Raw genomic sequence first — 55317 nt, forward strand, 5'->3', positions numbered from 1 at the left:
GCACTACTGCCTGACCCGCCGCCGCGACAGCGAGCTGTGGCGGCACGTGTCATCGATGGAGCTGCCAGAGACGCTGGCCTTCCGGATGGAGCTGTGGCGTCGCTACGGCGTGCTGCATGAGTACGACGAAGAGGGGTTCGACGCCACCAGCTGGCTGGCCATCCACGCCGGCATGGAGCACTGGCCGGAGCGCAACGATCCGGTCTTCGCGGAGATTTCGCCGGAGCGGGCCATGCAGGCGCTGGACCAGCGTCGCAAGGCCATCGAAGCCTCGGTGGCGCGCATGCCGCAGCACCATCGCATGCTGCTCAAGATGCTGGGCTGATTCCTGGCCATCTTGAACTCATCCGGTCCCTGACGGCCGCCCCGCGTAAGCGCGCCGCAGCCTGGGCCGCTCCGTGCGACCGATGCGCTGGCTCGCAAAAACTACTCCAGAGACAAAACATGGACAAACACCCTGACGGCCTGAGTCGGCCGATTTTTCCCCTCCTGATGGCTCTCATCCTCTCCGTCGGGTCTCAGGTCGCTCCGGCGGCAGAGGCTGCACAGGCAGCACCTGCACATAACCCGCTGATCTGGGCCGACGTCCCGGACATCGCCATCATCCGTGTCGGCAAGACCTACTACATGAGCAGCACGACGATGCACATGAGCCCGGGCCTGCCGATCATGAAGTCGACGGACCTCGTCAACTGGAGCATGGCCTCCTACGCACATCAGAACCTTGCCGACAACGAAGCCTTCCGCCTTGAAAACGGCAAGAACGCCTACGGTGCCGGCTCCTGGGCCAGCAGCCTGCGCTACCACGACGGCATGTTCTATGCCTCGACGTTCGCCGCCACCACCGGAGGACGCACCCACGTCTACACCACGCGCGATCCCGAACGCGGCCCATGGAAGGAGACGAGTTTCGAGCCCTTGATGAATGACCACAGCCTGTTCTTCGACGACGACGGTCGCGTCTACATGGTCTGGGGCTGCAACCGCATCATGCTCACCGAGCTCAAATCCGATCTGACCGGCACCAAGCCCGGCGGCGTGAACAAGGTCATCATCGAACACGTCAACGCCGTCTTCGGCGCTGACCAGGGCGGGCTGTGTGGGGAGGGCTCGCAGCTTTCCAAGATCAACGGCCGCTACTACCTCCTCAATATCGCCTCGCCCGGAAGCCGCTGGGCGCGCACCGTCATCGTCAGCCGCGCCGACACCCTCGACGGGCCTTACGAGAGTCGCATCGCGCTCGATGACCGGGGGATCGCCCAGGGCGGCCTCATCGACACGCCCGACGGCAAGTGGTATGCCTATCTTTTCAAGGACAACGGCGCCGTCGGTCGCATTCCCTACCTCGTGCCTGTGACCTGGACGGACGGCTGGCCTGTGCTCGGCGAAAACGGCAAGGTGGCCATGACGCTCGATATCCCGGCCGGCGCGCAGGGCGTCTCAGGCGCATCGGGCATCGTCGCCTCCGACGAATTCGACCGTCAGCCTGGCGAGCCCGACTTGCCCCTGGCCTGGCAATGGAATCACAACCCCGAGCCTCGTGACTGGTCGCTCACGAAGCGCCCGGGCCACCTGAGCTTGACCACCAGCCGGAACGTCGCAACTCTGCTCGAGGCCCGGAACACCCTCACTCAGCGCACCTTCGGGCCGCGCAGTTCCGCCACCACCAGCATCGACGTGAGCGGCATGAAAGACGGCGACTGGGCCGGCCTGGCCGCGTTTCAAAGGCAATACGGTTTCGTGGGCGTCAAGATGAGCGACGGCGCCCGATCTCTCGTCATGGTGAGCGCCGAAACCGACAAGCCCGAAGAGATCGCCTCCATTCCCCTCTCCGGCAAGACCGTTCACCTTCGGGTCGACTGCGAATTTGAGCCCGCGCCTGAAGTTGCCCGGTTCTCCTACAGCCTAGACGGCAAATCGTGGACCCCCATCGGTCGTCCTTCGCGCCTGGCCTACACCTTCCCGCACTTCATGGGTTACCGCTACGGCCTCTTCTATTACTCGACCAAGATTGCCGGCGGCCGCGTGGACTTTGACTACTACCGGGTCGGGCAAGGGACGCAAGACGGGCGCTAGGACGGCGCAACTTTATTTCTCCGCCTTCTCTCATTTTCCGCCGCTCATGAAAAAAACAGCCTTCTCCGCAGTCGTTCTCTCGTCCGTGCTGGTCTTGCTACCCGCAACGTCATTCGCGCGCAACCCGGTTATTCAAACGATGTATACGGCCGATCCGGCCCCCATGGTCCATAAGGGCACGCTCTACCTGTTTTCTAGCCACGACGAAGACGTCGGGGAGGCCAACAACTTCAATATGAAGAATTGGGTGCTCGCCACGACGACGGACATGGTGAACTGGACTCAGCACGGCGCGGTCGCCTCCCTGCGAGATTTTCCTTGGGCCTCCAAGGAGAACTCCGGCTGGGACGGCTATGACAACGGTGCCTGGGCCCCTCAAGTGATTGAGCGCGATGGCAAGTGGTATCTCTATGGCCCGGTGCAAGGCCGTGGCATTGGCGTGCTGGTGGCCGATAACCCCCTGGGCCCCTATATCGACCCGATCAAAAAGCCGCTGATCGCCGGCCACGCCGGCGGCCTGTACGACAGCATCGATCCGACCGTTTTCATCGACGACAAGGGTCAGGCCTATCTCGCCTGGGGCAATCCCAATCTGTGGTCAGTGAAACTGAACAAGGACATGATTTCCTACGACACCAGCGTCGGGGAGAAGGGCATCATTGGCCATCCGATGACCGTCAAGGCCTTGGGCGAGCGCAACCCTCCGGACACAGTAGGCGTCACGAAGCCGAAGCCTGCTTTGCGCGGCACATCCTACGAAGAGGGTCCTTGGCTCTATAGGCGCAAGAATCTCAATTACCTGTTTTTTGCCGCCGGTCCCATCCCTGAGCATCTCGGCTACGCCACCGGCCCCACAGCCGAAGGCCCGTGGACCTACGGCGGCGCCGTCATGTCTCCGCAAAGCGCTTTTACCAACCACCCGGGCGTGGTCGATTACAAGGGCAAGACCTACCTTTTCTATCACAACGCCGCTCTTCCGGGAGGCGACGGCTTCAAACGTTCCGTGTGCGTCGACGAGTTGAAGTTCAACCCCGATGGCTCGGTCCCGATGGTGCAGCCAACCAAGGAAGGGCCGGCGCCGGTCGCCACCCTCGATCCCTACAAGCGAGTTGAAGCCGAGACCATCGCCTGGTCTTCCGGTGTCAAGATCGAGCCCAGCAGCGCCGGTGGCCAGAATGTGCGCGACATCCATGACGGCGCCTATATCCAGGTGCGAAATGTCGATTTCGGCGTGACCGGCGCGCGCGCCTTCATGGCCAGCCTCGCCAGCACGGCCGAGGCGAAGGAGCCCAGCGGGGCAAAGATCGAGATTCGTCTGGGCAAGCTCGACGGCCAGTTGATCGGCACTCTGCCGGTGTCAGGAACCGGCGGCGAATGGAAGCAGCAGTTGGCCCAGATCTCCGGAGCCTCCGGCGTCCAGGATCTCTTCTTCGTATTCCGCGGTGCGGCCGGCGAAGAACTGTTCAAGTTCGATTACTGGCAATTCTCCAAATAACTGGACAAGGCGGTCCGCGCATGGGGCCGCCCAAGAATCAGCCGGATTCATCGCGATCAAACGCATGGCGGCTTTACAGCTGTCTTGAGACCCTATATGAAAACAATCAAACACAGCCTCGCCGTTCTCGGCCTGATTGCGGCGCCGGCTTTTGCCGCCAACGAGGTCAGCATCAACATCGACGCCGGCAAGCCCGGCCCGGTCATCAGCAAGTACGTGTACGGCCAGTTCGCCGAACACCTGGGCACCGGCGTCTATGAAGGCATGTGGGTCGGCACCAAGTCGAACATCCCCAACACCCGGGGCTGGCGCAATGACGTCGTCGGCGCACTGAAGGAGTTGCATGTACCGCTGGTGCGCTGGCCGGGCGGCTGCTTCGCCGACACCTACCACTGGCGCGACGGCATCGGCCCGCAGGACAAGCGACCGAGCAACGTCTGGGGCACCCACGTCGAAGAAATCAACGCTGTCGGTACCCACGAGTTCTTCGACCTCATCGAGATGATGGGCGCCGACGCCTACGTCAACGGCAACGTCGGTACCGGCAGCGTGCAGGAGATGGCCGACTGGGTGCAGTACATGACTGCGGAAGGCGGCTCGCCGTTGGCCCGGCTGCGCGCTCAGAACGGGCGCGAAAAGCCGTTCAAGGTCGCCTTCTTCGGTGTCGGCAATGAGTTGTGGGGCTGCGGCGGCAACATGAAGCCCGATTACTACGCCAGCCTGTACAGCAATTACGAGCATTTCCTGTGGGGGTCAGAGAAGTCGCGGCCGAAGATGATCGCCAGCGGCGGCAGCGGCTTCGACACCGCGTGGACCCAGGTCCTGAGCAAGGAACTGAAGGGCCGCACGATCGGCATCACCGTTCACCAGTACACCGTCCCGACCGGCAACTGGGACGTCAAGGGCAAGGACCTCGGCTTCAAGGAAGGCGAGTGGATCTCGACCCTGGCCAATACCTTGAAGATGGATCAGCTCGTCAAGGATCACGTGGCCATCCTGGACAAGAACGATCCCCAGAAGAAGATCGGACTGATGGTCGACGAGTGGGGCACCTGGTATGACGAAGCAGGCGCCCGAAGCGCGCTGTTCCAGCAGAACTCCCTGCGCGACGCGCTGGTGGCGGCACTCAACTTCCACATCTTCCACGAGCATGCGGAGCGGGTCACTCTGACCACCATCGCCCAGATGGTCAACGTGCTGCAGGCGATGGTCCTGACGGACAAGGAGAAGATGGTCCTGACGCCGACCTACTACGCGTTCCAGATGTATGCGCCGTTCCAGGATGCCAAGTCGCTGCCGCTGGCCATCAAGGACAACACCAGCTACACGCTGGGCGCAACAACCATTCCGGGCGTGAGCGCTACGGCGGCACGCGCCAAGGACGGCAAGGTGTACCTGGCGCTGGTCAACACCGATCCGTCCAAGGCGGTCGATGTCGCCGTCAACGTTGCGGGCACGAAGGTCAACGGTGCGGCAGGCAAGGTGCTGACCTCGGCCGCGATGGACGCGCACAACACGTTCCAGAATCCGCAGGTCATCAAGCCGTCGGCGTTCAGCGCGCGTGCCGCGGACGGCAAGCTGTCGATCAAGGTGCCTGCCAAGGCCGTGATAGTGGTCGCGTTGGAGGAGTGAAGGCGTCGCGCGCAAGCGCTTCGTGAAGTCATATTCGATCGGTGAAATTCTTTCGAAACCTGCGGCTCATTGACAGCCGAACGCCCGATTGAAGAACCACCTCGTGCTCCCCGCTGCTGTGAAGCTCTAGACCGCGAACCCTCTCGCGATTGACGATGATGGACCGGTGGATACGAACGAAGGTCTTTGCATCCAGCTCTCGTTCTAGAGCGTGCAGGCTGCGGCGCAAGATGTGCGTCGCATTGCCTACGTGCAAGTATGCGTAGTAGTCGGCCGCCTCGATCCAGTCCACGTCTGCCGTGTTCAAGAACAAGGTCTTGCCCCGGTTCTTCACCACGAGTTGAGTCAATGGCGGGCGGTCCGCCGTCGGCTCTTGCGTGATCCGAAACTTGGCTCGCTGCAACGCGCGGTGAAATCGCGCGTCGTCGAACGGCTTGAGCAAATAGTCAAGCGCGCCTGCATCGAACGCGCGCAGCGCGTATTCGTCGTACGCCGTGACGAAGACGACGGCCGCGGGCATGTCCGAGCCCATCAGTTCGAGCACATCGAAGCCATCGCACTCGGGCATGTGGACGTCGAGAAAGAGAACGTCAGGTCTTGTGCGCCGCATCTCGGCAACGGCCGCTTGACCAGAGTCGCATTCAACGACAGCTGCCACATCTGGATCGGCGCTCAGCAAGATCACAAGGTTACGCCGGGCGATCGCCTCGTCGTCGACCACCAGGATCCGCAGCGCCGCCATTCAGGACACCTGCAGGGGAAGCGTGACGACGACCTCGACGCCATCCTCGCCGGCGGGTTTGAGCGTCAGGCCGGACCGCTCACCGTGAAGAATCCGCAAGCGTGCCCGCAAGTTCCTGAGGCCCACGCCGGTGCCCGTTGCAGCGAGATCCTCCTGCGTGAACGGTCCGTCGTTTGACACGGTCAGCCGCAGCATCCCCTGCCGGTCCTCGCCGACGATGCGAATGCCGCCGCCGCTCACTCGTTTGCAAATGCCGTGCTTGATGGCGTTCTCGACGAGAGGCTGCAACAGCAGGTTCGGCACCTTGGCGCCGAGCAGTTCGTTCGGGAGCTCCATGTTCACGACAAGGCGCTCGCCGAACCGAAGCTTCTGGATGTCGACGTAACGCTGCAGGTAGTCAACTTCCTCTGCCAACGTCACTTGCGCCCTGTGCGAATCTTCCGATGCGCGACGCAGGAATTCACTCAGTCCCACGACCATGTTGACTGCCGCGTCGTTGCGTCGGTCACGAACAAGGCCAGCGATCGTGTTGAGCGTGTTGTACATGAAGTGCGGCTCGAGCTGTCTTCGCAACGCCTCCAGCTGCGCTCTGGTCAGCTCTTCATTGAGTCGGGCAGCTTCTGTCACCTGCTTGGTGATGCGGTCCTTCGCGTCCACCAGATAGGTCACAGTCAATATCAGCGTGTAGGCGATGGTGAACGTCAATAGCTGGTAGACAAGCGACGTGCTCCACGTTTCCCCGAACGTCGGCCAGCGCTTGTTGCCCCATGGATTGAAGATCGTCTGGAGCCACGCATACCAGCATTCAGTGATCGTGCTGATGATGGCGAACGTTGCACGATGCAGCGCGACGGTGCCTACGCTGGCTCTGCGAATGATCGGGTAGCGCAAGGCCAGCTCGACGACGAGTGGCGTCGCCAACGCCCATGGCAACCACAGGGCCAGTTCGATCAAGAACAGCGGCGCCCAGGGATGCGTTCTGCCTTCCAGGCGCATGATCGCCACGGTTTGACACGCGTCGAACAGCGCGCCGGCCGTCCAAGCTGCGGCGATCCAGCGCCAACGGCTCGAGGCTGCATACCGTCCCAAGGAGAGCATGCCGGCGACGATACCTTAGGCGCAATCAGCCTCCACGCGTTCTGCAGCGAACGGCGGCCGGCATGCAGGGAGCGGTCTGGCCTCGTCCCTGCGGACTGCCTAGACTGACTCAAGTCGCTGCTCAGGGGCCCAGGCCCTCGAGAGGCACGTGGGGAGATCTCACACAACCCAAACGAGATGGCAATATGAAACGATCGATGGCTTTGATTCTTTCATTCTGGTCGTTCGCGGGCTCTGCCTTGGCTGACACACCGGCTCCTCCTTCGACGCAGGCGGCCGTCGCGGAAATCAGGCAGCTAGGGAAAGAGATGGGGGATGCGATGGTGGCACTCGACATCGACAAGATTGACCAAATTTTTGGTGATGACTGGGTGTCGGTCGGATCATCCGGCGGCGTATCAACCAAGCGAATGCTCCTGAACGACGTCAAGACGGGCAAGAAGAGGCTCACGTGGTTCGAGCTGCGGCCGATCGATGTACAGGTCTTCGGTGAAGTCGCCATTGCTCAGGGCAACGTGGCCGAGAAGAGATTCGTCGACGGTCGGGAGATCTATATGGAACTCGTCTATGCGGACATCCTGAAAAGGCGCGACGGCCGCTGGGTGGTCGTGCAAAGCATGGGTGCCAAGGTTCGGTAAGTGCGGGGACGTCGTTGCGAATGCGGATGAAGACCTGCTTCGCGCACGCCCATCAGCCTTTGAGGCGCGCAACGACTCGCGCGGGGCCGCGCAGCTCGATGTCGTTGGCGTAGAGCAGCAGCCGCACCAGCACCAGCGACCGGGTGTCGTCCGGTTCGTTCTCGATGTCGGTGAGGACGACGAGGCGCGGCTTCGCGGGAGGCGCTTCGGGCGCGGCCGAAGCGCCTCCCGACAGCATGAGTGCGCCGAGCAGCGCGGTGAATGCGAATCTGAGCATGGATGGCGTCGTCATGGGTCAGCGACCCGAAGTTGCTGGGCCCGTCCTGCGTTTCAATGCGGCGGCTTGGCGATGCTCGGCGTGATGGGCAACGGCGATCATGGTCTGCCCGTCATCAGCGCAGCGGCGTGATGCGCACCATGATCACGCCGTGAGGCGCAACCTTGCCGCCATAGCTGCCGCTGACGTTCTTCGTGACCTTCTTGCTCCACAGGTCCTTCACGTCGGCCTTCTGGTCGATGGGCAACTGGAGCAGCTCCCAAGCCACCTTCATGTTGGCCGGCGTCTTGCCGCGGTTGAACAGCACCACCGCGTGCTCACCGCCCTGTAGCGGCCGCACCCAGACCTCAAGCTCGCCTTCCCTCAAGGCGCGTTGGCCTTGCTTGCCCAGCGGATCCTGGTCGACGGCGATGACGTCCTTGTTGGTGAGGATGCGCAGCGTGTCGGCGTCCATCTTCGACAGGTCGTTGCCGGCGATCAGCGGCGCGGCCAGCCGCATGTCAAGGAGCCGGCGTCGGAGTAGAGGTCGAACGGGAAGAATTCTGCCGGCACGATGTCAAAGAATGCTCCACCACTGCACGACCCCGCCTGTGCACTGCCACTGCCGTACTTCCGCGCCGGGGGTCTTCCCGCCGTTGAAGTCATCCAGGCAGAGGTTGCTGTTGCGGTTGACGATGTTGAGCTGGCCGCCGTCCGCGTTGATGAGGCGCCATTGCTGGACGGCCTGGCCGTTGCAGGTGGACTGCTGGATGGCGGAGCCGGGAGCGGTCTTCCCGTCGGTATCGTCGAGGCACAGGCCGCTGTTGACGTTGACGATCGTGACGTAGCCGTCGGCCGCAGGCACGATATTCCATTGCTGCGCCGCCGACCCGTTGCACGTCCACTGCACGACGGGCGAGCCGGCCGCGGTGGCCGAGTTGTAGTCGTCGAGACACAGACCGTTGTACTCATTCTTGATCGCACGGCCCGCCAGCGTCGTGGAAGTGTCGGCCGCGTACTTCGCCGCGACGAGATTGGCCTGGACGGCGTTCTCGGTCGCGTCCGACGGATAGCCCGACGTCATCGCGCCCTCGTAGAACGTCCCCCGTCCCCCGTTGCTGTTGTCGCCGCCGATGCCCAGGACGATCGCACCCTCCTTGCTCATGGTCGTATACCCCCCGCTCGGGCGCACGCCGTCATAGAAGGTCGACAGCGAGCCGGCCTGTGTGTTGCCGCCGCGGATGGCCCAGTGGTTCGGCTCACCCTTGACGATGGCCGTGACGAATCGGCTGGTGATCGTGGGGTCATTCGCGTTGAGGTGCGGGTCGCGGCCCGAGAACAGGCCGTTCTCCAGGTCCGCCATGATCCAGGGGCCCGGGCCCGCTCCGGTGCCCCAGGCGGACTGGTTGCCGAAGTAGATCGTTTCCATGTGGCCATTGCCGGTGTCGTTCCCGCTCGGCTCGGCATTGCCGTAGTCGAAGCAGCATGCCGAGTTGAAATGCCACCCGTCGAGGGCTGCGTACATGCCTTCGGGCTGGTCGCCCACCGCGATGCCATTGGTGGTGTTGTTGCGGTAGCCGGTTCCTGGTGGGATGAAGACGCCATAGACCTTCTGGCCCGAGAGCGTCAACGGCGCCGCGTTGGCGACAGCGAGATTGTCGTAGCCGCCGGCCGCCGGCCCCTTGAAGAAGCCGGGGGGCGCCTGCGTGAGGTGGTTGTTGCGCCCCGATTGGTCGTAGATGACGCTGATCAGGCAGGTCGTGCCCGTGCAGAAGGCGTCCTGCAGCGCCGCATTGGCGATGCCGCTGGAAAGCGCGGTGACGTCGAGCGTTGCATTGTCCGATTGCCTGAGGACCTGGTACAGCGGACCCGTATAGGTCGAGAGCAGGACCCGCGTCGTGCTGTGCGCCGCGACGCACGGCGTGCCGCCGGCGGCGTAGATGTCGCAAGGCCCCTGCGCAGCCGAAGGCGCAGGCGCAGGTGCGGGTGCGGGTGCGGGTGCGGGAGCAGGTGCAGGAGCAGGAGCAGGAGCAGGTGCAGGTGCAGGTGCAGGTGCAGGTGCAGGTGCAGGTGCAGGTGCAGGTGCAGGCGCGTCGCCACCACCGCCGCCACAGCCCGCCACCAGGGTCGCGGTGACGATGGAGAGAACGGTGAGCTGTTTGCTGTACTTCATGGCGGAAAAGGCGTGTGGTTCGTTGACGGTGATGGCGCGGCGGCGCTGATCACGGAGCAGGCATTGGTTCCAGCAGCCGCGGCTGTTCATTTCGTGCGCAACTCGCTGATGGCGTTGGGGGCGGTGGCGACGATCAAGCCCAGCCGATAGGGCGGCTCGCCTCAGCCGGCGGCTGGATCAGGGGCTCGCTGGATTTCCATTCGAAAGCGCTGGCCTGGGCCGGCGACCCGCCGCCGACGGCGGGGGGCGTCGTGCCGCTGCCTGCGCTGCCGCCGCCGCAACCTGCCAAGCCGACCGCAGGGATGCAAAGGGCGGCGAGTCGTTGACTGAACTTGTTCACAAGGAAAGGGGTCTGGTTCCTTGAAGGGCGGCCAGGGCGCTGCACCATGGCCGCGAGCCAACGGCAGGCTCAGCAGGTCCTTGCGGGCCACCCTTGTGCGAGTGGCCTGTCGCCCGACATCGCGCCAAGGTGCCAGGCAGCGGGACAGGCTTTAACGCTGCAAAACCGGGCTCGCCGCGGTAGGTGGCCGCATCGTCGGACACCACCCGCGGCGGGCTCACGGTGTCACCACCGTGATGTCATGACGTCACTTGGCGTTGTCGACAATGGTCTTGATCAGGTCCGGGAAGGACTGAGCGCTGGTCGAGCGATCGAACAGGCCCGTCGCGTGGTTGGTGACGTAGCCCGGGTCCCACCACGTCGGCACGATGCCGTGCTGGTAGGCGGACTTGGTCACGTACTTGGTCCAGTAGGTGCGGTAGGTGCCGGCCGGGTCGTACTCGGTCCTCAGGATGGCGCCGTATTCGCCCATCAGCACGGGCATGCCAGCGTCGACGAAGCGGGACTTCATCTTCTGGAACTGCGCGTCCACGTAGCCTTCGTGGGCCCAGGGTTCCGTTGCGGCCGGATTGGTCGCGATCGAACCCCACTGCCAGATGCCGCTCTTGTCATTGAGCGCGAAGTTGAACGGATCGTAGAAGTGCACCTCGATGAACATCCGATTCGTCGCCGGATCATTGGGCTTGACGAAGCCGTCGTAGGTCGCGTTGATGTTGGTGTTGAAGCCCTGCACGACGAGATGGCGCTTGGCGTTGTTGCCACCCGTGGCCCGCACCGCGTTGACGAAGACTTGGTTGAACCCGTTCTGGACGGATTGGTACTCGGCCGTCGGCGGGTTGTAGTCGCCAGCGACCATGATCTCGTTGGTGCCGGCGAACAGCAGGTAGTCGTCGTAGTCCTTGAAGTTGTTGGCGATCTGCGTCCACATCCGGGCCAGGCGGGCATTGGCACTGGCCTGGCGGGCGTAGGTCGGGATCAGCCAGTCGCCTTCGTGGTGGGTGTTCAGCACGGCATAGAGGCCGGCGTTGCGGGCATAACCGACGACCTGGGTGACGCGCGCCATCCAGCTCGGGTTGATGTTGCCGTCGGCGTCGGCGTACTGGTTCCAGGTGACGGGAATGCGCACGGTCTTGAAGCCGGCCGCTTTCACCGCGTTGAGCAACTGCTGGCTCGCCACGGGGTTGCCCCAGGACGTTTCAGCCGGCACGGCGTCCAGCGTGTTGCCCAGGTTCCAGGCGGGTGACATCTGCTGCGACAGCTGGATGCTCGTCAGGTCGCGCATGGAGCTGGGCACGGTGATGACGAACGCCTGCGTGCTCTTGGCGCCGCAGCTGTTGGTATAGGTGGCGGTGGCCGTGCAGCTGGCGCCGGGCGTGATCGTCTGCTCGCGCGAGCCGCCCGCGGTGCCGCAACCGCTCCACGACCACATGCCGCCGGAGATGGGTTGCGGTCCCAGGATGGCCGAGCTGCCGGCGCTGACGGTGCCCGAGGCGGTCTGCGTCCACGAGCCATTGACATTGAGCCACGGCGTGACGGGAGTCGGCGCGCAGCTGCTGCCGCGCGTGGCGGAGGCCGAGCCGGAGCTGTAGCTGCCGGTGCTGGTCGTGAACTTGACCCAGTACCAGTAGGGCGTGCCGGTATTGGCCGAGGCGTCGGCGTAGCTCCTGGCGTTGGTGGCGGGCACGGCGATGCGGCTGCGGCCGTTGGGGTCGCTGTCCGTGTCGCGGTAGACCTCCAGGCGCGAGACATTGCCGCTGACGGTCCAGTTGAGCTGGTTGTCGTTGGCGGTGCCGCTGGCACTCAGGCAGACGGTGGCGCCGCCGCCGCTGCCGCAGTTTTGCGCCTGGGCGAGGGTGCCTGCGCTGGCGCCGAAGGCGAGCAGCAGTGCGGGTATCAGGGTTCTCATGTTCTACCTTTCAGGGTTGAAAGTGCTCGGCCGGTTGTCTCCTCCGGTCACGAGCGTTATGAAAGATGCAGCTTCAATGCATGGCTACATCCCGACGACAACGATGGACTGCCGGCGGCAGTTCCAGCACCAGGTCCTGCGGGCCAGGCTGGGCTCAAAACGGCGCAGGCAAGATGGCCCGCGGCTGCTCGACGTGGTGTGGGCGTGCATGGCGACCGCCGCCGGTTGATCCGGGTGGTCCGAGGCTTGGCAGGTCGGCGTGAGCACCATGCGAGGATTGATTCGACGCCGAATCATTTCGGCGAAAAAATTGCAGCAGCGCCGCGAAATCATCTTAATTCGGTCGACAACCGAACTAATTAGGGGAAACCCATCGGCGCCGCTGCACCTGCTTACAGCTTCAGGAGATCGTCAGCACCGCGCCGCGCGCAGGGGCGATCAAAGTCCGGCCGGGAAGGATCTCGACGGGCAGGACGATATTGCGCGGGCCCTCGTACATCTGTCCACTGCGCTGCGCCTCGATCAATTGCATGAGGACGTTGACCGCCTGACGACCCATTTCGAGCAGGGGCTGACGCACGGTCGTCATGCGCAGGGTGCGGGCCAGCAAGGTATCGTCAAAGCCAGCGACCGAAATGTCCCGAGGCACGCTCAGCCCTCGCGCCTCCAGCGCTTCCATGCAACCGAACGCGATGGCGTCGTTGCCACAGAAGATGGCCTCGGGCAAGCGTTCACCGCGGTGGGCCTGCAGCCACGTCTCCATCGCCTGTCGGCCGCCCTGCACGGTGAACCAGGTACGGATCACATGGTCGGCTGCGACTTCGACGCCGGTTTCGGCATGCGCGCGCAAGAAGCCCTCGACACGGCGGTCCGCGCCCTTGGTGTGCGGCGGCCCGCCCACGCACAGGATATGGCGATGGCCGAGTTCAAGCATGTGGCGCACGATGCCAAAGCCGCCCGCCTCGTCGTCCGCCTCGACGTTCACCTGGCCCTGCAGCTGCATGCCCGCATGGATCGTGACCAAGGGCGTATGGGGAGGCAGCCAGCTCGTGCTGTCATCTTCCAGATAGGGCGCCAAAACGACCAGCCCGTCGACGCGGCCGTCGCACAGCGCGGGGATGCGCTTGGGCGCTTCTTCCCAGCCGCTGAGCGGGAAGACGCATGTCGCCTGCTCGGCCTCCGTCGCGCCCCGCACAACGCCGTTGAACACCTCCAGGAAGTAGAGGTTGGGTTCCTCATTGGCAATGTTCGCGACGAAGCCGATGGCGTTGGCCCGTTGACGGCTGAGTGCGCGCGCCGTCGCGTTGGGCCGGTAGCGCAGGCGCTCCGCCGCCGCCAGCACCCGTTCGCGCGTCTCCATGGATACGCGCGTCGAGCCTTTGCCGGCGTTGAGCGCGCAGGAGGCCGCGACATCCGACACGCCAGCTTCTCGCGCGACGTCAGCGAGCGTGGGCAATCTGTGACGACGACTTTTCGTCGGCTGGGAAGGCTTGGGTGTCGAGGCGGACACTGACCGGCGGCGGGGTGAACGAGCGGCGCACTGTAGCACCGGGCCGTCCGCAAGCTCGGCGTCGCCACGGCTGGAAGTCGGCAGCAACCCGGTCCAGGACGCCCCTTCAACTTGCCCGCTTTCTTGGCAGGCGTCTTCCCGGCGACGCCAGCACGCGCGCTTGGACAGCACAATGTGAGCCTGGCGGTCACGCCCGCCACCCCGTCAACTCGCAACAATCTTCCCAGGACTGATGTCGATGATCTACGAACTGCGCGTCTATACGGCAATGCCTGGCCGGCTACCCGACGTTCTTGCAAGATTTCGCGATCACACCGTGGGCATCTGGAACCGGCTGGGAATTCGTCAACTCGGATATTGGACGACGGCAGTCGGACCTGACAGCAACGCGCTCACCTACATGCTTGTCTGGGAGAGCCTGGCCGATCGTGAGGTCAAGTGGAGCAAGTTTGTCGCCGATCCCGAATGGGTCGAGGTCAGAAAGGCGAGCGAGGCAGCAGGACCGATTGTTGCGAAGATGGACAACTCGTTCTTGGCGCCAACCTCTTTCTCGCCCGCGAAATAGTCTCCTCCGCGGCGGACGACACAGTGGGCTGGGACGCGGTATCAACGCCCAATGCCTCTTCAGTCTGGCCACCGCTTCAGGAACAGTTCAGCCGCAGGAAGGGAGCGCGATGCGCTCAAGCGTCGCTTCTGCCTGCGGCTTGGTCGTTGTCCAGCTGTAGTGCCGCAATCGCGTTGCGGCTTCCCCTCCAGCTCAGCGCATCACTATCAGCTGAACCCGCCGGTTCGTGCTGCGGCCTTCGCGGGTGCTGTTGTCGGCCAGGGGCGCAGATTCGCCGTAGCTGATCGTAGCCATGCGCGCCAGCGGCAAGCCGGCGCGAGACAGGTGCAGGCGCACGGCTTCGGCTCGCTTGAGGCCCAGTTGCTGGTTGATCGTGTCGCTGCCGGTCGCGTCGGTGTGGCCCTGGATTTCGATGAACACCGGCTGGTTGTCGGCCTTGAGCTTGGCGACGAGTTGATCGAGTTCCTGGCCAGCCTGCTCGGTGAGCTGGAAGCGGCCCGACTTGAATTTGACCTTGTCATCGGTCAGCACGGTGCTCATCAGCAGACCGGGCGGCTTGGGCAGGTTGTTGAAGGCCTGGGTTCGCGCTGCAGCCTCCTGCTGCAGAAGGGCCAGCATGCGTGCCTCGCTGCCCTGCAGCCGGCCATCCAGGGCCTTGAGGCCCTCGTCATGCGCCTGCACCCGGGTGCCGAGGCCGTCCACGCTGGTCTGCACCGGAGCGACTGTCTCTTTGACGAAATCCTTGGTGGCGCAAGCGCTCAGCAACATGACGCTGCTGGCGACGATCAGGGGCGAAAGTCTCGACATCGGTAGTCTCGTGGATAAGAAAGTGGTGCGAATGTAGGCAGTCCTTCACGGACGAACGTACCGAGCTGTGAGCAATCCTTGCGCCATTAACCGGACTGAACAAAGCCTTACCGTTCTGCGCTACGGCGCGACGGGCACAGATCCATGTTGCGCAGGTGCTCGACCAGCAGCCCCCGCAGGGCACGCGAGCGGCCTGAGACTCAGCCCTGCACTGGCTCGCTGCGGTTGGCGCGCCAGCACAGGATCAGCTCTCGTGCCAGGGCAGGGAGTTCGCCCCGGCCGGCTCGCTTGGCGAAGCCGAAGCGCTCGCCAGCGTAGATGCGGTCATAGGCCATGCGTGACACATGCGCGGGCCAGCCCTGGGCGGCCATCAGCGCCGAGAAGCGCTCCAGCAGCTGCAGCTCGGCCTGCATCGGGCGTTCCTCGCAGGTCCACTGCTCCTCGATCACCAGCCGCACCGACCCCTCGGGGCAGCTGACGCGGCGTGGGCCGAAGCTGGGCAGCGGGAGCGAGCGGCGGTGGCGGCGGGATGTCATGGCCGCGAAGATAGAACCGCCGCACCTCAAACCCGTGCCGAAAAACACCGCTTCTTCGGCTTTCGACGGGCGCCAGTCGATGGGCGGCGCAAAAGGTGTGGGCTTGGTCACGGCCTGCGACAAGCATGCACTCAGCGGATCGCCGACACCCAGCGTTCGAAGCGCGGCGCCATCCGCCAGCCGTCCTCGCCCAGCCAGTCCGCCGCCACGATGACGTGATGGGCCCGACCGATCAGCTTCTCGCGTGGCACCGTGCCGATGAAGCGCGAGTCCTCACTGTTGTCGCGGTTGTCGCCGAGCAGGAAATACTGCCCTGCCGGCACGGTGAGCTCGGCGAAGTTGCGCCGCGCGCTGAGGGCCGGCAGGAACTGGACAGCATGGGGCCGGCCGTCAAGGTCCTCGGTGGAGCGCACCGCGTCCACGACCCAGCCGGGCGCCACCGCCTCGCCATGAGACTGGCTGCCGCTGTAGCTCAGCGGCGTTCCATTGAGGATCAGCACGTCGTCGCGCATCTCGACGCGATCGCCCGGCAGGCCGACGATGCGCTTGATCAGCCGCGTGCCGCCGGCCGGCGAACTCAGCGTGACGACATCGCCGCGCTGGGGCTCACCCAGCGGCAGCAGCACGACGTCGGTCAGCGGCAGCTTGAGGTCATAGGCCAGGCGGTTGACGAGCACGACATCGCCTTCCAGCAGCGTCGGCCGCATCGAGCCCGAGGGGATGGGGTTCCAATCGGCCACCGCGGTGCGGAACAGCGCGAAGCTGAGCAGGAAGAGGATGAAGCCGCGGTTGTCGCGGAGGGTGCGTCGGAGGTTCATGACGGCCATGCTCGGGCCGATCTCCTGGCTTCGACCCGGCCGGCGGGCGAATGGCCGGCTGAAGTGGGCGAATGGCAGCGGCGCTGCGCGAATGGCGGGCGCGGCAGGCCGATTCCGCGGCCCGATGCCTTCGGCCGCCCGCCAGCGGCGCCCTGACGTCAGGCCGGCGGATCCTTGGCCCGGGTGCGGGACACGGCCATCATGATGCCGACACCGGCGACGATGAGACAGGCGATGGCGACATAGGTGGCGGCCAGGCCGGCCGTGATCAGGGCCCAGGCCAAGCCGCCCAGCAGCACGGCCAGGCCAACGATATAGAGCAGGAAGGACATAGCGGCTCCTGTCAGGGATGGAACGGCGCCCCATCTCGTCAGTGCACTTTAGTGAGGCGGCCCGTCGCGGATGGTCGGACGCCGTTGAAGCTGCCGGTAGGTGGCCTCCTACCGCGGCGCGGCTCTCGCTGCACAAGCTCGGGCGCGGGGATAGCGAGAATCCGCCTCATGACCATCCAATCCCCCAGCGTCTACATCAAGGACACGGGCACGACCAAAGGCCGCGGCGCCTATGCGTCACGGCCTCATGCCAAGGGGGAGACCGTCGAGGCCTGCCCTGTCGTGCTGTTCACCGGCTCCTACACGTCGATTCCCGAGGAGGTCAGAAAACTGCTCTTCAACTGGGGCGTGCTGGCTCACACCACAAGCGGCCATTGCCTGGCTCTCGGCTACGGCAGCATGTACAACCATGAGAACCCGGCCAATATGCGCTACGAGGCCGATGTCGAGTTGCGGCTGCTGCGCTTCGTGGCCATCCGCGACATTGCCGCCGATGAGGAACTCACGGTGAACTACAACGCCGTCGGCGGCGGCCATGTGTCTGAGCGGGACACCTGGTTCACGGGCCAGGGCGTCGAGCCCTACGCCGCTGAGAGCGACGCCTGACCTGCGCGTCAGCGCCCGGCCTTGCCCTCCGGCGCGTCCTGCGCCACCCAGCGCAATACTGCATCCAGCACGCCGCGCGCGGCCTGGGCCTGTGGGTGATTGACGATGGCAACCAGCACCCAGCGCTTGCCCGAGGGCGCATCGACGATGCCGGCCAGCGCGACGACGTCGCGCAGCGAACCGGTCTTGAGATGCGCCCGCCCGGCCGCGGCGCCAAAGCGCCCGGGCTGGCGTGACAGCGTGCCGTCCAGCCCGGCCACCGGTAGCGAGGCCAACAGCTCAGGCATCCACGGCTGGCCCCAGGCCCAGCGCAGCAGCGCTGCCAGCTGGGCCGGGCTCATGCGCGTCTCGCGGGCCAGGCCGGAGCCGTTGACCACGCGGGTCGGTGGTGTCGTGCCGGCATGCGCGTCCAGCCAGGCCTGCAGCCAGGTTGCCGCCGTGTCGGGTGAGGGCGCGGGCACGCCAGCGGCGCGCGCGGTGCTGAGCAACACCTGCTGGGCCGTGAGATTGCTGCTGGCCTTGTTCATATCGCGCAGCGCCTCGGCCAGTGTCGGGCCGGGCCACAGCAGCGTGGGCGCGCTGGCGGGCGCTGGTGCGTCGACGATGGCCTCGCCGCGCCAGGCGATGCCGGCTTCGCGCAGCATCAGCGCCAGCAGCCGCGCCGGGTAGGTGGCCGGGTCGGGATCGGCCAGGGTCCAGGTCAGGTCGCCGCAGGCCGCCGCATAGCTGCCGGCAAAGCGCGGGCGCTGGCCGGCAGCCCATTGCAGCTTCAGCGCGCCGCGCCAGTCGCCGCAGGGCCCGGCCGTCGTCGGCACGGTCTGGGGTGGGTCCAACGCCGGGTCGGCGCTGATGCGGGCCTGCATGCCTTCGACGCGGATCGTGTAGCTGACCGCCTTGAAGTTCAGCAGCAAGGCCTCGGGCAGCGCATTGCCGACGCGCCAGGGCTCGTTGTCGAAGTCACCGGGCTCGGCGGCGCCGGGCGTGAAGGCGCTGCGGTCCAGGCGCAGCGGTCCGCGCAATTCGCTGATGCCCAGGCGCTTCAGCACCCCCCAGACGCGCTCGGTGGACAGGCGCGGGTCGCCGCTGCCCTGGATGGCCAGGCCGCCGTCCTCGGTCAGCCAGACCGGCGTCTGCCATTGCCAGGCCGGGCCCAGGGTGTCCAGCGCCGCCATGCTGGTGACGAGCTTGGTCAATGAGGCGGGGTTCAGTGGCATGTCTGGCTGCCAGGCCAGGCGGGGCCGGGGTTCATCCAGGGCCTGCACGAACACGCCCAGAGCGGTGGCCGGCACCTGGGCCTGGCGCAGCGCGACCTGGACCGACAGCGGCAATGGTTCCGCCGCCTGTACCCCCAGGATCCAACCCGCCAACACCCATCCCATCGCCTGTCTGCGCATGACCCGAAAGTTACACTGGGTTGATGCCCTCCCTCCTGGCTCTCGACAGCTCCACCGACACGATGGCCCTGGCCCTCGTGGCCCAGGGGCAGACTCGGGTTTTCGAGGCCCAGGGCGGGGCGCAGGCGTCGGCACGCATGCTGCCCGAGGTCAAGGCCCTGCTGGCCGGCGCGGGCGTCACGATGGCCGACCTGGACGCCATCGCTTTCGGGCAGGGCCCCGGCGCCTTCACCGGGCTGCGCACCGCCTGCGCCGTCGCGCAGGGCCTGGCCTTCGGGCTGGACCGGCCGGTGCTGGCTATCGACAGCCTCATGGTGGTCGCCGAGGACGCTCGTGCGCAAGGCGCTGGCGACGACCTCTGGGTGGCGATGGACGCGCGCATCGGCGAGATCTATGCGGCCCGCTACCGCTGGGCCGATGGCGCCTGGGTCGTCGTCGAAGCTCCCGCCCTCTACAAGCCCGAGGCGCTGGCCGCGCATTGGGGTACGCCCGCGGCCGTCGCCGGTACGGCCCTGACCGAATATGCCGAGGCCCTGGGCGTGTTGCCGCAGACCTGGCCGCAGGCCCGTTCGCGCGCTGCAGCCCTGGGTACCTTGGCTGTGGCCGCCTGGCAGCGTGGCGAGATGCGCGACGCGGCCGAGGCACTGCCCGTCTATGTGCGCGACAAGGTTGCGCTGACGACGGCCGAGCGAGAACTCAAGTCATGAGCGCATTGCTGGAGCGCAGCCTGCCGCCCTTCGAGGCCGAGGCCATGCGGGTGCCCGACCTGACCGAGATCATCGCCGTCGAGCGCCAGGCCTACCCGGTGCCGTGGACGCATGGCAATTTCGTCGACTCGCTGGCGGCCGCCTACCCGGCCGAGGTGCTGCGCGGGCCGCGCGCCGAGCTTTTCGGTTATTGGGTCGCCATGCCGGGCGTGGACGAGATGCACCTGCTCAACATCACCGTTGTGCCGGCCTGGCAGGGGCGCGGCCTGGCGGTGGCCATGCTGGACCGGCTGGTGGGCGAATGCCGCCGCCGCGGCCTGACGCAGCTGTGGCTGGAAGTGCGCGTCGGCAACGAGCGCGCTCGCGAGGTCTACCGCCGCTACGGCTTCGCAGAGGTTGGCAGGCGCCGCGCGTATTACCCGGTGCAGCAGGGCCCGCGCGAGGATGCAATCCTGATGAGTTTCTCGGTGACGGCATGAGCTGGGACCAGCGCCAGCGGGCCATGTTGGCCGAGATGGGTTATCGGCTGCCGGCTGCTTCGGCAGTGGCCGCCGAAGTCGTCGAAGCCGAGCCGGAGCCCATCGTCGTTGCCGCGCCGCCGCCTGTCATCGTGCGTGTGGCGGCGCCGTCGGCGCCGTCGAGCTTCGCCAACCTGGATATGCCGGCGCTGCGCGAGGCCGTCTCGAGTTGCCGGGCATGCGGCCTGTGCGAGCAGCGCCGCAACGCCGTCTTCGGCAACGGCGCCCTGCAGCAGGCGCAATGGCTGGTCGTCACCGATCCGCCCGATGAAGGCGACGACGCCTCCGGCGAAGCGCTCGGCGGTGATACGGGCCGCCTGCTGGACCGCATGCTGAGCGCCGCCGGCCAACGTCGCACGGGTGATGAAGCGACCGCCTTCGTGACCCCGATCGTCAAGTGCCGCCCGCCGCGCGGCCGGGCCTCCCAGCCCGCCGAGCTGGATGCCTGCGAGGCCGTGCTGGCACGCCAGGCCGAGCTGCTGCGCCCGCGCGTCGTGCTGGCCATGGGCCTGCAGGCGGCGCGCCGGCTGACTGGCCTGACCGAGCCGCTTGGGCGCCTGCGCGGCCGCGTGCACCGTTGGCGCGACCTGCCCGTCATCGTCACCTATCACCCGGCCTACCTGCTGCGCTCGCCTGCGGACAAGGCCGGCGCCTGGGACGACCTGTGTCTGGCCCTGCGGACGGTGAACGACTGATGAGCGCCGCGCCGGGCCGCCCCAAGCAAGCTCGCTCCCGCTTGGCGGGACAGGCCGTAGGCCGAAGGGTGCACCAGTGAGCTCACCCAGGGAACTCGACCTCGAGCGCCAGGCCCTGGACGCGGCGCGCTTTCGCATGCTGGCCGATCATGTGCCGGCTTGGATCGCGCTGTACGGTGCCGCCGACCATCGTTGCCTCTTTGCCAACCGTGGCTATGCCGAGGCCTTCAAGCTGACGCAGGACTCCATCGTCGGCAAGCACTTCAGCGAGATCGTCGGATCCGAGGCCTACGAGCATGTGCGCGTGTCGGTCGAACAACTGGTGCGCGACCTCAAGCCGGTCGTCTACGAGCGCGAGCTGATCCAGCCCGGCGGCAAGCTGTCCTTCCTCGAGATCCACCTGATTCCGCAGTTCGACAGCCAGGGCACGCTGCTGGGCAGCTGGGTCCTGGTCTACGACATCACGCGCCATCGCCTGGCCGAGCGCCGGCTGCGGGAATCGGAGGCCAGGCTCGACAAGTTCATGCAGGCCACGGTGGAGGGCATCCTCTTCCACCGCGACGGCATCATGACCGACGTCAACCAGCCCCTGTGCAAGATGTTGGGCTGGTCGGCGGACGAACTGATCGGCAAGCACGTGCTGTCCTATGTCGACGCCGACGAACTGCCCAAGGTCCGCGAGGTCATGTTGCGAGGGCAGGAGCTTCGCTACGAGACCGCCGTCACGCACTGCAACGGCTCACGCATTCCGGTCGAGCTCATCATGCGCACGATGGAGCGCGACGGCGAGCAGCTGCGCATGGCCGTCGTGCGCGACATCAGCGACCGCCTCGCCAACGAGGCGCGCATCCAGCACCTGGCCCATCACGATGTCCTGACCGGCCTGCTCAACCGCGCGGCCTTCATGGACCGCATGGCCCTGCAGATGCGCCGCGCCGAGCGCAAGGGCGAGATGCTGGCCCTGCTCTTCATCGACCTGGACAACTTCAAGCGCGTCAACGATTCCCTGGGTCATCTCGAGGGCGACCAGGTGCTGACGACGGTGTCCGAGCGCATCGTCGGTGCGCTGCGCGACAGCGACCTCGTCGGCCGCTTCGGTGGCGACGAGTTCATCGTGCTGCTGAGCGACCTGACCAGTCGCGCCGACATCGTCGTCGTGCTGGAGGCCCTGCTGTCGGTCGTCGAAGTGCCCGTCAAGGCCGATGGCCGGGCGCTGTCGGTCACGCCCTCCATCGGCGTGGCCGTCTACCCGGACGATGGCCGGCAGGCGGATGACCTCATCCAGCATGCCGACACGGCCATGTACCTCGCCAAGGCTCGCGGCCGTGCGACCTACCAGTTCTTCGAATCCTCGCTGGCCGAGGCCGCCTATGCCGACATCGTGCTCGAAGCCGAGCTGGCCCAAGGCCTGACGCGCAACGAGTTCGAACTCTTCTTCCAGCCCCAGGTCGAGGCGACGACGGGCCAGCTGTCGGGCGCCGAGGCGCTGCTGCGCTGGCGCCACCCGCGGCGTGGCCTGCTGGCGCCGGACGCTTTCATCTTCGTTGCCGAGCGCCACCGCCTGATGCTCAATCTCGGCGAATGGGTGCTGCGCGAAGCCGCCGCAACGGCACGGCGTTGGCGCGAGAACGGCCTGACCCGCGGCCATGGCGCCATGCGCATTGCCGTCAACCTGTCGCGCATCCAGTTCCATCTCGATGGCTTTGCCGACACGGTCAAGCGCGTGTTGCAGGAATCCGGCGCCGAAGGACAGTGGCTGGAGCTGGAGCTGACTGAGCGCATGCTCATCGATGACATCACGCATGCGCCGGCGACGCTGGCCCAGCTGCGCGCTCTCGGGCTGACGGTGTCGGTCGACGACTTCGGCACCGGCTACACCTCGCTGGCCCACCTGACCGAGCTGCCGCTGGACAAGCTCAAGATCGACCAGGGCTTCGTCGCCCGCTTGCCCGACGATGTCGGTGCCCAGGCCATCACGCGGGCCATCGTGCAGATGGCCGTCGGCCTGGGTCTGACCGTCACGGCCGAAGGCGTGCGCACCGCGGCCCAGTGGCAGCTGCTGGCTGGCTGGGGCTGCCAGCAGTTCCAGGGCGAGCTGGTCGGCGCGCCGATGCCGCTGGCCGAGTTCGAAGCCTGGGTGAAAGCTCGATGAATGGCGCGGTGAAGCTCGCCGACAAGATCCACGCCGAGATCGCCGCAGCCGGCGGCTGGCTGGGCTTCGACCGTTTCATGAGCATGGCCCTGTACGAGCCGGGCCTGGGCTATTACGCCGGCGGCCGGCGCAAGTTCGGCCAGATGCCCAGCGAGGGCTCGGACTTCGTCACGGCACCCGAGATGTCGCCGTTGTTCGGCCGCGCGCTGGCCCGCCAGCTCGCCCAAGCCATGGACGCCAGCGGCTGCCGCGACGTCATCGAGTTCGGTGCCGGCTCGGGTGCACTGGCGGCCCAGTTGATCGCGGAGCTGGATGCATTGGGCGCGGGCCTGGCACGCTACGCAATAGTGGAGCTGTCGGCCGAACTGCGCGAGCGCCAGCGCGAACGCCTTTCGCATTGGAGGGGGCGCGTCGACTGGCTGGACGCGTTGCCCGCCGAACTGGAGGCTGTCGTCATCGGCAACGAGGTGCTGGATGCGATGCCGGTCCAGCTCCTTGCCTTCGACGGCCAGGTCTGGCGCGAGCGCGGCGTGGTCTCGGCGGGCGAGGGCTTTGCCTTTGAAGACCGTGCCAGCATGTTGCGCCCGCCGCTGGAGGCGGGCATGGTGCCGGGCACCGTCACCGAGATCCACCCGCAGAGCGAGGCCTTCGTTGCGACCCTCGCCCGGACCTTGAAACGCGGCGCCGCGTTCTTCATCGACTATGGCTTCCCCGAAGCCGAGTACTACCACCCGCAGCGCCACGGCGGCACGCTGATGTGCCACCAGGGCCACCTGGCCGATGCCGATCCGCTGGTGGCCGTGGGCGACAAGGACATCACGGCCCACGTCAACTTCACCGGCATTGCGCTGGCCGGCCAGGACGCCGGCCTTGTCGTGCTGGGCTACACCAGTCAGGCCAATTTCCTGCTCAACTGCGGCATCGCCGATCTGCTGGCCGGGGCGAGCCTGGGCGAGCGCGCCATGGCCCACCGCCTGCTGGCCGAGCATGAGATGGGCGAGCTGTTCAAGGTGATCGGCTTCGCGCCGCTGAGCGGTACTTTCGATGCGCTCGGATTCAGTCGCGGAGACCGCTCGCACAAACTCTGAGGAGTTGTGAATGAAGGCTTGGTTGCTGCTGTTGCTCTGCGCCCCGGCGCTGGCGCAAGACCTCAATGTCGGCCGCAGCCTTGCGGCCACCTGTGCCAACTGCCATGCCAACAACGGCCGACCACGCAACCAGGCGATACCGCCGCTGGCTGGCATGAAGGCCGACGTGATGCTGGAGCTGCTGGCCGACTACCGCAGCGGCAGGCAGGCCGGCACCGTCATGCCACAGATCGTCAAGGGCTACACCGAGGAGCAGTTGCGCCTGGTTGCCGCCTACTTCGCCGTGCAGGCCAAGCCATGATTGCGCGGCGCCAATTGGTCGTGGCCGGTGGCTTGGCGCTGGCGGGTTGTGCAGCGCCATCGGGCCCGACTGCCCGAGTCGTCGTCGTTGGTGGTGGTTTTGGCGGCGCGACCGCGGCCCGCTATCTGAAGCTCTGGGGTGGCGCGGCGGTCGACGTCACCCTGGTCGAGCGCAACGAGGGCTTCATCTCCTGCCCGATGTCCAACCTCGTCCTCGCCGGTGTGCGCGACCCGCTCAGCATCAGCCATGGCTATGCGGGCCTGGAGGCCCAGGGCGTCAAGCGCGTGCGTGGCGAGGTCGTGGGCATCGACCCCGCGGCCAGGACCCTGCAGCTGGCCGACCGCAGCACCCTGGGCTGGGACCGCTTGATCCTGTCGCCCGGCATCGACTTCATGAACGACGCCGTGCCCGGCCTCGCCGCCGCCTTCGACAGCGGCCGTGCCGTGCATGCCTGGAAGGCTGGCGCCCAGACGCTGGCGCTGCGCCGCCAGCTGCAAGCCCTGCCCGATGGCGGTGTCGTGCTGATGAGCATTCCCAAGGCGCCCTATCGCTGCCCGCCAGGGCCCTATGAGCGGGCCTGCCTGATCGCCTCGTATCTGCGTCGCGCCAAACCGCGCGCCAAGCTGCTGGTGCTGGACGCCAACCCCGAGATTCAGAGCAAGAAGGCGCTGTTCGAGCGCGCCTTTGCGCAACACCATGCCGGCGTGCTCGAGTACCGGCCCAATGCCGAGTTGAAGGAGGTGCTGACCGACGGCACGGCACGCTTCGAGTTCGAGGACGTCAAGGCCGATGTCCTGAACCTGATCCCGCCGCAGCGTGCCGGCGATCTGGCGCGCGACTTTGCCAACGTGAATCGCCGCTGGGTCGGCATCGACTGGCTGACGATGCAGGCGCAGGCCGCGCAGGGCGTGCATGTCGTCGGCGACGCGATCTTCTCGGCGCCGGGCATGCCCAAGTCGGGCCATCTCGCCAACCAGCAGGCCAAGCTCGCGGCGGCGGCCGTGCTGCAGTTGCTCAAGGGTGAGGCGGTGAACCCGGCGCCGGTGGTAATGAACACCTGCTACAGCTTTGTCACGCCGACCGAGGCCATGCATGTGGCTTCCGTCCATCAGTACGACGCGGCAGAAAAGACGATGAAGGCGGTGCCCGGTGCCGGGGGCGTGTCGCCGGCCGCGACGTCGGCCGAGGCTGCGATCGCGCTGGCCTGGGCCGAGAACATCTGGGCCGACACACTGGCGCTTGGCTAGGAGTCTGCGCGGCAGAGGCGTGGCCCGCGTTGAGGCAGGCAGGGGCGCAGRCAAGGCGCGAGGAGGCCGCGGGCTCGCGCCCGCAACGACGAGCAACGCCGCATGCGCCCCTGCCTGCCTCAACCCGAAGGGCCGGGGCGATTTGCGGGGCGCTGCGGCGTTGCCGGCTCGTTGTGGGTCCCGACCCACGCCTCGCCGGCGCCTTGCATCGCCCCGCAACTCGCCCCGGCGCGGGCCGCGCCTCTGCCGCGCAGACTCCTAGGGGAAAAGCCCGCCGAGGTTGCCCAGCGTGGGTGCTGCAGCGCCAGGGCCGCGTGCGCCGGCCAGCGCCGCCCAGGCGGCACGCACGGCAGGGTCGTCGTCACGACCCGCGGCCTGGCGCACCTCCAGCCAGTGGCTGACGAGGTCGAGCGGGTGCCTGTCGGGCAGGCTGGCGGGCCGGGCCTGGCGCGCCTGGGCGAGCAGGGCAGGCGCCTCGGGCGAGCCTTGCAGCACGGCGGTCAGTGCCGCATCCAGGCGCGAGCCCCAGGCATGGACGCGCCCGACGCCGCGCACCTGGCTCAGCAGCTCGGCGCTGCGGGCCAGCTCGCCCCGGGCGCGGGCCAGCCGGCCCTCGACCTTGGCCAGCCGGCTGCCGGGCAGGGCGAGGGCGGGGGACAGCGGCTTGTCGCGCACGTGTTGCACGGCCTCGGCGGCCAGGGCCGGGTTGCCGGCGGCCAGGGCGGCGTCCGCCGCCAGCAGCAGGCAGCGGCCGCGCGGCCCGCCGTCCAGCGCGGCTGCCTCGGTCATCAGCGCGCGCAGGGCATTCAGGTCGGGCTGGCCCAGACGCGCCTGCGCGAGCAGCAGTTCGGCGCGGTAGATCAGCAGCGAGCCCGGGGCCAGGCCGTCGGCACTTGCGCCGTCCAGCAGCGCCTGGCGGGTGCGCACCTCCTGGGCATGGCGGCCCTGCAGCTGCAGCGCCTCGGCCCAGCCGGTGGCGGCCTGCAGCGCGAGGTCGTTGCCGGGGCCGAGCTTGCTGCGGATGTCGGCAAGCAGTGGCGCGGCGCGTGTGTCGATGCCGTCGAACAGCGCGTTCAGCGTCAGCATTGAAATCTCGCTGTGGCGCAGCACAAGCACGGGCAGCGTCAGCCGCGGGTCGGTGCTGGTCCACATCGGCTGCGTCGCCCGCACGAGGTCCAGCGCCTCGGCCAGGCGGCCCTGGCGCTGGCGCAGCACGCCGAGGTTCTGCAGGTAGTCGGCGCGTTCGTAGTCGTCGCCGGGGTGGAGCCTGTCGGTCAGCACGCGCACGCGTTCCAGCGCGCGTTCGGCGTCGTCCAGGCGGCGGACGTGCATGTAGTCGGCGGCCAGGATGAACTGCTGCTGGCGCACCGCCTCGCTGTCGGGGCCGAAACGGCGTGCCAGCGGCGCCGCGATCGGCTCCAGCAGCGCGATGGCCTCGTCGTCGTTGCCCATGATCTGGTGCACCTGGCCCAGGCTCAGCCGGGCCTGCAGCACCGCCGCTTCGTCCTCGCCATGCTGCTGGCGTGCCAGCGCCAGCCATTGCTCGCCCAAGGGCAGGGCATGGTCGAAGCGGTTCAGGGCCATGTAGGTGCGCGACAGCACCTCCAGCAGCCGTTGCCGCGTCGCGGGGTCGTCGGCGAACTCGTCCAGGCGGTCGCGGCTGTCGTCCAGCAGTTCCAGCACCGACGGCATGCGGCCCTGGCGAGGCAGGCTGCCACCGGCGAGCAGCTCGGTGATGAAGCGCGCGACGCTGTCGTTGCGCTGGCGTGCCAACTCGGCCTCGCGCCATTGCCAGCGGCTGGCGGCGATGCCGGCCGTCAAGCTGGCCAGCAGCAGCACCGACAGGCCGGCCAGCAGCGTGTGGCGGCGCAGCAGCAGGGCGGTGCGGTGCCGCAGGCTGAGGCGGCGCCTGGCCATCACGGGGCGCTGGGTCTGCCAGCGCCGCAGGTCCTCGATGAAGGCATGCACGCCGACATAGCGCTCGGCCGGGTTCTTGTGCAGGGCCTTGGCGGCGATGGCCTCGAGGTCGCCGCGGGCGCGCTGCGCGTCGCGCGGGCGTCCGGGGCCGTCCTCGTCCTCGGGCGTGCCCAGCAACGCGGCGAAGCGATGCGGGGGCTGGTGCAGCACTGCGTGTTCCAGCGCCGCGCGGCTGTCGCCACGCGCACCGAAGGGCAGCCGGCCCGTCAGCAGCTCGAAAAGCATGACGCCCAGGGCGAAGACATCCACCGCCGTGCCGGCGTCGCCGCTCTCGATGAGCTCGGGGGCTGCGTAGGCCGGTGTCAGGCCGGCACGGGCCTCGTCCACGGCCTGGCCGGGAGAGGCCGCCAGGCCGAAGTCCAGCAGCTTGGGCAGGCCTGCGGCCGTGATCATCACATTGGCGGGCTTGAGGTCGCGATGCACGACCAGGCGCGCATGGACGTATTCCACCGCCTCGGCCACGCGCAGCAGCAGCGTGACGCGGTCCGCCACGGTGGGGAGCTGGGCGCGCGCATGCTCGGCCAGCGGCAGGCCGTCGACGAGCTCCAGCACCAGGTAGGCGTGGGGCGCCTGCACGCCGGCGTCCAGCAGGGCGGCGACGCCGGTGTGCGTGAGGCGGCCCAGCGCTGCACGCTCGCGCAGGAAGCGCCGCGCGACGGCAGGCGTTGCGCTGTCGCCGTGCAGCAGCTTGATGGCGGCGCTGGCCTGGTAGAGGCCGTCGGCGCGCTCGGCCTCCCAGACCTCGCCGAGGCCGCCGCGGCCGATGCGCCGCCACAGCACCCAGGCACCCAGCCGCAGGCCGGTCAACGTCGCGGCGTCGCCCGCTTCAGCCTGCACCACGCCCGGCGCGGGCTTACCAACTGCCGGTGTTGGCCATCGACGCCCAGGGCTCGGCCGGCGCCAGCGACGGGCCGGCCTGCAGCAGCTCGATGGAAATGCCGTCCGGCGAGCGCACAAAAGCCATGCGGCCATCGCGCGGCGGGCGGTTGATCGTCACGCCGTGGTCCATCAGCTTCTGGCAGGCGGCGTAGATGTTGTCTACGGCGTAGGCCAGGTGGCCGAAGTTGCGGCCACCGGTGTAGCCGGACTCGTCCCAGTTGTGGGTCAACTCGACCTGGGCCGAGTCATCGCCCGGCGCGGCCAGGAAGATGAGGGTGAAGCGGCCGGCCTCATGCTCGCTGCGGCGCAGTTCACGCAGGCCGAGGGCGTCGCAATAGAACTTCAGCGAGGCGTCGAGGTCGCTGACGCGGACCATGGTGTGCAGGTATTTCATGGCCGCGATTGTTCGTCAAAGCGGTGGACCTTTTTCGGCGTGCGCCTTCATCGCCTGCAGCCCGTTCTCGATCATGCCGGCGATGGCCGGCGCCAGTGCATGCGGCAGCAGGTCGGCGACCCACACGACGCGGCAGCGTGAGCTGCCTTCTTCAAAGATCTGCGTCGAGGCGTTGTGGTGGGTCAGCCGCCCGCCCACGGCCGACCAGGCGATGCGGCGGCGGTCGTCGTCGATGTCGACGATGAGTTCGCGCACCGTCATGCCATTGGCGAAGCGGAGCTCGCGGGCCTGTTCATCACTCGTATTGCCGTCCATCCGGCACTCGGTGATGAAGGTGGGCGCGAGGCGGGTGTGCAGGGCGCCGGGGTCGCGCATCGCGTCCCAGAGCACGGCGGCGGGTGTGTCGACAACGATTTCGCGGTGGATGGAGGCCATGGCCGTCTCCTGAAGTGATGGCTCATGGTGGCCGCTTGTCCAGCCCTGCGCCGGCCGGAACCGGACATCTCCAACCGTCGCCAGTGCGTCAGTAGTCCAGCCACTCTATCGGGGCGACGAGGGCGTCGCCGCGGATGCGCTCCAGCGTGCCGGTCAGGACGTCGATGTTGTTGTCGAAGCTGCCGTGGCTGGCATCGATCTGGTCACCGGCCTTGGTCGTGCGGACCTTGGGTGTCGTGACGCGGTTCAGCAGGGTGCCGCCGGGCCAGAGCTTGAGCCAGGCGGCAACATCGCCATTCGGCGGGCCGGTCCACTGGTCGTCCAGCCACGCCGCGTCCGGCGGCACGAGGGCGCGTTCCATGCCGAGCAGCGGCTGCTTGCGGATGTCGTCCAGCGCGCGCGACACGAGGTAGAGCAGGGACTTGCCGTAGATGTCGCGCTCGGCGTTGGGCAGGCCGTCGGCGCGCTCGTTGGCATCGGTCAGCACGTGCAGGCGCAGGCGGTCCAGCGACAGCACGCCAGCCTGGCCGGCCGCACCGTAGTGCTGCACGGCGAAGCCGCTGGAGCAGGCGGCGGCGTAAAGCTCGCAGCTGGCGGCCTGCACGACGTTGGCACCACCCAGGCGGCCGAGCAGATGGCCGATCAGGATGGAGCCGGCGGAATGACCGATGAGATGGATTTCCAGCGTCTTGCCGCTCTTGGCCAGCCCGTCACGCAGCTCGCGCAGCATGCGGGCGGCCAGGTCCAGCACATGGTCGGCCGTCGCGCCGCCTTCAGCGTTTTCGCGCATCTCGCTCCAGATGCCGCGCGCGAACTGGCGGCCGACGGCCTCGATGGCGCGGTCCTTGGCCTCGGCGGCGACCTCACGCAGGCGGTCCAGCGTGCCGGTACTGACGTCGGCCGAGTCGACGATGCGGTGCTTGAGATCCTCAAGCATGTCCGTCAGCGTCTCGCCGGGGCCTGTCTTCCACGTGAAGAACAGCGGGTAGATGCCGTTGGCCAGGAAGTAGGGCGCCATCACGCGGATGCGCTGGACGGAGCCGATCTCCGAATTCAACCCGCCATGGGCGTAGATGGCGAGCTTGACGGTCTTGCCTTTGCTGGCCTTGAACCAGGCCGCGGGGCGCTCGACGACGATCTCGCGCGCCAGGCCTTCGCGGTCGTCGCGGGCACGGGTGAAGTCGGTCGCCATCAGCTGGCCGTCGTTGCCCGAGACCAGAGTGTGGGTGTAGGCCTCGTCGGTGCGCAATGGCTGGTAGGGCTTGTGGGCGAAGACGTGGTTGATGGGCCAGGGGTCATCGCGCGGGTTGTCATCGACACGCAGCGTCGCGCCAACGTCCGACAGGCCGCGGCCGGCCATGGCGCGAAACCCGCCGGCCACGCGCGCGGCCTTGGCGCCTCTTGCCGTCTTGGCTGCCACGGCTTGGCGGCTCTTGATGTCCGACAGGTCCTGGGGCACGCCCAGGGCCACGGCCCAGGCATCGGTGCCGTTGGTGATCCAGTCCTCGTAGCTGAGGATGGCGAAGCCGCTGGCACCCCAGCCCGTGCCCCAGCTGTTCTGCACGACGAAGCCGCGCTCGTTGTAGCCCACCAGCGCAAAGGCGTGCCCACCGGTCTTGCGGGCCATGCGCTCGATGCGCGGCAGCTTGTCGTGGCTGGCCGGCATGGGCGATTCGTCAAGCGTCCAACCGTCGTGCACGTCGCCCGAGACATAAATGGCGCCGATCTCGTAGATGGCCGCCTGCATGTCGACGACGCTCTTCTTGTCGACGCGGTAGTAGACGCCGAGCGCCCGCGTCGTCGCGTCATCGTCCCAGCCCGCCGCGGGGCGCTCGAAGATGCCGTTGCCCTTCTTGTCCAGCGGATAGGGCCACAGCTTGAAGGAGCAGACGCCGTGCTTGTGCCAGCCCTTGAGGGCGCCGCGGCAGGACGAGCCCTCGTAGTCCTGGCCGGGCCATTCGTCGTAGAGCTTGGCCAGCTCGTAGAACATGCGCGGGCTGACGGTTTCGGGCTGCGTGCGGCTGCGCGGCGCGTCGAGGTGGCGCAGCCAGTAGAGGTAGTTGGTCACGCAGGCCAGGCCGAAGCCGGTGCAGGCGCCTTCATTGCCCTGGTTGAGGATGCGGCCAGCTTTCACGTAGGCGGGCAGCAGTCGTTTCAGGTCGCTGTCCATCGGCCAGCGCGGCGGCAGGGAGCGCAGCGGCGAGCGGTAGACAAGATCGCGCAGGTCCAGGCGATCGGGGCGTGCGTCCAGTTTGGGCGCGGCAACGGCATTGGCGGCGGCTTTCTTGGCGGTGGCGGGCTTGCGGGTCTTGGTGGCCATGGTGGTCTCCTCGGGAGGACGGCGGATGATGGCCGCAGCCTTTCGCACGGACAAGTCCGCATGCGAGACTGATCCCCATGTTTAAGGTCTGTATCGTCGGCCTGGGGGCCATCGGCGGCTGGATGGCCGCGCATCTGCAACGCGTCGAAGGCGTGGCCGTCAGCGCTCTGGCCCGCGGCGACACGCTGGCGGCCGTGCGTGAGCAAGGCCTGCGGCTGGACAGTGGCGAGGACAGCCGGCATGCGCCGCTGCGCGTGACCGGCGACGCCGCCGAGCTCGGCCTGCAGGACCTGGTCATCCTCGCCGTCAAGGGCCCGGCCATCGCCGGCGTCGCGGCCCAGGTCGCCCAGCTTTGCGGGCCGGACACGCGCGTGCTCACGGCGCTGAACGGCCTGCCATGGTGGTTCACGGCCGGCTTGCCCGTGCAGGGGCTGACGCTGAAATGCGTGGACCCCGATGGCCGCATCGCCGCGCTGATCCCGCCCCAGCGCGTCATCGGCTGCGTCGTTCATGCCAGCTGCGCGCTGCGCGGCCCGGGCTGGGTCCACCACGTGATGGGCAACGGCCTGCTGATCGGCGAGGCCACGGGCGGCACGAGCCCGGCCGTCGATGCGCTGGTCGCGCTGCTCGGCGACGCCGGCTTCGAGGCCAAGGCGGCCGAGAGCATCCAGCGTGACGCCTGGTACAAGCTCTGGGGCAATATGACGACCAACCCGGTCTCGGCGCTGACCCGCGCCACGACGGACCGCATCCTGGACGACGACCTCGTGCGCGAGTTCACGACGGCCATCATGGCGGAGGCCGCCGAGGTCGGTGAAGGCATGGGCTGCCCGATCGCCCAGACGCCGCAGGACCGGCACACCATCACGCGCTCGCTCGGGGCGTTCAAGACCTCGATGCTGCAGGACATCGAGGCGGGGCGGCCTATCGAGACCGACGCATTGCTGGCGGCGCCGCGGGAGCTGGCGCAGCAGCTGGGCGTGGCAACGCCGATGCTGGATGCGTTGCTGGGGTTGACGAGGTTGATGGACGCATGCCGCGGCCAGTCGGCCGCCTGAGGTTCAGTAGGGCAGCTTGCCTGCGTGGCGCTTCCAGTGGCGCGCCACTTCACCCTTGCGCGTGGCCTCGGCGAAGGCGGCATCCAGGCGTGGCAGCAGCTCCGCCGCCGCGCTCCCCCGTGCGGCGACCACATGGAAGGCCGGTGGTGAGACGTCCGACAGCGGCGCATGGGCCAGCCCCGGCGTGGCCAGGTGGTCGACCTTGCCGAGCTCCCATTGCTCGATGACTTCGATCTCTTCGACAAAGTAGTCGCAGCGGCCGAGCAGCAGTTTCTCGATCAGCTGCTGGTAGTTGCGCGCCCCCTGGTCCAGGTCACCCGGGCCCAGGCCGTAGTGGGCATAAGTTGAACCGTTCTTGCCACAGCCGCGCCAGCGCTTCAGCCCGGCGCGGTCGGAAATCTGCAAGGGCTGCGCCTTGCGGAAGAAGACCTGGGGCGTGAACGTCTTGTAGGGCTTGGAGAAGGCCAGCGTCTTGCCGCGCTCGTCGTCGTAATAGGCCGCGAGCGCGAAATCGATCTCGCCGGACGCGACGGCCCGCAGGCAGCGCTTGAACGGCAGGTCGCCGATCAACTTGAGCTCGACACCGAGCTTGGCAAACAGCGGCGGCCAGAGATCGACGAGGAAGCCGTTCAGCTGCTGCGGCAGGCCCGGCGTGCGGTACAGCCAGGGCGGCCCGATGCCGGGTTCGCCACAGGCGGTGAGGGGCTTGGCCTGGGTGTCTGTGGCGTTGGCGACGGTTGCCGTCAGGGCCAGAAGGCAGGCCCAAAAGCGCATCCAAGAGCGGCGGGTCATCTACCTTCGAGTCTATGCGTACCGCTGCGCGCGCAGGACCTCGCCGAGGACCTAGGTTCATGGGCGTGCGCCGCCTACCCCAACGGTGCGATGCCCAGCCAGGCCGCGTGCGCCCAGAAGGCGAAGAAGGCCCACAGCGCGACGCCGACGGCGATGGTGGCCGCCGTGCCGGCCACCGTGCCAGCGGCCGGCACCGGCCCTGGCCGACGCCGCGCGGCGCGAAAGACCAGAATGGCCCAGACGAGGAAGCTGCCGAACAGCATCACGTCGGCCAGCGTGTTGTTGGCGATCAGGTGAGCAAAGGCCCAGACCTTGACCGACAGCGTCATCGGATGTTGCAGCTTGGCCTTGATGTGATTGCGCGGCACATAGGCTGCGGCCATCAGGATCATGGCGACGAGCATCAGCGATGCGGCCGCGTGGTTCATGCCGTGGATGGGCGGCCACAACACGATGGGATTGAGACGCGCTTGCGAGAAGCCCCAGAGGATCAGCCCGAAGCCGATGAGGGAGACCAGGGTGTAGAGGCCCTTCCAGCCCTTCTCGCCGAGCCGCGCCATTTGCGCGTCGCGCCATTGCGGCGCCAGCGCGCGAATCAGGTGGATGCCGAGAAAGAGGGCGAGGCCGAGGGCAAGCCAGGTCATCGTGGTCTCCAGTTCTGTCCGGTTCAGGTTTGTCGGTCGACGCGCAAAGCCAGCACGACCGAACTGTTGGTGCGCAGCACGCCGTCGATCTCGCCGATCTCGTCGAGCAGGGCGTCGAGTCGGGCCGTAGTGTCGGCGCGTAGCAGTGCCATGTAGTCGAACTCACCACTGACGGAGGCGAGCTGGCGCAGCTCGGGCAGTTCTGATAGTCGCTTGACGACCTCACGCCCGGCCTTGGGGCTGACGGTGATGCCGACAAAGGCCTGCACGCTGCGGCCGGCTTCATCGCCGCCCAGGCGCGCCGTGTAGCCGACGATGCGGCCGCTGGCCTCCAGCCGCGCCAGCCGTGCGACGACGGTGGTTCGCGCGACGCCGAGCTTGCGCGCCAGCGTCGCCGTGCTCTCCCGCGCATTGGCCTGCAGCAGCAGGATCAGGCGTCGGTCCAGGTCGTCTGGCGAGGGATTCGGGTTTACCCGCGATTCATCCATAACGACGAATCATCGCGACGAATCGTCGAAACAGCAATTGCTTTCGTCGGAGTAGCGCTTTCTTTCGTCATCGCCACTGCCTAGAGTTCGGCCCAACGCAAACACCTGCCTGGAGCCCCTCATGAAGATCGCCCTGCTCGGCGCCGGCCACATCGGCCAGACCATCGCCCGCCTGCTGCACGCCACTGGCGACTATCAAGTGACGGTGCTGGACAAGAACCCCGGCTACCTGAAGGTGCTGGCCACCGAGGGCATCGCCACCGCCGAGGTCGACAGCGACAACCGCGCCGCCCTGGCTGCCCAGCTGCGCGGCAAGGACGCCGTCGTCAACGCGCTGCCCTACCACCTGGCCATCACGGCTGCCGAACTGGCCCTGGAGTGCGGCTGCCACTACTTCGACCTGACCGAAGACGTCGCCGCCACCAAGGCCATCATGAAGATGGCCGAGGGCGCCAAGACCGCCTTCATGCCGCAGTGCGGCCTGGCGCCGGGCTTCATCGGCATCGTGGCCCACCACCTGGCCAGCGGCTTCGACTCGGTACGCGACGTGCAGATGCGCGTCGGCGCCCTGCCGGCTTTCCCGACCAATGCGCTGAAGTACAACCTGACCTGGTCGGTCGACGGCCTCATCAACGAGTACTGCCACCCCTGCGAAGCCGTCCACGAAGGCGAGACCATCTCTGCGCTGCCGTTGGAAGGCCTGGAGCACTTCAGCCTGGACGGCACCGAGTACGAGGCATTCAACACATCGGGCGGCCTTGGCACGCTGTGCGAGACCTGGGCGGGCAAGGTGCGCAACCTTGACTACAAGACCGTGCGCTACCCCGGCCACCGCGACCTGATGCAGTTCCTGCTGGGCGACCTGGGCCTGAAGGGCGACCAGAACCTGCTGAAGGACATCATGCGCAAGAGCATGCCCGCGACGATGCAGGACGTCGTGCTCGTCTTCGTGACCGTGTCGGGCCAGAAGAACGGTGTGCTGCTGCAGGAAGTCTTCGCCCGCAAGATCTTCGCCACGCGTGACGGTGCCCAGCCCTTGAGCGCCATCCAGATCACGACCGCCGCCGGCATCTGCGCCGCGGTCGACCTGTTCCGCGAAGGCAAGCTGCCGCAGAAGGGCTTTGTCCGCCAGGAAGAAGTCAGCCTGCCTGACTTCCTTGCCAACCGCTTCGGCTCGGCGTATCAACAGTCCCGTCAAGTCGAGTCCATCTCCTGATCGGGACAATGCGGACCATGAAGCAACAAACCCTTTCCGTCCTCGACGCCCTCGGCGTCCATCTGCCCAGTTCGGGCGACCTGACCGTGCGCTCGCCCATCGACGGCAGCGTGCTGACCCAGCTGCCCACGGCCAGCGCGGCCGACATGAAGGCTGCCGTGGGTCGTGCGCATGAAGCCTTCAAGGCCTGGCGCGTCGTGCCCGCCCCCAAGCGCGGCGAGCTGATCCGCCTGTTCGGCGAGGAGCTGCGCGCGCACAAGGCGCAGCTGGCTCAACTGGTGTCCATCGAAGCCGGCAAGGTGACCAGCGAAGGCCTGGGCGAAGTCCAGGAAATGATCGACATCTGCGAGTTCGCCGTCGGTCTGTCGCGCCAGCTGCATGGCCTGACCATTGCCAGCGAGCGCCCGGGCCATCGCATGATGGAACAGTGGCTGCCGCTGGGCGTCGTCGGCATCATCTCGGCCTTCAACTTCCCGGTCGCCGTGTGGGCCTGGAACTCGGCGCTGGCGCTGGTTGCTGGTGACACCTGCGTGTGGAAGCCGTCCGAGAAGACGCCGCTGACCGCGCTGGCCACGCAGGCCCTGTTCGAGCGCGCGCTGAAGGCCTACCGCGCCGCCGGTAACACCGCACCGGACGGCCTGTCCGAGCTGATCATCGGCCGCGCCGATGCCGGCGAAGCGATGGTCGACGACGCCCGTGTGGCGCTCGTCTCCGCCACCGGCTCGACCCGCATGGGCCGCGCCGTTGGCCCGCGCGTGGCGGCCCGCTTCGGCCGTTCGCTGCTGGAGCTGGGCGGCAACAACGCCATCATCGTCACGCCCAGCGCCGACCTGGAACTGGCTGTGCGCGGCATCCTGTTCGGCGCCTACGGCACGGCCGGCCAGCGCTGCACGACGACGCGCCGCGTCATCGCCCACGAGAGCATCCATGACGCCCTGGTCGAGCGCCTGGACCGCGCCCGCGCCCAGCTGCCCATCGGTTCGCCGGTTGAGCAGGGCACGCTGATCGGTCCGCTGATCGACGCGCAGTCCTTCGACGCGATGCAGTTTGCCTTGAGCGCTGCACGCGAGCAGGGCGGCCTTGTGTCAGGTGGCGAACGTGCCTTGGCCGATCGCTTCCCCGAGGCCTACTACGCCGTGCCGGCTCTGGTGCGCATGCCTTCGCAGACCGAAGTGGTGTGCCACGAGACCTTCGCGCCCATCCTGTACACGCTGAAGTACAAGACGCTGGAAGAAGCCATCGAGCTGCAGAACGGCGTGCCGCAAGGCCTGTCGAGCGCGATCTTCACGACCGACATCCGCGAGGCCGAGCGCTTCATGAGCGCGTCGGGCAGCGACTGTGGCATCGCCAATGTCAACATCGGCACGTCCGGTGCGGAGATCGGCGGCGCCTTCGGTGGCGAGAAGGAAACGGGCGGCGGCCGCGAGAGCGGTTCGGATGCCTGGAAGGCCTATATGCGCCGCACCACCAACACGGTGAATTACTCGAGCGAGCTGCCTCTTGCTCAGGGAGTGAAGTTCGACATCTGAGTCGACTTCGTCGTGGGAGGGCTGAGAACTAGGCTATAGTCCGGCCTCCCTGAAAGCCCAGGTGGCGGAATTGGTAGACGCACTAGTTTCAGGTACTAGCGGGTAACTCCGTGGAGGTTCGAGTCCTCTCCTGGGCACCAAAACAAAAAGACAAAAGCCAGCGCTTGCGCTGGCTTTTTGCTTTTTGGTGCCCAGGAGAGGACTCGAAAGGCTCTGTCATCGGGACCGAGGACAAGCGGGCTTGTCCGACGCCCGATGAAGCGCTCGCGCATGCAGGCGCGAGTGCGGCAAGCCGGGGTCGCGGGACGTGACCGAGTCCCCGCTGATGCGCCCTAAATGGGCGCTTCAGCGAGTGGTGGCGGCAACCGAGCCCGCTGCGGTGGCGCCAAACCACCTCTCCTCAAACTCGACAGCGGAAACCCCCTTCCCAAACCACCACCCCTGCCCCCAGTCGCAGCCCATGTCGCGAAGCATGTGAGCCTGCGCCTCGGTCTCCACCCCTTCGGCGACGACTTCCATCCCCAGCTCATGCGCCATCGTCACGATGGCCCGGCACAGCGCCAGTGCCTTGCCGCCGTTCTCCAGCCCGGCGACAAAGCTGCGATCGATCTTGACGGTGTCGATGTCGTGATGCTGCAGATAGCTCAGCGACGAATAGCCGGTACCGAAGTCGTCCAGCGAGATCGCCAACCCTGCCTCGCGCAGCGCCCGCAGCCGCTCGGCCACCGCTTCATCGCGCTCCAGCAGCAGCCCTTCGGTGATCTCCACCGCCAGCGCGTCACCTGGCAATCCCAGGCCGCGCAGATGCGTGACCCAGTCCGGCTGCACACGGTGGCTGCGCTCGCCGAGAAATTGCACCGGCGACTTGTTGACGCTGATCTGGAAGCCCTCGTGCCCCGCCGCGCGCCAGGCCAGCACCTGGGCTGCGGCCTCACGAAAGACCCAGTCGCCGATGTCGACGATGAAGCCGCTGGTCTCCGCGATCGGGATGAACTGGGCCGGGCTGACGTCACCCAGTTGCGGGTGGGACCAGCGCAGCAGCGCCTCAGCCTTGCGCGGCGGCGCGGTCGGGTCTTGCAGCGACAGGATGGGCTGATAGACCAGGCTGAATTGCGACAGCCGCAGCGCCTCGCGCAACTCGGCCACCAGCCGGGCGCGCCGTTGCGCGGCCTCGTGCAGGGCCGGCGTGAACAGGCTCATGCGGTTGCGGCCCGCGCCCTTGGCTTCATACAGCGCCAGATCGGCATGCTTGAACAGGGCCTCGATCTCGACGCCATCGCGGGGCGCCAGGCTGACACCGATGCTGGCCGATACATAGACCCGCTCGCCGGCGACCTCGAAGGCTTCGGACAAGGCTTCCAGCAAATCGTGCCCGACGCGCTCGGCCGCGAGCACCGCCTGATCCGTCGCCAGCAGCACGGTGAACTCGTCGCCACCCATGCGCGCGACCACGCCGCCCGGGGGCATGTGCTCCTGCAGCCGCCCCGCCACCTGCACCAGCAGCGCGTCACCGACGTCATGGCCCAGGGAGTCGTTGACCTCCTTGAAATGATCGAGGTCGACGAACATCACGGCGAGCTCGTCGCCGCGCAGCGCGCGCAGGGCCAGCGCCCGCTCGATGCGTTCGCGCAGCGAACGGCGGTTGGGCAGGCCGGTCAGCGTGTCGACACGCGCCTGCTGCCAGACCAGCGCCTCCTGGCGCTTGCGATCGGTGATGTCGGTGTGCGTGCCGACCATGCGCAACGGCCGGCCGGCCGTGTCCCGCGCGATGACCATGCCGCGGCTCAGGATCCATTTCCAGCTGCCGTCCTTGGCCAGCACGCGGTGTTCGTTGCGGTAGAGCGGCGTGCGGCCGGCGAAATGGTCCTCGCGGTCCTTGTCCATCTGCGCCAGGTCGTCGGGATGGGTGCGCGCGTCGAAGGCCTCCGGTGTCGCGTCGACGTCGCCCGGCTCGAAGCCATAGAGGCGCAGATAGCGCTCGGAGAAGTATTCGATCCCGGCCTGCACATGCCAATCCCAGACGCCGTCGCCGCTGCACTCAAGCGCCAGTTTCCACACCTCGTCCGCCTCGCGCAGCCGCGCCTCGACCGTGCGGCGCGCGGCGATGTCGGTGTGCGTGCCCAGCCAAAGCGGCGAGTCCGGCAGGCGCTGGGCCTGGGCCAGCACCCACTGGTTGCCCAGGCGGTACTCCATCTCGAAGCGGCCGCTGCGCTGCGCCGCCGCCCACTGAGCCGAGAAGGCGCTGCGGTCCTCCTCGTGCAACCAGTTGACGAGGGCAGCCGGCAAGGCGGGGCGGTTCAGCGCCTCGGCCAGGCGCGCGTTCATCCACAGCAGCCGGCCCTGCGCGTCGGCCTTCCACACTTGCTGGGGCAGGGCATCGAGCAAAGAGGAAAAGTGCACGTGGGCTGACATCAACGATGGATACGGGACTCTGCCGAGACTGTATGCCTCTCGCGATAAGCCACAATCGCGCCCGCCCGAGCCGTTCGGGCGCGTTTTTGGACGAGACCCCCCGCATGAACAAGACCGATCTGATCGAACACCTGGCCGCCAAGCACGAGCTGAGCAAGGCTGAAGCCGGCCGCGTCCTCGAGACCCTGCTGGACGCCATCGTCACCACCGTCAAAAAGGGTGGTGCGGTGTCGATCCCGGGCTTCGGCTCCTTCAAGCAGCACGCACGTGCTGCCCGCAACGGCGTGAACCCCAGCACCGGCGCCAAGATCAAGATCGCCGCCGCCAAGCTGCCCAAGTTCACCGCCGGCGCTGGCTTCAAGGCCGCCGTGGACCCCAAGGCTGCAGCCAAGAAGGCCGCTGCCAAGCCCGCCGCCAAGCCGGCCGCCAAGGCCAAGAAGAAGTAAGTAGAGCAGTCGCATGGAACCCCTCTCGGATGATTTCCGGGCCGAGCGCTGGGCCGCTCCCGAGCCGGCCCGCGCTGGCGATGTGCTTGCCGGTCAATCCGGCAAGCATCGCCGTCCCCTCGGGGTACCGGCCAAGGTAATCCTTGGACGAGGGGCTCCATGACCCCGCGCGGTACCACCCCCACCATCGTCGACGTTGCCCGCGAGGCGGGCGTGTCGATCAAGACGGTATCGCGCGTGCTCAACCATGAGCCCGGCGTGCATGAAAGCACCCGGGATCAGGTGCTCAAGGTGGTGGAGGCGCTGCGCTACCGGCCCAAGCAGTCGGCGCGCAGCCTCGCAGGTGGACGGTCCTTCCTGATCGGCCTGCTCTATTACGACCCCAGCGCGATCTTCGTCGGCAGCGTGCAGCAAGGCGCCACGGTGCGATGCCGCGAGCTGGGGTATCACCTCGTTGTCGAGTCACTTCACAACGATGCGCCCGACCTGCGCCAGCAGATCGACCGCATGGTGATGGCACTGCGCCCCGACGGCATGATCCTGACGCCGCCGCTGTGCGACAACCCCGAGGTGCTCGCCGCGCTGCGCGAGAACGGCACGCCCTGCGTGCTGATGTCGCCCGAGCGCGACCTGCGTGGGGTGCCTTCGGTGCGCATGGACGATGTGCATGCGGCCGAAGAGATCACCAATCTGCTGCTCAGCCTGGGCCACCAGCGCATCGCCTTCATCAAGGGGCCGCCGGACCAGTCGGCCAGCGCTGCGCGCTACCAGGGCTTCGTCAACGCGCTGCGCGCGCATGGCCTGGAGCCCGACCCCGAACTGATCCAGCCCGGCGCCTTCACTTTTGAGAGCGGCCGCGACGCGGCCCATCAATTGCTCAGCCGCCGCCAGCGGCCGACTGCCGTGTTCGCCAGCAATGACGACATGGCCCTGGGCGTGTTGGCTGCTGCCCAGCGCCTCGGTCTGCCCGTGCCCAACGACCTGTCGGTGGCTGGCTTCGACGATTCGCCGACCGCCGCCCTGGTGTGGCCGCCGCTGACCACCGTGCGCCAGCCGGTCGCCGAGATGGCACGCACGGCGGTGGAAATGCTGGTCGCAGGTCAGCGGCCCGACGCCTCAGCGGGGCCGGCCGACGAGGCCGACCTGCACAAGGTGCTGCGGCACGAACTTGTCGTGCGGGACTCCACGCGCGCCCGCTGAACCGGCGCGCTTTCGCCTCGGCCCTCCTGCTTTGATCGGCCCGACCCGGCGCAGCGCTGCCGTTACCGCTAACAGCGCGCATTGACAGCGTTGTCATTTGTCGGGCAAGATGACGACGCCACGGGGGCAGGTGTCGCTTCAAACCTGTTTGCCCGAGCTGCTTGATGGTCCGACGCTCGCCGCCATCAAAGCGGTCGGCCTGGTAGCGGTACGCCCAATTCAAACAACACAGGAGACGTCATGAAGCGCTGTCGCTGCCGCTGCCCTGCGGATTCGGCCGTTCCGCCCTCCTGACCCGTCTTCGCTCCGTCGTCGCGGCGCCACCGCCGTCTTGCTCAGCTTTTTGCCCCTGCCTCTCCGCCATGAGCCTTGCCAACCTCGACCGCATCGACCCCGCTGCACTCGCCCAGTCCTTCCCGCCCGGCTTTCTCTGGGGCGTCGCCACCAGCGCCGCGCAGATCGAGGGCGCCGCCTTCGAGGACGGCAAGGCCGCCTCCATCTGGGACCATTTCTGCCGCCAGCCGGGTCGCATCAAGGATGCGTCCAACATCGACGTCGCCTGCGACCACTACCACCGCTTCCGCGACGACGTCGCGCTGATGAAGGGTCTGGGCCTGGACTGCTACCGCTTCAGTTTCAGCTGGCCGCGCGTGCAGCCGCTGGGCGAGGGCGCCTGGAACGAGGCCGGCTTCGCCTTCTATGACCGTCTCATCGACGCCCTGCTCGAAGCCGGCATCCAGCCCCACGGCACCCTCTATCACTGGGACCTTCCGCAGGCCCTGGACGAAAGCATCGGTGGCTGGCTGTCGCGCGGCATCGTCAGCCGCTTCGCCGACTACGGCGCCGAGATCGCGCGCCGCTTCGGCGACCGCCTGGCCAGCATTGCGACGCACAACGAGCCCTGGTGCACGGCGACCCTGGGCTACGAGACCGCACAGTTCGCGCCTGGCCGCACCAGCCGTGCCGAGAGCCTGCAGGTGGCCCACCACCTGATGTTGTCCCATGGCGAAGCCATCGCCGCGATGCGCGCGGTCACCAAGACCAAGCTTGGCATTGTGCTCAACCACACGCCGTCCTTCCCCGCCACGCCCAACGAGGCTGACCGCCGCGCCGCCCGCATCGACGACGGGCTCAACGTGCGTTGGTACATGGACCCGATCTTCCGCGGCGCCTACCCGGCCGACGCTGTTGAATACGTCGGTGCTGACGCCCCCCAGGTCGAGGCCGGCGATCTGGACCGCATCCGCCAGCCGCTGGACTTCCTCGGCATCAATTTCTACACGCGCAGCCTCTTCGGCGCGGACGGCAAGACCGTCCCGGGTCCGGGCAAGCGCGGCTTCACCGACATGGGCTGGGAGATCGTGCCCGAGGTCTTCGCCCAGCACCTGGTGCGCCTGGCGCGCGAGTACAACCCGCCGCCGATGTTCATCACCGAAAACGGCATGGCCAATGCCGACCGCGTCGTCGACGGCCGGGTACCCGACAAGGAGCGCATCGCCTACCTGTCGGCCCACCTCCAGGCGTTGTCCACCGCCATGAGCCTGGGCGCCGACGTGCGCGGCTATTTCTACTGGAGCCTGCTCGACAACTTCGAGTGGAACTCCGGCTACGACAAGCGCTTCGGCCTCGTCCATGTCGACTACGCGAGCCAGCAGCGCCTGCTCAAGGACAGCGCCCACTGGTATCGCGACTTCGTTGCCCTCCATCACGCCCGACGGTGAGAGGGGCTTCGACGCGGCCTCACTCAGGCCGCCGGTCATGCATTCCTCCGCGTTTGCCCCGACTAAGCGGCGGGAAATCGGTCACGTTCAGGCGCTAAGCTCCGACTTGCGCCCCGCCGGTACTTTTCCCAGCCGGTAGCGGGCGCGATCGGCCGATTTGACGTATGACAGGAGACCGGTTCGAGCACTGCGGCAGGGCTGCCGGAGCTCGGGCCGGGTCGAGGGTGCCCGGCGCACGGGTTTTGAGCGAATGCAGGATAGAACAAGCGATCCACTGATCGATGTCAGCCAGTTGGCGGTCGGGATGTTCATTCATCTGGATCTCGGCTGGATGTCGCATCCCTTCCCCTTGTCGAGCTTCAAGATCGCCTCCAGCGATCAGTTGCTGATCCTGCGCCGCCTTGGCTTGACCCAGGTGCGCTGGAGCCCCGCCAAGAGCGACCTGGACCTGCAGTCGTCCGAGGACGCCGTGGCTGCGGATGCCGGCGACGTCAGTGCTGCGAGCGACAGTTCCGCCCCCTCGCAACCCAGCCCTGAAGATCTGGCTCGCGAAGCCCACCGCCGCGCTCTGGCCGCCCAACGCGAGGCTCTGCGTCTGTGCGAGGAGCAGTACGGCGAGGCGGCCAAAGGCTTTCGCGGTGTCATGGACCTGGTCCAGCCCGATCCCCATGCCGCCCGTACCCAGGCCGAGAGCCTGACCGCCGCACTGCTCGACAAGATGCTGGTCGAGGGTGATCTCAATATGCGGCTGCTCAATGAGGCCGCGGGTGACCGCAGCACGGCCCATGCGCTGAACGTCTGCATCATTGCCCTGCTGCTCGGCCGCGCTTTCGGCCTCGGTCGCGACGAGATGATGGACCTGGGCGTCGGCTCGCTGCTGCACGACGTCGGCAAGCTCGAGGTCGCTGCGCGCCTGCGCCACCGCGACGAAAGCTTCACGGCGGCCGAGACCCAGGCCTACCAGCAGCACGTCGTCAAGGGCGTGGCCATCGCCCAGACCATGGGCCTGGCACCCGGCCCGCTGCTCATCGTTGCCCAGCATCATGAGCATGCCGACGGCAGCGGCTTCCCGCAAAAGATCAACATGGACCGCATGAGCACCGGCGCGCGCATCGTTGCGCTGGTCAACCGCTTTGATGGCTTGTGCAATCCGCTGATCACGTCCAAGGCGATGACGCCCCACGAGGCGCTGTCGCTGATGTTTGCGCAGGGCCGCAATCGCTTCGACGCGACCATGCTGAACGCCTTCATCCGCATGATGGGTGTCTACCCGCCGGGTTCCACCGTGCAGCTCACCGATGACCGCTATGCGCTGGTCGTTTCGGTCAATTCGGCGCGTCCGCTGAAGCCTCGCGTCATGGTCCATGACGTCAAGGTGGTCAAGGAAGAGGCGCTGATCCTCAACCTCGAAGAGATGCCCGACCTCGGCATCCGGCGCAGCCTCAAGCCCCAGTTCCTGCCGCGAGCGTCGCTCGACTACCTCAGCCCCCGGGCGCGCATCGCCTACTTCTTCGACGCCGCGAGTACGGGACCAGGGGAGTTGGCCGCGTGAACGCCGGCCGCGAGGCGAACTCAGCCTTGCCCCGCGTCTCGGAGGCGCCGTCCGTGATCGGTGCGCTGCTGGAAGGTCTGCCCGAGCCGGCCTGGCTGGTGGATGGTGAAAGTCTGACCGTCAACGCCGTCAACCGCGCCGCGTTGCGCCTGCTCGGTCTCAAGCCCGAACGGGCGCTGGGCCAGCCGCCGGCCCTGTTGTGCGGCTCGCTGGAGGACGAGGCCTTCTGGCAGGGCGCCGCCCGCGATCCTTTCGCCCGAATCCGCTCCGACACGGTGCTGACTCACAGCGACGGCCAGCCGCGCTGGGTCAGCCGCAGCATCAGTCCCGTCCACACGCCCGACGGCGGCCGCTACTGGCTGGTGCTGCTGCACGACCAGACCCGGCGCCGGCGCGCCGAGGCCGAGCGCGAGACCCTGCTGGCCGAACTGCGCGCGACGCTGGAGTCCACCGCCGACGGGATCCTCGTCGTCGACCTGGGCGGCCGCGTGCGCAGTTTCAACCGCCGCTTTGCCAAGCTCTGGGGCCTGCCCGGCGGGCTGCTGCATGAGCCCGGCGACGCCGGCCTGTGGCTGAGCCTGCAGCGTGTCATGCGCGACGGCGAGCAGTACCGCCTGCGCATCGAGTCACTGCTGGACGCGCCGCTGATGCGCTCCAGCGACATGCTGCGCCTGGCCGATGGCCGCGTGCTGGAGCAGGTCTCGCTGCCGCAGATGAGTCGCGGCGAGCCCATCGGCCGGGTCTTTTCATTCCGCGACCTGAGTGAGAAGCTGGCTGCGCACCAACGCATCGAGGAGCTTGGCCGTTCCGATGTGCTGACCGGCGCGCCCAACCGCCGCGCGCTGGCCGACCGCATCGTGCAGCAGATGGCCGCCGTCGAGACTGGCCAACCGGCGCCCGCTGAATCTCCCACTTTTGCGCTGCTGCATCTCGACCTGGACCGTTTCAAGCAGATCAACGACACCCTGGGCCACAGCTATGGCGACCGCGTGCTGCGCGAGGTCGTCGAGCGCCTGCGCGGCGCCGTCGGCGCCAATGACACCTTGGCCCGACTGGGCGGCGATGAATTCGCGCTGCTGATCGACGGCGCCCAGATGTTCGAGGCCGAGGCCGCCGCCCGCCATGTGCAGCAACTGCTGGCCCAGCCCTTCAGCTTCGACACGTTGAGCTTCACCGTCACGGCCAGTTGCGGCATCGCCTTGCACCCCGGCGACGGCAGTTCGCCCGACGAGCTGATGGCCAGCGCCGAACGCGCCATGCACTGGGTCAAGGAAAGCGGCCGCGCGGGCTTCCGCTTCCACGTGCCGCGCAAGGAAGTCGACCTGCTGTCGCGCATGCGCCTGGACCACGACATGCGCCAGGCCCTGGCCGAGGGGCGCTTTCGGCTCCACTATCAACCCCAGGTCGAGCTGGGCAGCGACCGCGTCATCGGTGCCGAGGCGCTGATCCGCTGGCGAGACCCCCAGCGTGGCGACATTTCGCCCGCCGAATTCATCCCCCTGGCCGAGGAGAGTGGCTTTGTTGTCGCCATCGGCGAGTGGGTGCTGCGCGAGGCCGTCGGCCAGGCCGCCTACTGGTTGGGCCGCGGCCTGCGCATGCCGGTCGCCGTCAACGTGTCGGCCCTGCAGTTCCAGCAGGCCCATTTCGTCGAGACGGTGGCTGCAGTCCTGCGCGAGGCCACGCTGCCGGCCAGCCTGCTCGAACTGGAATTGACCGAGGGCGTGCTGCTGGGCGATGCCGAGGAGGCTCTCAAGCGCATGCGCGCGCTGGCGGCCCTGGGCGTCACGCTGTCCATCGACGACTTCGGCACCGGCTACTCCTCCCTGGGCTATCTCAAGCGCTTCCCCATCCAACGCCTGAAGATCGACCGCAGCTTTGTGCAGGGCCTGCCCAGCGACGCCAGCGATGTCGGCATCGCCAACGCCATCGTGCAGATGGGCCGGGCCCTGGGCCTGCAAGTCATCGCCGAAGGTGTCGAGACTGAGGCCCAGCGCGACTTCCTGGCCCAGGCCGGGTGCCACGAGTTCCAGGGCTATCTGTTTGCCAGGCCGCTGCCGCCCGACGAATTCGAGCAGCGCGTGCGCCCGCGCCGCCATGTCGTCGACTCGCCGGTGTCCGGCTGGCTGGGGTTGGCCAGCGCCTGAGACGGCACCCCTCGCCCAGTCCCGCCCTGCTGAACGCCGGCGTGTCTGGTCGGTCCCCCGGGGGGACGGCGATGCTTGCGGCATCGAGCCGCAAGCATCGCCCAAGGCGGGCCGGCTTGGGAGCGGCCCGGCGCTCGGCCCGCGCAAGTACACGCGCACAATGCCGCCATGCTCTACCGCTTCAAATCCAAGGCTGGCGCCGACGTCATCATGATGGCCGATTCGGCCGATGCCGTGCTGCGCCTGATGGGGCGCGAACCCGCCCAACAAGGCATCCTCGAAGTGGCTGCACTGCCGGGCCTGATCCAGGCGCTGGAAGCCGGCGTGGCGGCCGATGAGGCGCAATTCCAGCGCAGCGTCGACGAAGCCAAGGCCGCCGGCGAGGCCGTGCCGCGCCGCCAGGGCGTGTCCCTGCGCCAGCGCGCCTGGCCGCTGCACGAGTTGATGCAGCGCAGCATGAAGGAAAAGGCCGACGTCGTCTGGGGTGTCTAGTTGTGATGGAAGAAGTCACTCGACTGATCCTGATCCGCCACGGTGAGACTGCCTGGAACCGCGCCACGCGAATCCAGGGGCATACCGACATCCCCTTGAGCCCGCTGGGTCTGGCCCAGGCTCAGCGCCTGGCCGAGGCCATGGCCGACGAGCCGTTGGCGGCCATCTATTCCAGTGATCTCAGCCGTGCCCGCCAGACCGCCGAGGCCGTGGCCGGCGTCCAAGGCCTGGCCATCCACTTCGACGCCGCTCTGCGCGAGCGCGCCTTCGGCCGGTTCGAGGGGTTGAGCTGGGAAGAGATTGATAGGGGTTATCCCGAGGATGCCGCCCGATGGCGGCGTCGTGAGCCCGATTTCGCCGTCGGCGGCGGCGAGAGCCTGACCGTCTTTAGCGCGCGCTGCGTCGCTGCGGCCCGCCGCGCCGCCGCGGCCCACCCGGGGCAGAGCATTGCGCTCGTCGCCCATGGCGGCGTGCTGGACTGCCTCTACAGGGCTGCGACCCGGTCCGCCCTGGACGCGCCGCGCAGCTGGCAGCTGGGCAATGCCACCATCAACCGATTGCTGGCAACAGCCGAAGGATTCACGCTGATCGGCTGGAACGACGACCGCCACTTGGCCGGGCTGAGCGCCGACGACATCGCGGCTTGATGCAGGCAGGGCGGGCTTTTCAAGGTCCCTAGGCCCACTGTTGCATCCACGCGTCGCTGCGGTCGGGCGCGGTAAAAGCCGCTCCTATACTGGCCGCCACTGGTCCTTCAAGGCAGGGCCCATGGCCCCGCCCAACCTCTCTACAAAGGCAAAACGATGAAGAAGATTGCACTCGTCGCCGCTCTGGCCGCTACCGCCGCCGCGCCGGCTTTCGCACAAAGCGTGACCCTGTGGGGCCGCCTCAACACCTCCGTGGAAAGCCAGAAGATCGGCTCGCAAGACCGCAAGGTCGCTGTGCAAAACAACTCGTCGCGCCTGGGCCTCAAGGGCAGCGAAGACCTCGGCGGCGGCCTGAAGGCTTCCTTCTCGCTGGAGCATGGTTTTGAATCGGATACCGGTGCTGCCAGCGCCGGCACGACCTTCTGGAGCCGCGCTTCGTGGGTCCAACTGGAAGGTGGCTTCGGCGGTATCCGCCTCGGCCGGTGGTTCCCGGGCTCCTACTTCGCCACGGCCGACTACGTGTCCATGCACAACCATGACACGGGCACCTCGACGGACGCGCTCTACGCGACGCACTTCGTGCGCAACAACAAGGTGTCTTACTTCACCCCGACAGCGGGCGGCTTCTCCGCCGAACTTTCGGCAGCCGCCGGTGAAAACGCGACCCCCCGCGCTTTCGACGTCGCAGTGAACTACGACATGGGCCCCGCCCACGCCGGTTTCGGCTATGAGAAGCACGGCGACTTCACCCAGATCGCCATCCGCGGCCTGTATGAGTTTGGCCCGGTGGTCATTGGTGGCTACGTCCAGCGCGCCGAGAACACCTTCGGCGCTGCCGGCAAGAAGAACTGGAACACCTTCCGCGTGTCCGGCATGTACGTCATGGGCCAGTCCGAGTTCCACCTGAACTTCGGCAAGGCTGACAACGTGCTGGTCGACGACGGCGCCAAGCAGCTGACGGTTGGCTACAACTACAACCTGAGCAAGCGCACCAAGGTCTACGGCTTCTGGACCAAGATTGACAACCAGTCCAAGGGTGCCTACGAGCCGAACGCTTCCATCGCGGTGGCCGGCTTCCCCCGCGTGGCTGGCGGTTCCATCGTTGGCGGCACGGATTTCAGCTCGCTGGCTGTTGGCGTCCGCCACAACTTCTGATCCTTCGGGACCGGAATACAGAAAGCGCCCCTCGGGGCGCTTTTTTATTGGCGCCTTGCGGCGCCGTTTTCATTCCCCGAACAGATCGGGTGCCGTCTTGCCGCCCGGTGGCGTCAGGCCCAGATGCCGGTAGGCCGCCAGTGTCGCGATGCGGCCGCGGGGCGTGCGCTGCAGAAAGCCCTGCTGGATCAGATAGGGCTCGATAACGTCCTCGATGGTGCCGGCTTCCTCGCCGATGGCGGCGGCGACGTTCTCCAAACCGACCGGACCGCCATCGAAGCGGTGCACGATGGCCTCCAGCAGCTTGCGGTCCATCAGGTCGAAGCCCTGTGGATCGACGTCCAGCATGGCCAGCGCCTTGTCGGCGATGCCGGCAACGATGCGGCCGTCAGCCTTGACCTCGGCGTAGTCGCGCACGCGGCGCAGAAGGCGGTTGGCGATGCGCGGTGTGCCACGCGAGCGGCGGGCGATTTCGAGCGCACCGTCGGCGTCGATGGGCGCGCCCAGCAAGCCGGCGGACCGCGTCACGATGCGCTGCAACTCGGCCGGCGTGTAGAACTCCAGCCGCGCGACGATGCCGAAACGGTCGCGCAGCGGGTTGGTCAGCATGCCGGCGCGCGTCGTTGCACCCACGAGCGTGAACGGCTGCAGGTCCAGCTTGATCGAGCGCGCCGCGGGGCCCTCGCCGATCATGATGTCGATCTGGTAGTCCTCCAGCGCCGGGTAGAGGATTTCCTCGACGACGGGGCTCAGGCGGTGGATCTCGTCGATGAAGAGGACGTCGTTCTTCTCGAGGTTGGTCAGTATGGCGGCCAGGTCCTTGGGCTTCTCCAGCACCGGGCCGGAGGTCTGGCGCAGGTTGACGCCCAGCTCGGCCGCGATGATGTGGGACAGCGTCGTCTTGCCCAGGCCCGGCGGGCCGAACAGCAGCACATGGTCCAGCGCCTCGCGGCGCTTGCGGGCTGCGCCGATGAAGATCTCCAACTGCTCGCGGGCCTTGACCTGGCCGACGTAGTCATCGAGATGCTTGGGCCGCAGTGCACGCTCCATCGCCTCCTCGCGGCTGGACTCGGGCGCGGCGCTGACGACGCGGGGCGCCGGAGCGAAGTCATCGGTCTGGATGCTCATGTCAGCTTCTTCAACGCCAGCTTGATGCCGTCGCTGACGCCGACATCAGGGGGCAGCACCTTCAGCGCGGCGGCGGCGTCTTTCTCGCTGTAGCCCAGCGCGACCAGTGCTTGCAGGATGTCGGCCTGCGTGTCGTTGGTGACGGCGGCGGGCAGAGCCAGGTCGGCGCCGAGCTTGCCCTTCAGCTCCAGCAGCAGCCGCTCGGCCGTCTTCTTGCCAATGCCCGGCACCTTGGTCAGCCGGCCCGCATCCTGGCGCGACACGGCCTGGGCGAGTTCTGAAACCGACAGGCCCGACAACAAGCCCAGGGCCATCTTCGGCCCGACGCCACTGATCTTGATAAGCTGGCGGAAGGTGGCGCGCTCTTCGTGGGTGAGGAAGCCGAACAGCTGGTGCGCGTCCTCGCGCACGGTCAGGTGGGTCAGCAGCACGGCCCGCTCGCCCAGGCCGCCGAGGTTGAAGAAGGTGCTCATCGGCACGTCCACCTCGTAGCCCACGCCCGCCACGTCGATGACGACCTGCGGCGGTGATTTCTCGGCGATGACGCCAGACAGTCTTCCAATCATCGGCCCATTATCTGGGCCGAAGGGCGATCAGTTCCTGCCGAACAACCCGAGTCGTTGAGCTTCCAGCGCCGCCTCGGCACGCGAGCTCACATTGAGCTTGCGGTAGATCTGCTTCACATAGTCGGCAATGGTGTGGCGGCTCAGGCCCAGCTGCACGCCGATCTCCGGCAGCGTGTAGCCCTTGGCCACGCGCAGCAGCACCTCGGTCTCGCGGTCGGTCAGCGACACCTCGTGCAGCAACGCCTGCGAACTGGGCTTTTTCTGAGCCGCGAAGTAGGCGATGACCTTGCGCGCGATGGACGGCGACAGCGGCGGCTCTCCGCCGCTCATGCGCTGCAGCTGCTCCACCAGCAGCTCGCGGGACTGTTCCTTCAACAGATAGCCGAAGGCACCGGCCTGCAAGGCAGGGAAGAGATGCTCGTCGTCGTCGTGGATGGTGACGATGACCGACTGCACTTCGGGCTGCTTCTCGCGCAGCGCCGCGATGACCTCGACGCCCGAACCGTCGGGCAGGCCCAGGTCCAGCAGGGCCAGCGTGAAGCGCTGGCCATTGACCAGGGCCAGCGCGTCCTGCACCCGCGAGCACTCGGTGATCTGGGCGTTGGCGAACACCTGCTTGACCAGCGCCTTGAGCCAGGCGCGGATCTCCGGGATGTCTTCGAGCAGCAGGATGTGGTTCATGGGAGCCTCGGCATTCAGAGCGGAATCGTCAGACGGATGACAGTACCCCAGCCAGGGCCGGATTCCACCAGGCATTGGCCATGCATCTGCTTGGCGCGTGATTTCATGCTCGCCATGCCGTGGCCTCTGTCCAACCTTCCGTCCAGTTCGGACGGAATGCCCTGGCCGTTGTCCTGGATGGTCAGGATGAAATCGCCGTCCTGTACCGCGCTCGAAATGGTCGCATGGGTGGCGCCGCTGTGTTTGATGATGTTGGACACCGACTCGCGCAGGATGCGCGTCGTCTGCACGTAGGAGCGGGCCTGGAAGGTGTGCTCGATGTCCTCGGCCGGCGACTTCCATTCGGCCAGGATATTGGCCTGGCCCAGGCGTGAAACGACCTCCGCGCGCCAGTCACCCAGGGCGTCGATGAGATGCACCGGCTTGCCGGTCAGGCCGCGCACCGACAGGCGCATCTCCTCCAGTGCCTCGCGCGCCAGCGTGGAGATACGGTCGGACTCGCTGGTGTGCACGATGGTCAGCAGCTTGGCGCCGAGATCGTCGTGCAGATCGGCGGCGATGCGCTTGCGTTCGCGCTCGGTGACCTGCTCGAGCTTTTGCTCGGCGAGCTGGGCGTGGCTGCGCTCGACCTCGGCGATGCGCTCGGACATGCGCTGCTCGATGGCTGCGATGCGCTTCTCGGCGTCCAGTCGCGCATGGGCGACGCTGTTCACCAGTTGCAGTCCCAGGCCCAGCATCAGCACCGGCAGCATCAGGTTCAGCCAGGGTGCGGCGGATGACCACAGCGGTTCACTGGCAGCGGCCAGCAACCGCTCGGCGACCAGGGCAGCCATGGTCGGCAGCAGCAGGGCGGCCATCAGCACGAACTCCCGCGACAGGGCCTCGTCGGCGCTCGTCTTCAGGCGCTCGCGGCGCAGCCACAGCGCCCAACCCATGGCGGCCACCAGCTCCAGGCTCAACACCGCCTGCCAGACCGAGCCGAGGATGCCGACCTGGCCACCCGCGAGCAGCAGGCTGGCCGGCACAACGAGGCATTGGATCAACAGCGCATGGTCGATCCAGCTGCGTTTCCAGTTCATCTGCCGCAGCAGGTATTGAACGCCGCACAGCACGAGCAGGGTCAGCAGCAGCGGCCGCAAGCCCGCGGCGCTGGGGGCGGCGGCGGCGCGCAGCACGACCCAGCTCAGCATCATGCCGATGAGAAAACTCGCCGGCCGTTCGCGGTGGTGCAGGCTGGAGACGAGGCCGATGACGGTCGCCATCAGGGCCAGCATGGCAGCAAGCCAGCCGCGCAAGGTGGCCGTCCAGTCCGGCCCGGCGAAGCCTTGAGCCTGCGCTACGGCCGGGCAGAGCAGGGCGGCTGAAAGCAGCAAAAAAAGAGGCAGGCGCCGAGCCCTGGAGGCCCTCGGCGCAATCGGTGACGTCATGGAGCGGCATTGTGCGTGAGCGCCTGTTCTGCGCAGGCCGGGAATGCACCAGCCGGCCAGCCTCTTTGCACGGAGCCGGCGACAATCCCCGTCCACTTCTTTTCAGCCCCATCGTGATCCTGCGCTTCACCCTTGAACCGGTCGACAACACGCGCCTGGCCCGCGTCTGTGGCAGCCTGGACACCCATCTGCGTGAGATCGAGGCGGCCATCGGCGTGAAGATCTCGCGCCGCGACGCCGAGTTCCGCGTCGACGGGCCCAAGACAGCTGCCGAGCGCGCCAGGACCCTGCTCGAAGGACTTTACGAGCGCGCCAGGCGGCCGCTGTCAGCCGAAACGCTGCAATTGGCCCTCGTCGAGGCCAAGGCGCCAGATCCTGTTTCGGCCGCCAGTCCGGGCGACGGCGATGCGCTGGTGCTGCGTACCCGCCGCGCCGACCTGTCGGCCCGCACACCGCGCCAGCACCAGTACCTGCAGCAGATCCTGTCGCACGACATCACTTTCGGCCTCGGCCCGGCGGGCACCGGCAAGACTTTCCTGGCCGTGGCGTGTGCGGTGGACGCGTTGGAGCGCTCGACGGTGCAGCGGATCATCCTGACCCGGCCCGCCGTCGAGGCCGGGGAGCGCCTGGGCTTCCTGCCCGGCGACCTGACGCAAAAGGTCGACCCCTATCTGCGCCCCCTGTACGACGCCCTCTACGACCTGCTGGGCTTCGACCGGGTGACCAAGGCCTTCGAGAAGGGCCAGCTCGAGRTCGCGCCGCTGGCCTTYATGCGCGGSCGYACGCTSAACCACGCCTTCGTCATCCTCGACGARGCGCARAACACSACGCCCGAGCAGATGAAGATGTTYYTGACSCGCATCGGCTTYGGCAGCCGCTGCGTCGTCACCGGCGACACCAGCCAGATCGATCTGCCGCGGGGCACGCAGTCCGGCCTCATCGACGCCGAGCATGTGCTGGCCCGGGTCAAGGGCATTGCGATGACGCGCTTCACAAGCGCCGACGTCGTTCGCCACCCGCTGGTGGCGCGCATCGTCGAGGCCTACGAAGCGCGCGCCAAGCGCGAAGCACGCGACCTATGAAACCAGAGCTGAGCCTGTCCCTGCAATTTGCCGACCCGCGCCACCGCGCGCTGCTGCCGCGCCACAAGGTGCAGCGATTCATCCGCGCGGCGCTGGAGCTGCCGGGCGAGATCGCCGTGCGCATCGTCGACGCCGAGGAAGGGCAGGCACTGAACCGCGAGTACCGTGGCAAGGACTACGCCACCAATGTGCTGACCTTCGACTACGCTCACGAGCCCGTCGTCGGCGCCGACCTGGTCATCTGCGCGGAGGTCGTCGAACGTGAGGCGGCCGAGATGGGCGTCCCGCTGCTCGACCACTACGCCCACATGCTCGTGCACGGCACCCTGCATGCCCAGGGCTATGACCACGAGGCCGACGACGAGGCCGAGGCGATGGAAGCGCGCGAGGCAGAAATCCTGACCGGCCTGGGCTTCTCCGACCCCTACCGACGCGGCTGAGGCTGCAACCCCTTCTAGGGGTATTTCGCTGTGGAAACCGGCGGCGGTGGCGAGTATTTTTGTACTTCGCCTGTCATCGGAGGCTCCCATGCTGAAGTCGATCCGCGCCCTTGCGACCGCCGCCGCGCTGATTTGCGCAGGAAGCGCGGGCGCCGTGTCGATTGCCGGCGTCGACATCCCGCTGGGCCAGATCTTCGCGGTCACCCAGACCTACCAGAACGTGCCACTGGCCGTCGGCGACACGCTGAGCGGCTACGGCAAGATCGATTCCATCAACTCTGCGGCGGTCTCCGGCCTGTGCTCGGGCTGCGAGCTGACGTACGTCTTCGGCGGCTACGCGGTCTCGTCGATCAGCGCCAGCGAAGTGCGCTTCAGCGGTGGCTGGCTCAAGGTCTATGCCGGCTTTGGCGCCAACAACGACTTCACGACCGGCAACGCCGGGGGTTCGGCGGGTGACCTGGCCGAAGCGTCCAATGGCACGCTCTTCCTGTCCCTCATGGGCCATGCCGTCGACGCCGCAGGCAACACCTTTATCGCCACCGGCCTGGGCATCGGCACGGCCAGCCCGACCGGCTTCAGCACGGGCCTGCTGGATGTGGACACGGCGGCCGGCGGCGCGGCCAACGCCTACTTCAACAGCAATGGCGTGGCGGCCCTGTTCGGTGGCGGTGCGGCCGATGCGCAGCTCGGTTCTTCCTTCTCCGCCCTGGCGCCGCTGTATCCGTCCGAGTGCCCCGGCGGTTCGGCCTGCCTGCGCGGAAGTTCCAGCGTTCTTGCAACGGTGGCAGCCGTGCCCGAGCCCGAGACGGCCGCATTGCTGCTCGGCGGCCTGGGCGTCATCCTGACGGTGGCGCGCCGCC

Annotated in this window: 53 protein-coding genes and 1 tRNA gene (1 of these 54 only partly in view); 30 read left to right on the forward strand and 24 right to left on the reverse strand. The window is 67.4% G+C overall.

Going from position 1 to position 55317, the window contains the following annotated elements; translation table 11 throughout:
* From ACXJKM_RS26485 to ACXJKM_RS26500, 4 genes are all read left to right on the forward strand, one after another.
* Positions 1-325 (forward strand): tryptophan 7-halogenase (locus ACXJKM_RS26485; protein ID WP_457356164.1); only part of this gene is annotated, 325 nt, incomplete at its 5' end.
* 119 nt (positions 326-444) lie between these two features.
* A complete protein-coding gene (locus ACXJKM_RS26490) occupies positions 445-2076 on the forward strand; it encodes a glycoside hydrolase family 43 protein (protein WP_457356165.1) in 1632 nt (543 codons plus the stop codon).
* Between the two features lie 46 nt (positions 2077-2122).
* Positions 2123-3571 (forward strand): glycoside hydrolase family 43 protein, encoded by a 1449-nt coding sequence (locus ACXJKM_RS26495; protein ID WP_457325551.1) that lies wholly within the window; start codon positions 2123-2125, stop codon positions 3569-3571.
* Positions 3572-3667: 96 nt separating this feature from the next.
* Positions 3668-5203 carry an alpha-N-arabinofuranosidase gene (locus ACXJKM_RS26500; protein WP_457356166.1) on the forward strand — a complete coding sequence of 512 codons (1536 nt, stop codon included), beginning with the start codon at positions 3668-3670 and terminating at the stop codon, positions 5201-5203.
* Between the two features lie 28 nt (positions 5204-5231).
* Here ACXJKM_RS26500 and ACXJKM_RS26505 read toward each other — a convergent pair whose 3' ends face one another.
* The gene (locus ACXJKM_RS26505; protein ID WP_056194476.1) at positions 5232-5945 is read right to left on the reverse strand and encodes a LytR/AlgR family response regulator transcription factor; all 714 of its coding nucleotides are present in this window, start codon (positions 5943-5945) and stop codon (positions 5232-5234) included.
* Positions 5946-7043, reverse strand: coding sequence for a sensor histidine kinase (locus tag ACXJKM_RS26510; protein WP_457356167.1), 1098 nt, complete (start codon positions 7041-7043; stop codon positions 5946-5948).
* Positions 7044-7228: 185 nt separating this feature from the next.
* Between ACXJKM_RS26510 and ACXJKM_RS26515 the strand changes: the two genes are divergently transcribed.
* Positions 7229-7681 (forward strand): nuclear transport factor 2 family protein, encoded by a 453-nt coding sequence (locus tag ACXJKM_RS26515; protein ID WP_457356168.1) that lies wholly within the window; start codon positions 7229-7231, stop codon positions 7679-7681.
* A 52-nt stretch (positions 7682-7733) separates the two neighbouring features.
* On the opposite strand, the gene ACXJKM_RS26520 is transcribed toward ACXJKM_RS26515, so the two are convergent.
* The 4 genes from ACXJKM_RS26520 to ACXJKM_RS26535 all read right to left on the reverse strand — a co-directional run bounded on the left by ACXJKM_RS26520 (position 7734) and on the right by ACXJKM_RS26535 (position 12356).
* Positions 7734-7958, reverse strand: coding sequence for a nucleoside hydrolase-like domain-containing protein (locus ACXJKM_RS26520; RefSeq protein ID WP_457356169.1), 225 nt, complete (start codon positions 7956-7958; stop codon positions 7734-7736).
* A 115-nt stretch (positions 7959-8073) separates the two neighbouring features.
* Positions 8074-8457, reverse strand: a complete 384-nt coding sequence (locus ACXJKM_RS26525) for a hypothetical protein (RefSeq protein WP_457356170.1) — start codon at positions 8455-8457, stop codon at positions 8074-8076.
* Positions 8458-8514: 57 nt separating this feature from the next.
* On the reverse strand, positions 8515-10110 hold the full coding sequence (locus ACXJKM_RS26530) for an arabinofuranosidase catalytic domain-containing protein (protein ID WP_457356171.1): 1596 nt from the start codon (positions 10108-10110) through the stop codon (positions 8515-8517).
* A gap of 587 nt (positions 10111-10697) precedes the next feature.
* The gene (locus ACXJKM_RS26535; protein ID WP_457356172.1) at positions 10698-12356 is read right to left on the reverse strand and encodes a glycoside hydrolase family 5 protein; all 1659 of its coding nucleotides are present in this window, start codon (positions 12354-12356) and stop codon (positions 10698-10700) included.
* Here ACXJKM_RS26535 and ACXJKM_RS26540 point away from each other — a divergent pair.
* Positions 12355-12585: a hypothetical protein gene (locus ACXJKM_RS26540; protein ID WP_457356173.1), complete on the forward strand. Its 231-nt coding sequence runs from the start codon at positions 12355-12357 to the stop codon at positions 12583-12585. The two genes, ACXJKM_RS26535 and ACXJKM_RS26540, sit on opposite strands and share 2 nt — an antisense overlap.
* A gap of 171 nt (positions 12586-12756) precedes the next feature.
* Here ACXJKM_RS26540 and ACXJKM_RS26545 read toward each other — a convergent pair whose 3' ends face one another.
* A complete protein-coding gene (locus ACXJKM_RS26545) occupies positions 12757-13812 on the reverse strand; it encodes a LacI family DNA-binding transcriptional regulator (protein WP_457356174.1) in 1056 nt (351 codons plus the stop codon).
* Positions 13813-14104: 292 nt separating this feature from the next.
* Here ACXJKM_RS26545 and ACXJKM_RS26550 point away from each other — a divergent pair, with 292 nt between their 5' ends.
* On the forward strand, positions 14105-14431 hold the full coding sequence (locus ACXJKM_RS26550) for an NIPSNAP family protein (RefSeq protein ID WP_457322976.1): 327 nt from the start codon (positions 14105-14107) through the stop codon (positions 14429-14431).
* Positions 14432-14623: 192 nt separating this feature from the next.
* On the opposite strand, the gene ACXJKM_RS26555 is transcribed toward ACXJKM_RS26550, so the two are convergent.
* The 4 genes from ACXJKM_RS26555 to ACXJKM_RS26570 form a co-directional block, all read right to left on the reverse strand.
* On the reverse strand, positions 14624-15238 hold the full coding sequence (locus tag ACXJKM_RS26555) for an OmpA family protein (RefSeq protein ID WP_457322975.1): 615 nt from the start codon (positions 15236-15238) through the stop codon (positions 14624-14626).
* 200 nt (positions 15239-15438) lie between these two features.
* The gene (locus ACXJKM_RS26560; protein WP_157281263.1) at positions 15439-15774 is read right to left on the reverse strand and encodes a hypothetical protein; all 336 of its coding nucleotides are present in this window, start codon (positions 15772-15774) and stop codon (positions 15439-15441) included.
* A gap of 131 nt (positions 15775-15905) precedes the next feature.
* The gene (gene lepB / locus ACXJKM_RS26565; RefSeq protein ID WP_457356175.1) at positions 15906-16592 is read right to left on the reverse strand and encodes a signal peptidase I; all 687 of its coding nucleotides are present in this window, start codon (positions 16590-16592) and stop codon (positions 15906-15908) included.
* Positions 16593-16750: 158 nt separating this feature from the next.
* Complete coding sequence (locus ACXJKM_RS26570) at positions 16751-16924, reverse strand: hypothetical protein (protein WP_056194453.1); 174 nt, start codon at positions 16922-16924, stop codon at positions 16751-16753.
* A gap of 168 nt (positions 16925-17092) precedes the next feature.
* Between ACXJKM_RS26570 and ACXJKM_RS26575 the strand changes: the two genes are divergently transcribed.
* Positions 17093-17530, forward strand: coding sequence for an SET domain-containing protein-lysine N-methyltransferase (locus ACXJKM_RS26575; protein ID WP_056194450.1), 438 nt, complete (start codon positions 17093-17095; stop codon positions 17528-17530).
* Between the two features lie 8 nt (positions 17531-17538).
* Here ACXJKM_RS26575 and dacB read toward each other — a convergent pair whose 3' ends face one another.
* Positions 17539-18909 carry a D-alanyl-D-alanine carboxypeptidase/D-alanyl-D-alanine endopeptidase gene (gene dacB / locus ACXJKM_RS26580; RefSeq protein WP_457356176.1) on the reverse strand — a complete coding sequence of 457 codons (1371 nt, stop codon included), beginning with the start codon at positions 18907-18909 and terminating at the stop codon, positions 17539-17541.
* Between the two features lie 38 nt (positions 18910-18947).
* Here dacB and tsaB point away from each other — a divergent pair, with 38 nt between their 5' ends.
* The 7 genes from tsaB (at position 18948) to ACXJKM_RS26615 (ending at position 25632) form a co-directional block, all read left to right on the forward strand.
* A complete protein-coding gene (tsaB, locus tag ACXJKM_RS26585) occupies positions 18948-19631 on the forward strand; it encodes a tRNA (adenosine(37)-N6)-threonylcarbamoyltransferase complex dimerization subunit type 1 TsaB (protein WP_457356177.1) in 684 nt (227 codons plus the stop codon).
* Positions 19628-20110: a ribosomal protein S18-alanine N-acetyltransferase gene (rimI, locus tag ACXJKM_RS26590; protein ID WP_457356178.1), complete on the forward strand. Its 483-nt coding sequence runs from the start codon at positions 19628-19630 to the stop codon at positions 20108-20110. Before tsaB ends, rimI begins: the two co-directional genes overlap by 4 nt.
* The gene (locus ACXJKM_RS26595; RefSeq protein ID WP_457356179.1) at positions 20107-20844 is read left to right on the forward strand and encodes a uracil-DNA glycosylase; all 738 of its coding nucleotides are present in this window, start codon (positions 20107-20109) and stop codon (positions 20842-20844) included. The genes rimI and ACXJKM_RS26595 overlap by 4 nt, the downstream gene beginning before the upstream one ends.
* Before the next feature lie 76 nt (positions 20845-20920).
* Positions 20921-22996, forward strand: coding sequence for a putative bifunctional diguanylate cyclase/phosphodiesterase (locus ACXJKM_RS26600; protein ID WP_457356180.1), 2076 nt, complete (start codon positions 20921-20923; stop codon positions 22994-22996).
* Positions 22993-24084, forward strand: a complete 1092-nt coding sequence (locus ACXJKM_RS26605) for a class I SAM-dependent methyltransferase (RefSeq protein WP_457356181.1) — start codon at positions 22993-22995, stop codon at positions 24082-24084. The genes ACXJKM_RS26600 and ACXJKM_RS26605 overlap by 4 nt, the downstream gene beginning before the upstream one ends.
* 10 nt (positions 24085-24094) lie before the next feature.
* Positions 24095-24385, forward strand: a complete 291-nt coding sequence (locus ACXJKM_RS26610; RefSeq protein WP_457356182.1) for a c-type cytochrome — start codon at positions 24095-24097, stop codon at positions 24383-24385.
* Positions 24382-25632, forward strand: coding sequence for an NAD(P)/FAD-dependent oxidoreductase (locus tag ACXJKM_RS26615; RefSeq protein ID WP_457356183.1), 1251 nt, complete (start codon positions 24382-24384; stop codon positions 25630-25632). The genes ACXJKM_RS26610 and ACXJKM_RS26615 overlap by 4 nt, the downstream gene beginning before the upstream one ends.
* Before the next feature lie 258 nt (positions 25633-25890).
* Here ACXJKM_RS26615 and ACXJKM_RS26620 read toward each other — a convergent pair whose 3' ends face one another.
* The 4 genes from ACXJKM_RS26620 to ACXJKM_RS26635 all read right to left on the reverse strand — a co-directional run bounded on the left by ACXJKM_RS26620 (position 25891) and on the right by ACXJKM_RS26635 (position 31637).
* Complete coding sequence (locus ACXJKM_RS26620) at positions 25891-28449, reverse strand: protein kinase domain-containing protein (protein WP_457356184.1); 2559 nt, start codon at positions 28447-28449, stop codon at positions 25891-25893.
* A 13-nt stretch (positions 28450-28462) separates the two neighbouring features.
* Positions 28463-28882: a VOC family protein gene (locus ACXJKM_RS26625; RefSeq protein ID WP_457356185.1), complete on the reverse strand. Its 420-nt coding sequence runs from the start codon at positions 28880-28882 to the stop codon at positions 28463-28465.
* Between the two features lie 15 nt (positions 28883-28897).
* On the reverse strand, positions 28898-29317 hold the full coding sequence (locus tag ACXJKM_RS26630) for an SRPBCC family protein (protein ID WP_457356186.1): 420 nt from the start codon (positions 29315-29317) through the stop codon (positions 28898-28900).
* Positions 29318-29405: 88 nt separating this feature from the next.
* Entirely contained in the window at positions 29406-31637 is a 2232-nt protein-coding gene (locus ACXJKM_RS26635; protein WP_457356187.1) for a C1 family peptidase, read from the reverse strand.
* 77 nt (positions 31638-31714) lie between these two features.
* Here ACXJKM_RS26635 and ACXJKM_RS26640 point away from each other — a divergent pair, with 77 nt between their 5' ends.
* The gene (locus ACXJKM_RS26640) at positions 31715-32695 is read left to right on the forward strand and encodes a 2-dehydropantoate 2-reductase (RefSeq protein WP_457356188.1); all 981 of its coding nucleotides are present in this window, start codon (positions 31715-31717) and stop codon (positions 32693-32695) included.
* Between the two features lie 3 nt (positions 32696-32698).
* On the opposite strand, the gene ACXJKM_RS26645 is transcribed toward ACXJKM_RS26640, so the two are convergent.
* The 3 genes from ACXJKM_RS26645 to ACXJKM_RS26655 form a co-directional block, all read right to left on the reverse strand.
* Positions 32699-33487 carry a substrate-binding periplasmic protein gene (locus ACXJKM_RS26645; RefSeq protein WP_457356189.1) on the reverse strand — a complete coding sequence of 263 codons (789 nt, stop codon included), beginning with the start codon at positions 33485-33487 and terminating at the stop codon, positions 32699-32701.
* A gap of 74 nt (positions 33488-33561) precedes the next feature.
* Entirely contained in the window at positions 33562-34131 is a 570-nt protein-coding gene (locus ACXJKM_RS26650) for an NnrU family protein (protein ID WP_457325642.1), read from the reverse strand.
* Between the two features lie 23 nt (positions 34132-34154).
* On the reverse strand, positions 34155-34619 hold the full coding sequence (locus ACXJKM_RS26655) for an Lrp/AsnC family transcriptional regulator (protein ID WP_457356190.1): 465 nt from the start codon (positions 34617-34619) through the stop codon (positions 34155-34157).
* 121 nt (positions 34620-34740) lie between these two features.
* On the opposite strand from ACXJKM_RS26655, the gene ACXJKM_RS26660 reads away from it, so the two are divergent.
* From ACXJKM_RS26660 to ACXJKM_RS26670, 3 genes are all read left to right on the forward strand, one after another.
* Positions 34741-35835, forward strand: coding sequence for a saccharopine dehydrogenase NADP-binding domain-containing protein (locus ACXJKM_RS26660; RefSeq protein WP_457356191.1), 1095 nt, complete (start codon positions 34741-34743; stop codon positions 35833-35835).
* Positions 35836-35843: 8 nt separating this feature from the next.
* Positions 35844-37364, forward strand: coding sequence for an L-piperidine-6-carboxylate dehydrogenase (gene amaB, locus ACXJKM_RS26665; protein WP_457356192.1), 1521 nt, complete (start codon positions 35844-35846; stop codon positions 37362-37364).
* Between the two features lie 55 nt (positions 37365-37419).
* A tRNA-Leu gene (locus tag ACXJKM_RS26670) sits at positions 37420-37504 on the forward strand.
* 205 nt (positions 37505-37709) lie between these two features.
* On the opposite strand, the gene ACXJKM_RS26675 is transcribed toward ACXJKM_RS26670, so the two are convergent.
* Complete coding sequence (locus ACXJKM_RS26675) at positions 37710-39776, reverse strand: putative bifunctional diguanylate cyclase/phosphodiesterase (protein ID WP_457356193.1); 2067 nt, start codon at positions 39774-39776, stop codon at positions 37710-37712.
* A 104-nt stretch (positions 39777-39880) separates the two neighbouring features.
* Between ACXJKM_RS26675 and ACXJKM_RS26680 the strand changes: the two genes are divergently transcribed.
* The 8 genes from ACXJKM_RS26680 to ACXJKM_RS26715 all read left to right on the forward strand — a co-directional run bounded on the left by ACXJKM_RS26680 (position 39881) and on the right by ACXJKM_RS26715 (position 49133).
* Positions 39881-40222, forward strand: a complete 342-nt coding sequence (locus ACXJKM_RS26680; protein ID WP_056194383.1) for an HU family DNA-binding protein — start codon at positions 39881-39883, stop codon at positions 40220-40222.
* A gap of 159 nt (positions 40223-40381) precedes the next feature.
* Positions 40382-41422, forward strand: coding sequence for a LacI family DNA-binding transcriptional regulator (locus ACXJKM_RS26685; protein ID WP_056194380.1), 1041 nt, complete (start codon positions 40382-40384; stop codon positions 41420-41422).
* 362 nt (positions 41423-41784) lie between these two features.
* Entirely contained in the window at positions 41785-43143 is a 1359-nt protein-coding gene (locus ACXJKM_RS26690) for a GH1 family beta-glucosidase (protein WP_056194378.1), read from the forward strand.
* Positions 43144-43393: 250 nt separating this feature from the next.
* On the forward strand, positions 43394-44695 hold the full coding sequence (locus tag ACXJKM_RS26695) for an HD-GYP domain-containing protein (RefSeq protein ID WP_457323898.1): 1302 nt from the start codon (positions 43394-43396) through the stop codon (positions 44693-44695).
* Positions 44696-44721: 26 nt separating this feature from the next.
* Positions 44722-46839, forward strand: coding sequence for a putative bifunctional diguanylate cyclase/phosphodiesterase (locus tag ACXJKM_RS26700; RefSeq protein ID WP_082532505.1), 2118 nt, complete (start codon positions 44722-44724; stop codon positions 46837-46839).
* A gap of 168 nt (positions 46840-47007) precedes the next feature.
* A complete protein-coding gene (locus ACXJKM_RS26705) occupies positions 47008-47331 on the forward strand; it encodes a DUF1840 domain-containing protein (RefSeq protein ID WP_056194372.1) in 324 nt (107 codons plus the stop codon).
* Between the two features lie 5 nt (positions 47332-47336).
* On the forward strand, positions 47337-47978 hold the full coding sequence (locus tag ACXJKM_RS26710; RefSeq protein ID WP_056194488.1) for a histidine phosphatase family protein: 642 nt from the start codon (positions 47337-47339) through the stop codon (positions 47976-47978).
* A 156-nt stretch (positions 47979-48134) separates the two neighbouring features.
* Positions 48135-49133: a porin gene (locus ACXJKM_RS26715; protein ID WP_457356194.1), complete on the forward strand. Its 999-nt coding sequence runs from the start codon at positions 48135-48137 to the stop codon at positions 49131-49133.
* A gap of 69 nt (positions 49134-49202) precedes the next feature.
* Here ACXJKM_RS26715 and ruvB read toward each other — a convergent pair whose 3' ends face one another.
* Genes ruvB through ACXJKM_RS26735 form a run of 4 tightly spaced genes read right to left on the reverse strand, consistent with a single transcriptional unit; the run spans position 49203 to position 52881 of the window.
* Positions 49203-50261 (reverse strand): Holliday junction branch migration DNA helicase RuvB, encoded by a 1059-nt coding sequence (gene ruvB / locus ACXJKM_RS26720; RefSeq protein WP_457356195.1) that lies wholly within the window; start codon positions 50259-50261, stop codon positions 49203-49205.
* Positions 50258-50827, reverse strand: a complete 570-nt coding sequence (gene ruvA, locus ACXJKM_RS26725; protein WP_457356196.1) for a Holliday junction branch migration protein RuvA — start codon at positions 50825-50827, stop codon at positions 50258-50260. Before ruvA ends, ruvB begins: the two co-directional genes overlap by 4 nt.
* A 27-nt stretch (positions 50828-50854) precedes the next feature.
* Positions 50855-51508 carry a response regulator gene (locus tag ACXJKM_RS26730; protein WP_056194361.1) on the reverse strand — a complete coding sequence of 218 codons (654 nt, stop codon included), beginning with the start codon at positions 51506-51508 and terminating at the stop codon, positions 50855-50857.
* A 14-nt stretch (positions 51509-51522) separates the two neighbouring features.
* On the reverse strand, positions 51523-52881 hold the full coding sequence (locus ACXJKM_RS26735) for a sensor histidine kinase (RefSeq protein WP_056194359.1): 1359 nt from the start codon (positions 52879-52881) through the stop codon (positions 51523-51525).
* Between the two features lie 167 nt (positions 52882-53048).
* Here ACXJKM_RS26735 and ACXJKM_RS26740 point away from each other — a divergent pair, with 167 nt between their 5' ends.
* The 3 genes from ACXJKM_RS26740 to ACXJKM_RS26750 all read left to right on the forward strand — a co-directional run.
* Entirely contained in the window at positions 53049-54017 is a 969-nt protein-coding gene (locus tag ACXJKM_RS26740; protein ID WP_457356197.1) for a PhoH family protein, read from the forward strand.
* Entirely contained in the window at positions 54014-54457 is a 444-nt protein-coding gene (gene ybeY / locus ACXJKM_RS26745; protein WP_457325632.1) for an rRNA maturation RNase YbeY, read from the forward strand. The genes ACXJKM_RS26740 and ybeY overlap by 4 nt, the downstream gene beginning before the upstream one ends.
* Before the next feature lie 88 nt (positions 54458-54545).
* Positions 54546-55317, forward strand: partial view of a PEP-CTERM sorting domain-containing protein gene (locus tag ACXJKM_RS26750; RefSeq protein ID WP_056194351.1) — the 5' portion only. Its footprint extends 11 nt past the window's final position; only the first 772 of its 783 coding nucleotides appear in the window; it begins with the start codon at positions 54546-54548; the stop codon falls past the right edge of the window.

The sequence above is a fragment of the Roseateles sp. P5_D6 genome, from assembly GCF_054049415.1.

Excerpts from the sequence above, each read along its gene's own strand:
- ACXJKM_RS26490 (WP_457356165.1), top strand. The coding sequence starts at position 445 with ATGGACAAACACCCTGACGGCCTGAGTCGGCCGATTTTTCCCCTCCTG.
- ACXJKM_RS26495 (WP_457325551.1), top strand. The coding sequence starts at position 2,123 with ATGAAAAAAACAGCCTTCTCCGCAGTCGTTCTCTCGTCCGTGCTGGTC.
- ACXJKM_RS26500 (WP_457356166.1), top strand. The coding sequence starts at position 3,668 with ATGAAAACAATCAAACACAGCCTCGCCGTTCTCGGCCTGATTGCGGCG.
- ACXJKM_RS26505 (WP_056194476.1), bottom strand. The coding sequence starts at position 5,945 with ATGGCGGCGCTGCGGATCCTGGTGGTCGACGACGAGGCGATCGCCCGG.
- ACXJKM_RS26510 (WP_457356167.1), bottom strand. The coding sequence starts at position 7,043 with ATGCTCTCCTTGGGACGGTATGCAGCCTCGAGCCGTTGGCGCTGGATC.
- ACXJKM_RS26515 (WP_457356168.1), top strand. The coding sequence starts at position 7,229 with ATGAAACGATCGATGGCTTTGATTCTTTCATTCTGGTCGTTCGCGGGC.
- ACXJKM_RS26520 (WP_457356169.1), bottom strand. The coding sequence starts at position 7,958 with ATGCTCAGATTCGCATTCACCGCGCTGCTCGGCGCACTCATGCTGTCG.
- ACXJKM_RS26525 (WP_457356170.1), bottom strand. The coding sequence starts at position 8,457 with ATGCGGCTGGCCGCGCCGCTGATCGCCGGCAACGACCTGTCGAAGATG.
- ACXJKM_RS26530 (WP_457356171.1), bottom strand. The coding sequence starts at position 10,110 with ATGAAGTACAGCAAACAGCTCACCGTTCTCTCCATCGTCACCGCGACC.
- ACXJKM_RS26540 (WP_457356173.1), top strand. The coding sequence starts at position 12,355 with ATGTTCTACCTTTCAGGGTTGAAAGTGCTCGGCCGGTTGTCTCCTCCG.
- ACXJKM_RS26535 (WP_457356172.1), bottom strand. The coding sequence starts at position 12,356 with ATGAGAACCCTGATACCCGCACTGCTGCTCGCCTTCGGCGCCAGCGCA.
- ACXJKM_RS26550 (WP_457322976.1), top strand. The coding sequence starts at position 14,105 with ATGATCTACGAACTGCGCGTCTATACGGCAATGCCTGGCCGGCTACCC.
- ACXJKM_RS26555 (WP_457322975.1), bottom strand. The coding sequence starts at position 15,238 with ATGTCGAGACTTTCGCCCCTGATCGTCGCCAGCAGCGTCATGTTGCTG.
- ACXJKM_RS26560 (WP_157281263.1), bottom strand. The coding sequence starts at position 15,774 with ATGACATCCCGCCGCCACCGCCGCTCGCTCCCGCTGCCCAGCTTCGGC.
- lepB (WP_457356175.1), bottom strand. The coding sequence starts at position 16,592 with ATGAACCTCCGACGCACCCTCCGCGACAACCGCGGCTTCATCCTCTTC.
- ACXJKM_RS26570 (WP_056194453.1), bottom strand. The coding sequence starts at position 16,924 with ATGTCCTTCCTGCTCTATATCGTTGGCCTGGCCGTGCTGCTGGGCGGC.
- ACXJKM_RS26575 (WP_056194450.1), top strand. The coding sequence starts at position 17,093 with ATGACCATCCAATCCCCCAGCGTCTACATCAAGGACACGGGCACGACC.
- dacB (WP_457356176.1), bottom strand. The coding sequence starts at position 18,909 with ATGGGATGGGTGTTGGCGGGTTGGATCCTGGGGGTACAGGCGGCGGAA.
- tsaB (WP_457356177.1), top strand. The coding sequence starts at position 18,948 with ATGCCCTCCCTCCTGGCTCTCGACAGCTCCACCGACACGATGGCCCTG.
- rimI (WP_457356178.1), top strand. The coding sequence starts at position 19,628 with ATGAGCGCATTGCTGGAGCGCAGCCTGCCGCCCTTCGAGGCCGAGGCC.
- ACXJKM_RS26595 (WP_457356179.1), top strand. The coding sequence starts at position 20,107 with ATGAGCTGGGACCAGCGCCAGCGGGCCATGTTGGCCGAGATGGGTTAT.
- ACXJKM_RS26605 (WP_457356181.1), top strand. The coding sequence starts at position 22,993 with ATGAATGGCGCGGTGAAGCTCGCCGACAAGATCCACGCCGAGATCGCC.
- ACXJKM_RS26610 (WP_457356182.1), top strand. The coding sequence starts at position 24,095 with ATGAAGGCTTGGTTGCTGCTGTTGCTCTGCGCCCCGGCGCTGGCGCAA.
- ACXJKM_RS26615 (WP_457356183.1), top strand. The coding sequence starts at position 24,382 with ATGATTGCGCGGCGCCAATTGGTCGTGGCCGGTGGCTTGGCGCTGGCG.
- ACXJKM_RS26625 (WP_457356185.1), bottom strand. The coding sequence starts at position 28,882 with ATGAAATACCTGCACACCATGGTCCGCGTCAGCGACCTCGACGCCTCG.
- ACXJKM_RS26630 (WP_457356186.1), bottom strand. The coding sequence starts at position 29,317 with ATGGCCTCCATCCACCGCGAAATCGTTGTCGACACACCCGCCGCCGTG.
- ACXJKM_RS26635 (WP_457356187.1), bottom strand. The coding sequence starts at position 31,637 with ATGGCCACCAAGACCCGCAAGCCCGCCACCGCCAAGAAAGCCGCCGCC.
- ACXJKM_RS26640 (WP_457356188.1), top strand. The coding sequence starts at position 31,715 with ATGTTTAAGGTCTGTATCGTCGGCCTGGGGGCCATCGGCGGCTGGATG.
- ACXJKM_RS26645 (WP_457356189.1), bottom strand. The coding sequence starts at position 33,487 with ATGACCCGCCGCTCTTGGATGCGCTTTTGGGCCTGCCTTCTGGCCCTG.
- ACXJKM_RS26650 (WP_457325642.1), bottom strand. The coding sequence starts at position 34,131 with ATGACCTGGCTTGCCCTCGGCCTCGCCCTCTTTCTCGGCATCCACCTG.
- ACXJKM_RS26655 (WP_457356190.1), bottom strand. The coding sequence starts at position 34,619 with ATGGATGAATCGCGGGTAAACCCGAATCCCTCGCCAGACGACCTGGAC.
- ACXJKM_RS26660 (WP_457356191.1), top strand. The coding sequence starts at position 34,741 with ATGAAGATCGCCCTGCTCGGCGCCGGCCACATCGGCCAGACCATCGCC.
- amaB (WP_457356192.1), top strand. The coding sequence starts at position 35,844 with ATGCGGACCATGAAGCAACAAACCCTTTCCGTCCTCGACGCCCTCGGC.
- ACXJKM_RS26675 (WP_457356193.1), bottom strand. The coding sequence starts at position 39,776 with ATGTCAGCCCACGTGCACTTTTCCTCTTTGCTCGATGCCCTGCCCCAG.
- ACXJKM_RS26680 (WP_056194383.1), top strand. The coding sequence starts at position 39,881 with ATGAACAAGACCGATCTGATCGAACACCTGGCCGCCAAGCACGAGCTG.
- ACXJKM_RS26685 (WP_056194380.1), top strand. The coding sequence starts at position 40,382 with ATGACCCCGCGCGGTACCACCCCCACCATCGTCGACGTTGCCCGCGAG.
- ACXJKM_RS26690 (WP_056194378.1), top strand. The coding sequence starts at position 41,785 with ATGAGCCTTGCCAACCTCGACCGCATCGACCCCGCTGCACTCGCCCAG.
- ACXJKM_RS26695 (WP_457323898.1), top strand. The coding sequence starts at position 43,394 with ATGCAGGATAGAACAAGCGATCCACTGATCGATGTCAGCCAGTTGGCG.
- ACXJKM_RS26705 (WP_056194372.1), top strand. The coding sequence starts at position 47,008 with ATGCTCTACCGCTTCAAATCCAAGGCTGGCGCCGACGTCATCATGATG.
- ACXJKM_RS26710 (WP_056194488.1), top strand. The coding sequence starts at position 47,337 with ATGGAAGAAGTCACTCGACTGATCCTGATCCGCCACGGTGAGACTGCC.
- ACXJKM_RS26715 (WP_457356194.1), top strand. The coding sequence starts at position 48,135 with ATGAAGAAGATTGCACTCGTCGCCGCTCTGGCCGCTACCGCCGCCGCG.
- ruvB (WP_457356195.1), bottom strand. The coding sequence starts at position 50,261 with ATGAGCATCCAGACCGATGACTTCGCTCCGGCGCCCCGCGTCGTCAGC.
- ruvA (WP_457356196.1), bottom strand. The coding sequence starts at position 50,827 with ATGATTGGAAGACTGTCTGGCGTCATCGCCGAGAAATCACCGCCGCAG.
- ACXJKM_RS26730 (WP_056194361.1), bottom strand. The coding sequence starts at position 51,508 with ATGAACCACATCCTGCTGCTCGAAGACATCCCGGAGATCCGCGCCTGG.
- ybeY (WP_457325632.1), top strand. The coding sequence starts at position 54,014 with ATGAAACCAGAGCTGAGCCTGTCCCTGCAATTTGCCGACCCGCGCCAC.